Origin of the sequence: Streptomyces angustmyceticus, from assembly GCF_019933235.1 — a bacterium.
GTDB lineage: Bacteria > Actinomycetota > Actinomycetes > Streptomycetales > Streptomycetaceae > Streptomyces > Streptomyces angustmyceticus.
Genome location: NZ_CP082945.1, coordinates 6892581 through 6950251 on the forward strand (window position 1 = coordinate 6892581; position 57671 = coordinate 6950251).

The 57671-nt window shown below is 73.3% G+C and carries 48 protein-coding genes and 1 pseudogene (1 of these 49 only partly in view); 21 read left to right on the top strand and 28 right to left on the bottom strand.

The window, feature by feature from the left end; genetic code table 11:
• Both dhaK and K7396_RS30860 read right to left on the bottom strand, forming a co-directional pair.
• Positions 1 to 770 carry the 5' portion of a dihydroxyacetone kinase subunit DhaK gene (dhaK, locus tag K7396_RS30855; RefSeq protein ID WP_086715595.1) on the bottom strand. It extends 223 nt beyond the left edge of the window, so 770 of the gene's 993 nt are visible here — the first part of the coding sequence; it begins with the start codon at positions 768 to 770; the stop codon falls past the left edge of the window.
• 406 nt (positions 771 to 1176) lie between these two features.
• Positions 1177 to 2667: a glutamate synthase subunit beta gene (locus K7396_RS30860; RefSeq protein ID WP_086715593.1), complete on the bottom strand. Its 1491-nt coding sequence runs from the start codon at positions 2665 to 2667 to the stop codon at positions 1177 to 1179.
• 289 nt (positions 2668 to 2956) lie between these two features.
• On the opposite strand from K7396_RS30860, the gene K7396_RS30865 reads away from it, so the two are divergent.
• Positions 2957 to 4096, top strand: coding sequence for a PP2C family protein-serine/threonine phosphatase (locus K7396_RS30865; RefSeq protein WP_086716415.1), 1140 nt, complete (start codon positions 2957 to 2959; stop codon positions 4094 to 4096).
• 45 nt (positions 4097 to 4141) lie between these two features.
• Here the strand turns inward: K7396_RS30865 and K7396_RS30870 are convergent, their stop codons facing one another.
• Together K7396_RS30870 and K7396_RS30875 are read right to left on the bottom strand one after the other, a co-directional pair.
• The gene (locus tag K7396_RS30870) at positions 4142 to 6415 is read right to left on the bottom strand and encodes a polyprenyl synthetase family protein (protein ID WP_143589046.1); all 2274 of its coding nucleotides are present in this window, start codon (positions 6413 to 6415) and stop codon (positions 4142 to 4144) included.
• A 119-nt stretch (positions 6416 to 6534) separates the two neighbouring features.
• On the bottom strand, positions 6535 to 8661 hold the full coding sequence (locus K7396_RS30875) for a SpoIIE family protein phosphatase (protein ID WP_086716417.1): 2127 nt from the start codon (positions 8659 to 8661) through the stop codon (positions 6535 to 6537).
• Between the two features lie 288 nt (positions 8662 to 8949).
• Between K7396_RS30875 and K7396_RS30880 the strand changes: the two genes are divergently transcribed.
• The 9 genes from K7396_RS30880 (at position 8950) to K7396_RS30920 (ending at position 13138) form a co-directional block, all read left to right on the top strand.
• Positions 8950 to 9348 (top strand): gas vesicle protein GvpO, encoded by a 399-nt coding sequence (locus K7396_RS30880; protein ID WP_086716418.1) that lies wholly within the window; start codon positions 8950 to 8952, stop codon positions 9346 to 9348.
• 87 nt (positions 9349 to 9435) lie between these two features.
• On the top strand, positions 9436 to 9885 hold the full coding sequence (locus K7396_RS30885) for a gas vesicle structural protein GvpA (RefSeq protein ID WP_086716419.1): 450 nt from the start codon (positions 9436 to 9438) through the stop codon (positions 9883 to 9885).
• A gap of 3 nt (positions 9886 to 9888) precedes the next feature.
• Entirely contained in the window at positions 9889 to 10602 is a 714-nt protein-coding gene (locus tag K7396_RS30890; protein WP_086716420.1) for a GvpL/GvpF family gas vesicle protein, read from the top strand.
• 9 nt (positions 10603 to 10611) lie between these two features.
• Positions 10612 to 10863, top strand: a complete 252-nt coding sequence (locus K7396_RS30895; RefSeq protein ID WP_086716421.1) for a gas vesicle protein GvpG — start codon at positions 10612 to 10614, stop codon at positions 10861 to 10863.
• A gap of 108 nt (positions 10864 to 10971) precedes the next feature.
• Positions 10972 to 11493, top strand: coding sequence for a gas vesicle protein (locus K7396_RS30900; protein ID WP_086716422.1), 522 nt, complete (start codon positions 10972 to 10974; stop codon positions 11491 to 11493).
• On the top strand, positions 11490 to 12305 hold the full coding sequence (locus tag K7396_RS30905) for a GvpL/GvpF family gas vesicle protein (RefSeq protein WP_086716423.1): 816 nt from the start codon (positions 11490 to 11492) through the stop codon (positions 12303 to 12305). The genes K7396_RS30900 and K7396_RS30905 overlap by 4 nt, the downstream gene beginning before the upstream one ends.
• Entirely contained in the window at positions 12302 to 12553 is a 252-nt protein-coding gene (locus K7396_RS30910; protein ID WP_086716424.1) for a gas vesicle protein, read from the top strand. The genes K7396_RS30905 and K7396_RS30910 overlap by 4 nt, the downstream gene beginning before the upstream one ends.
• Positions 12540 to 12947: a gas vesicle protein K gene (locus K7396_RS30915; RefSeq protein ID WP_086716425.1), complete on the top strand. Its 408-nt coding sequence runs from the start codon at positions 12540 to 12542 to the stop codon at positions 12945 to 12947. The genes K7396_RS30910 and K7396_RS30915 overlap by 14 nt, the downstream gene beginning before the upstream one ends.
• A gap of 17 nt (positions 12948 to 12964) precedes the next feature.
• On the top strand, positions 12965 to 13138 hold the full coding sequence (locus tag K7396_RS30920; RefSeq protein ID WP_086716438.1) for a CsbD family protein: 174 nt from the start codon (positions 12965 to 12967) through the stop codon (positions 13136 to 13138).
• A gap of 7 nt (positions 13139 to 13145) precedes the next feature.
• Here K7396_RS30920 and K7396_RS30925 read toward each other — a convergent pair whose 3' ends face one another.
• Positions 13146 to 14114: an SDR family NAD(P)-dependent oxidoreductase gene (locus K7396_RS30925; protein ID WP_086716426.1), complete on the bottom strand. Its 969-nt coding sequence runs from the start codon at positions 14112 to 14114 to the stop codon at positions 13146 to 13148.
• Between the two features lie 365 nt (positions 14115 to 14479).
• Between K7396_RS30925 and K7396_RS30930 the strand changes: the two genes are divergently transcribed.
• Positions 14480 to 14806 carry a plasmid stabilization protein gene (locus K7396_RS30930; protein WP_086716427.1) on the top strand — a complete coding sequence of 109 codons (327 nt, stop codon included), beginning with the start codon at positions 14480 to 14482 and terminating at the stop codon, positions 14804 to 14806.
• A 109-nt stretch (positions 14807 to 14915) separates the two neighbouring features.
• Here the strand turns inward: K7396_RS30930 and K7396_RS30935 are convergent, their stop codons facing one another.
• Entirely contained in the window at positions 14916 to 15929 is a 1014-nt protein-coding gene (locus tag K7396_RS30935; protein WP_086716428.1) for an SRPBCC family protein, read from the bottom strand.
• A gap of 6 nt (positions 15930 to 15935) precedes the next feature.
• On the bottom strand, positions 15936 to 16802 hold the full coding sequence (locus K7396_RS30940) for a histone H1-like repetitive region-containing protein (protein ID WP_107421148.1): 867 nt from the start codon (positions 16800 to 16802) through the stop codon (positions 15936 to 15938).
• Positions 16803 to 17149: 347 nt separating this feature from the next.
• Here K7396_RS30940 and K7396_RS30945 point away from each other — a divergent pair, with 347 nt between their 5' ends.
• On the top strand, positions 17150 to 18676 hold the full coding sequence (locus K7396_RS30945) for an alpha/beta hydrolase (RefSeq protein ID WP_086716429.1): 1527 nt from the start codon (positions 17150 to 17152) through the stop codon (positions 18674 to 18676).
• A gap of 42 nt (positions 18677 to 18718) precedes the next feature.
• Here K7396_RS30945 and K7396_RS30950 read toward each other — a convergent pair whose 3' ends face one another.
• From K7396_RS30950 to K7396_RS30975, 6 genes are all read right to left on the bottom strand, one after another.
• The gene (locus K7396_RS30950) at positions 18719 to 18946 is read right to left on the bottom strand and encodes a DUF6458 family protein (RefSeq protein WP_086716430.1); all 228 of its coding nucleotides are present in this window, start codon (positions 18944 to 18946) and stop codon (positions 18719 to 18721) included.
• Positions 18947 to 19065: 119 nt separating this feature from the next.
• Positions 19066 to 20082: a non-homologous end joining protein Ku gene (ku, locus tag K7396_RS30955; RefSeq protein ID WP_086716431.1), complete on the bottom strand. Its 1017-nt coding sequence runs from the start codon at positions 20080 to 20082 to the stop codon at positions 19066 to 19068.
• 151 nt (positions 20083 to 20233) lie between these two features.
• On the bottom strand, positions 20234 to 21625 hold the full coding sequence (locus K7396_RS30960; RefSeq protein ID WP_086716432.1) for a DUF2252 domain-containing protein: 1392 nt from the start codon (positions 21623 to 21625) through the stop codon (positions 20234 to 20236).
• 21 nt (positions 21626 to 21646) lie between these two features.
• Positions 21647 to 22054 carry a DUF7144 family membrane protein gene (locus K7396_RS30965; RefSeq protein WP_086716433.1) on the bottom strand — a complete coding sequence of 136 codons (408 nt, stop codon included), beginning with the start codon at positions 22052 to 22054 and terminating at the stop codon, positions 21647 to 21649.
• 98 nt (positions 22055 to 22152) lie between these two features.
• The gene (locus K7396_RS30970; RefSeq protein WP_086716434.1) at positions 22153 to 22992 is read right to left on the bottom strand and encodes a hypothetical protein; all 840 of its coding nucleotides are present in this window, start codon (positions 22990 to 22992) and stop codon (positions 22153 to 22155) included.
• Between the two features lie 99 nt (positions 22993 to 23091).
• Complete coding sequence (locus K7396_RS30975; RefSeq protein ID WP_086716435.1) at positions 23092 to 23829, bottom strand: SDR family oxidoreductase; 738 nt, start codon at positions 23827 to 23829, stop codon at positions 23092 to 23094.
• Between the two features lie 189 nt (positions 23830 to 24018).
• Between K7396_RS30975 and K7396_RS30980 the strand changes: the two genes are divergently transcribed.
• The gene (locus K7396_RS30980) at positions 24019 to 24897 is read left to right on the top strand and encodes a helix-turn-helix transcriptional regulator (protein WP_086716436.1); all 879 of its coding nucleotides are present in this window, start codon (positions 24019 to 24021) and stop codon (positions 24895 to 24897) included.
• Here K7396_RS30980 and K7396_RS30985 read toward each other — a convergent pair.
• Positions 24870 to 25715, bottom strand: coding sequence for a helix-turn-helix transcriptional regulator (locus K7396_RS30985; protein ID WP_086716437.1), 846 nt, complete (start codon positions 25713 to 25715; stop codon positions 24870 to 24872). The genes K7396_RS30980 and K7396_RS30985 overlap by 28 nt on opposite strands.
• Positions 25716 to 26546: 831 nt before the next feature.
• On the opposite strand from K7396_RS30985, the gene K7396_RS30990 reads away from it, so the two are divergent.
• On the top strand, positions 26547 to 27206 hold the full coding sequence (locus K7396_RS30990) for an HhH-GDP family DNA glycosylase (RefSeq protein WP_086721619.1): 660 nt from the start codon (positions 26547 to 26549) through the stop codon (positions 27204 to 27206).
• A gap of 50 nt (positions 27207 to 27256) precedes the next feature.
• On the opposite strand, the gene K7396_RS30995 is transcribed toward K7396_RS30990, so the two are convergent.
• The 14 genes from K7396_RS30995 to K7396_RS31060 form a co-directional block, all read right to left on the bottom strand.
• Positions 27257 to 29668, bottom strand: coding sequence for a phosphoketolase family protein (locus tag K7396_RS30995; RefSeq protein ID WP_086721618.1), 2412 nt, complete (start codon positions 29666 to 29668; stop codon positions 27257 to 27259).
• Between the two features lie 159 nt (positions 29669 to 29827).
• A complete protein-coding gene (locus K7396_RS31000; protein ID WP_086721617.1) occupies positions 29828 to 30022 on the bottom strand; it encodes a hypothetical protein in 195 nt (64 codons plus the stop codon).
• A gap of 174 nt (positions 30023 to 30196) precedes the next feature.
• Positions 30197 to 34531, bottom strand: a complete 4335-nt coding sequence (locus tag K7396_RS31005) for a bifunctional nitrate reductase/sulfite reductase flavoprotein subunit alpha (RefSeq protein WP_152105057.1) — start codon at positions 34529 to 34531, stop codon at positions 30197 to 30199.
• A gap of 142 nt (positions 34532 to 34673) precedes the next feature.
• Positions 34674 to 35906, bottom strand: a complete 1233-nt coding sequence (locus K7396_RS31010) for an NAD(P)/FAD-dependent oxidoreductase (protein WP_086719052.1) — start codon at positions 35904 to 35906, stop codon at positions 34674 to 34676.
• 87 nt (positions 35907 to 35993) lie between these two features.
• Positions 35994 to 36764 carry an HpcH/HpaI aldolase family protein gene (locus K7396_RS31015; RefSeq protein WP_086719053.1) on the bottom strand — a complete coding sequence of 257 codons (771 nt, stop codon included), beginning with the start codon at positions 36762 to 36764 and terminating at the stop codon, positions 35994 to 35996.
• A 1-nt stretch (position 36765) separates the two neighbouring features.
• Entirely contained in the window at positions 36766 to 38013 is a 1248-nt protein-coding gene (locus tag K7396_RS31020; protein ID WP_174887006.1) for a type III PLP-dependent enzyme, read from the bottom strand.
• Positions 38013 to 39791, bottom strand: coding sequence for an IucA/IucC family protein (locus K7396_RS31025; protein ID WP_152105056.1), 1779 nt, complete (start codon positions 39789 to 39791; stop codon positions 38013 to 38015). The genes K7396_RS31020 and K7396_RS31025 overlap by 1 nt, the downstream gene beginning before the upstream one ends.
• Positions 39791 to 41068 (bottom strand): MFS transporter, encoded by a 1278-nt coding sequence (locus tag K7396_RS31030; RefSeq protein ID WP_086717931.1) that lies wholly within the window; start codon positions 41066 to 41068, stop codon positions 39791 to 39793. The genes K7396_RS31025 and K7396_RS31030 overlap by 1 nt, the downstream gene beginning before the upstream one ends.
• A gap of 5 nt (positions 41069 to 41073) precedes the next feature.
• Positions 41074 to 42885, bottom strand: a complete 1812-nt coding sequence (locus K7396_RS31035; RefSeq protein WP_086717933.1) for an IucA/IucC family protein — start codon at positions 42883 to 42885, stop codon at positions 41074 to 41076.
• Complete coding sequence (locus K7396_RS31040) at positions 42882 to 44075, bottom strand: ATP-grasp domain-containing protein (protein WP_152105055.1); 1194 nt, start codon at positions 44073 to 44075, stop codon at positions 42882 to 42884. Before K7396_RS31040 ends, K7396_RS31035 begins: the two co-directional genes overlap by 4 nt.
• A 93-nt stretch (positions 44076 to 44168) precedes the next feature.
• The gene (locus K7396_RS31045; RefSeq protein WP_086721616.1) at positions 44169 to 45182 is read right to left on the bottom strand and encodes an ABC transporter substrate-binding protein; all 1014 of its coding nucleotides are present in this window, start codon (positions 45180 to 45182) and stop codon (positions 44169 to 44171) included.
• A gap of 52 nt (positions 45183 to 45234) precedes the next feature.
• Entirely contained in the window at positions 45235 to 46047 is an 813-nt protein-coding gene (locus K7396_RS31050) for an ABC transporter ATP-binding protein (RefSeq protein ID WP_086721615.1), read from the bottom strand.
• Entirely contained in the window at positions 46044 to 47120 is a 1077-nt protein-coding gene (locus K7396_RS31055) for a FecCD family ABC transporter permease (protein ID WP_086721614.1), read from the bottom strand. The genes K7396_RS31050 and K7396_RS31055 overlap by 4 nt, the downstream gene beginning before the upstream one ends.
• Positions 47117 to 48127 (bottom strand): FecCD family ABC transporter permease, encoded by a 1011-nt coding sequence (locus tag K7396_RS31060; protein WP_086721613.1) that lies wholly within the window; start codon positions 48125 to 48127, stop codon positions 47117 to 47119. The genes K7396_RS31055 and K7396_RS31060 overlap by 4 nt, the downstream gene beginning before the upstream one ends.
• Positions 48128 to 48461: 334 nt before the next feature.
• Here K7396_RS31060 and K7396_RS31065 point away from each other — a divergent pair, with 334 nt between their 5' ends.
• The 7 genes and pseudogenes from K7396_RS31065 to K7396_RS31095 all read left to right on the top strand — a co-directional run bounded on the left by K7396_RS31065 (position 48462) and on the right by K7396_RS31095 (position 57552).
• On the top strand, positions 48462 to 49721 hold the full coding sequence (locus K7396_RS31065) for an FAD-dependent oxidoreductase (protein WP_086721612.1): 1260 nt from the start codon (positions 48462 to 48464) through the stop codon (positions 49719 to 49721).
• Positions 49722 to 49898: 177 nt separating this feature from the next.
• Positions 49899 to 50663 carry a VOC family protein gene (locus tag K7396_RS31070; protein ID WP_086721611.1) on the top strand — a complete coding sequence of 255 codons (765 nt, stop codon included), beginning with the start codon at positions 49899 to 49901 and terminating at the stop codon, positions 50661 to 50663.
• 179 nt (positions 50664 to 50842) lie between these two features.
• Complete coding sequence (locus tag K7396_RS31075) at positions 50843 to 51304, top strand: SH3 domain-containing protein (protein WP_223660256.1); 462 nt, start codon at positions 50843 to 50845, stop codon at positions 51302 to 51304.
• 119 nt (positions 51305 to 51423) lie between these two features.
• The gene (locus K7396_RS31080; RefSeq protein WP_086721610.1) at positions 51424 to 52218 is read left to right on the top strand and encodes an SDR family NAD(P)-dependent oxidoreductase; all 795 of its coding nucleotides are present in this window, start codon (positions 51424 to 51426) and stop codon (positions 52216 to 52218) included.
• 182 nt (positions 52219 to 52400) lie between these two features.
• Entirely contained in the window at positions 52401 to 53624 is a 1224-nt protein-coding gene (locus K7396_RS31085; RefSeq protein ID WP_086715045.1) for an acyl-CoA dehydrogenase family protein, read from the top strand.
• Positions 53625 to 54511: 887 nt separating this feature from the next.
• A complete protein-coding gene (locus K7396_RS31090) occupies positions 54512 to 56602 on the top strand; it encodes an NACHT domain-containing protein (RefSeq protein ID WP_086715047.1) in 2091 nt (696 codons plus the stop codon).
• 303 nt (positions 56603 to 56905) lie between these two features.
• A pseudogene (locus K7396_RS31095) lies at positions 56906 to 57552 on the top strand (glycosyltransferase family 2 protein).
• Positions 57553 to 57671: the final 119 nt, after the last annotated feature.

Consider the following 57671-nt stretch of genomic DNA (forward strand, 5'->3'; position numbering starts at 1 on the left):
TTGACCAGCACCAGCACCGGCAGCCGCGGATCGAGGTCCTCCAGGAGCGCGTCCACGGTGAAGTCCGCGATCTCGCGCGAGGTCATCATCGCGCGACGCTCGCGCCCCGGCTCACCGTGGATGCCGACGCCCAACTCCAGCTCTCCGGCCGGGAGATCGAAGGTCGGGCTGCCCTTCGCCGGGGTCGTACAGGCGCTCAGCGCCACCCCGAAGCTGCGCGACGACTCCACCACCTGCCGGGCCAGGGCCTCCACCCGCTCCAGGGGCATGCCCTCCTCCGCCGCGGCACCGGCGATCTTCTCCACGAAGAGCGTTGCCCCGGTGCCCCGCCGCCCGGCCGTGAACGTCGAGTCGGTCACCGCGACGTCGTCGTTGACGAGCACGCTGGCCACCTGCACACCCTCGTCCTCCGCCAGCTCCGCCGCCATCTGGAAGTTGAGCACGTCGCCGGTGTAGTTCTTGACGACGAACAGCACCCCGTTGCCGCTGTCCACGGCCGCGGCGGCGCGCACCATCTGATCGGGCACCGGCGAGGTGAAGACCTCGCCCGGACAGGCGGCGTCCAGCATGCCGGGCCCGACGAACCCCCCGTGCAGCGGTTCGTGCCCGCTGCCGCCCCCGGACAGCAGCGCCACCTTCCCCTCCACCGGCGCGTCCCGCCGTACGATCACCCGGTTCTCGGCGTCCACCACCAGTTCGGGGTGCGCCGCGGCCATCCCGCGCAGCGCATCGGCGACCACGGTCTCGGCGACGTTGATCAGCATCTTCATGGGTACCTCCGGGTGAGTGGAGCGGTGCGGCCTCTGAGTTGCGTTCTTCCAGGTCAGGTGGCGTGTCGAGCTGCGCTGATCTTGACATGCTCCGGCGTTTCCCGACAGGTCGGAGGCGCAGCGGAAACGGGCGGGCCGACGGGAGGGCGGCCGGTGGACGTCGCACCCTCCTGACGGCTCGTCAGCCATGTTCGCTTCGGCTTCCGGCATGCCGGGACTCGGTGGATCAAGTATCGGGCGATGGGGGTGCTGGGGGCACTGTTGCGTGCTGGTGTCGTTGTGCTCTGTGTGGCGTAGTGCCTTCGCTGCTTCCCTGGTCGGGGGCCGGGTAAAACCATCGATCCGTACACGGGTACGTCTCGTCAACCCCTAGGGGGGACGGAGAAGGCGACGGCTTTTCGAGGCGTCACGCCACCATCGGCCGGTCCCGGGGGCCGATCGGGGCGGGGAGCGCGGTGGAACCGGTCAGATAGCGGTCCGTCGCGGCCGCGGTGGCCCGGCCCTCGGCGATGGCCCACACCACCAGGGACTGGCCGCGCCCCGCGTCGCCCGCCACGAAGACCCCGTCCCGCCCGGCCGGGCCCGCCGCCTCGGCCGCGAAGCCGCCGTCCCGGGCGAAGTTCCCCCGCTCGTCCAGCGCGAGACCCAGCGGCCGCATCAGACCGGTGCTGTGTTCGGGGCCGGAGAAGCCCAGGGCCAGCAGCACCAGTTCCGCAGGGATCACCCGCTCGGTGTCCGGACGCGGCCTCCTGGCCGTGGGCTCCACCTGCGTCAGGCGCAGCGCGCGCACCCGGCCGGCCGCGGTCCCCTCGAAGTGGAGGGTGGCGGAGGAGAAGACCCGCGGATCGCTGCCCTCCCGGCCCCGGGCCTCCTCGTGGGCGTGCGAGATCCGGTAGACCTTCGGGTAGACGGGCCAGGGCTCGCCGTCCGTCCGGGCGTCGCCGGGCTCCGGGTTGATGTCCAGCTGCACCACCGAGGCCGCGCCCTGGCGCAGGGCGGTGCCCAGGCAGTCCGAGCCGGTGTCCCCGCCGCCGACGACCACCACGTGCTTGCCCTCGGCGGTGACGGCCGGCGCGGCGTAGTCGCCCTCCACGACCCGGTTGGCCAGGGGCAGGTAGTCCATGGCCTGGTGGATGCCGGACAGCTCGCGGCCGGGGACGAACAGCTCCCGCTGCCGGGTGGCTCCGACGGCCACGACCACTGCGTCATGCCGTCTGCGCAGCTCGGTGGCGTCGAGGTCCCTGCCGACCTGCACGCCGGTGCGGAACTTGGTGCCCTCCGCCCGCATCTGCTCGATCCGGCGGTCCAGATGCCGCTTGTCCATCTTGAACGCGGGGATGCCGTAGCGCAGCAGCCCGCCGAGGCGGTCGGCGCGCTCGTAGACGGCGACGGTGTGCCCGATCCGGGTGAGCTGCTGTGCCGCCGCCAGCCCCGCTGGGCCCGAGCCGATGACGGCGACGGACTTCCCGCTGAGCCGCTCCGGCGGATGCGGTGCCGCGTAGCCGCGCGCCCAGATCTGGTCGGCGATGGCCTCCTCGACGTTCTTGATCGTCACCGGGTCGGCGTTGAGGGCCAGTACACAGGCGGCCTCGCACGGCGCCGGGCACAGCCGCCCGGTGAACTCGGGGAAGTTGTTCGTCGCGTGCAGCCGCTCGGCGGCGGCCCGCCAGTCGCCCCGCGCCGCGTACGCGTTCCACTCGGGGATGAGGTTCCCCAGCGGGCAGCCGTTGTGGCAGAAGGGGATGCCGCAGTCCATACAGCGGTCGGCCTGCTCGGACACCAGCGGCAGCAGCGCCTGCCCGGCGTAGACCTCGTCCCAGTCGCTCAGCCGTTCCTCGACCGGGCGCGGCGGGACCGGCCGGCGGGGGAACTTGAGGAAGCCGCGAGGGTCGGTCATACGCCGCCTCCATCGCTCACTCACGGTGCACTACGGCGGTCTTCGTCAGCCTACGCCTGCTTTGTTCCCCTTTCATCGGCCGACGGCGCCTGGCGGGCGTCCGCCGCCCGCCGCTCCACCGGAACCCCGGGGCCCCGGTGGAGCGGCGGGCGCATCCGGCCCACAAGGCGTATATGTGAATCCATCGGACGGTACCGGCAGGGCAGGTGCCGGCGGAGTGCGCACGGCACCCCTGCGGCGGCTCCGCCCTCCCGGGCCGCGCCCGCGACCCGGCAGCAGGGGAGGCACGGTGAAGCGCTCGCAGCCCACGCCGACGAGGGTGTCGTGGCTGCTCGCGGCGCTGGCCCTGGTGGTCGGCGTCCTGCTCGACCTCTTCGCGCCCCAGCCGTACACCGGACTCCCGCTGCTGGCGGCCGCACCGCTGGTCGCGGGCGCCATGCTCTCCTTCCGCGCCGCGCTCGTCGTCGTGTGCACCGCCTGCGTGGTCTCGGTCGGACTGGATCTCGAACGCGGACGCCCGGCGACGGCGCGGTACGTCGATCTGGCGGTGGTCGGCCTGATCGGCGTGCTGGCGCTCGCGGTCAACCGGCTCCTGCGGCGTCAGGGCCGGGACCTCGCCCTGGCCAGGGACGTCGCGGAGGCGGTCCAGCTGGCGGTGCTCCCCGACCCGCCCGGCGAGGTCGGGCCGTTGGCGGTGGCCGCCGGGTACACCACCGCGCAGGCCGAGGCGCGGATCGGCGGCGATCTGTACGCGGTGCAGGAGACCCCGTTCGGGGTGCGGATGATCATCGGGGATGTGCGGGGCAAGGGCCTGGAGGCCGTCGCGGCGGTGTCCGTCGCGATCGGGGCCTTCCGCCAGGAGGCCGAGTACGCCCCCACCCTGGCCGCCCTGGTCGAGCGGCTGGACGAGGCGATGGCCAGGGCGGCGGCCAGGGCCGGCCCGGTGACCGCGGGCGAGGGCTTCACCACCGCCGTGCTGGCCCAGGTCTCCGCCGACGGCGGGGCGCTGAGCCTGGTCAACCGGGGGCATCCGCCGCCGTACCTGGTCCACGGCGGCCGGCTCGTACGGCTCGACCCGACCCTTCCGCAACTGCCCCTGGGCATGGGGCTGGGGGACGCCTCCTCGGCCGGCTCGGCGCCCGTCGACGTGGTGCGGCTGCCGCCGGGCGCCTCGCTGCTGCTGGTCACCGACGGCGTCACCGAGGCCAGGGACGCGCGGGGCACCTTCTACGATCCGGCCGTCTCCCGCCGCATGGGACGGCGGTTCACCGAGCCGGAGGCCCTGGTGGCGGCCCTGACCAAGGACGTCGGCCGCTGGACCGGGGAGCACCACCAGGACGACATGGCCATCCTCGCCGTCACCCGCCGCCGGGCGCTGCCGCTCACCGCCCCCGGCGGGACGGCGCCCCCGCGCCGGCACCGGCCCTGACACGCCGGGCCCGCGGGCCGTACGGGCCGGCCATACGCGAGGGCGTCAGCCGCGCCGGGAGCCCTCCGCGACGTCCCCCGCCGCCGCGTCGGCGGGCACCGCCGCCTCGCGCAGGGCCGCGTAGCGCCCCAGCGAGCGGACAATGATCTTGGCGGGGGAGTCCGGCAGCAGGGGCGCCAGCCGGTGCCAGGCGTCGTCGACCAGGGCGCGGGCCTCCCGCCGGCAGGCCAGGACGGCGCCGGAGCCCACGAGCGCGGTGGCCGCCTCGTGGACCGTGCCGGCCGTCGCCCCGCCGTCGCGCACGGCCTTCCACACCCGGGCCATCCGGTCGGCGGGCAGCCGGCCGACGCCATGGGCGAGCGGCATGGTCACCCTGCCCGCGCGCAGGTCCTCGCCGGAGTGCTTGCGGCGTCCGCCGGACTGCGGCGCGGCGGCGCCCAGGACATCGAGCACATCGTCGGAGATCTGGTACGCGGTGCCCACCGCCTCGAAGTACGCCCCGATGGCGGCGGGCCGGATGCCGACGGCACCCGCGGCGAGGGCGCCGAGCTCCGCGAAGGCACGGGCCGGCACACCGGTCTTGAAGCGGTGGGCCGCCCGCAGCCGCCGCAGCAGCGGCCGCGCGTCACCGGAGGCCACCGCCGCGTCCATCTCCGTCGTGTGGCCGGCCAGGTCCAGGGCCTGGCCGCCGTGCGCCGCCCGGAGCATGCGCAGATACGTCCGGCACACGGCGAGCCGCAGCCGGTCGTCGTCGGGCAGCACCTCGTCCATGACGCGGTCCAGGGCGAAGTAGGCGGCCGTGGCGGCGTTGACGGTGGCCGGCACCCCGAAGACCCGGTGCACGGCCGGTACGCCGCGGCGGTGCAGCGCGCCGTCCTGGAGGTCGTCGATGGCCAGATTGGCGCTGTGGATCACCTCGACCGCCGCCAGCAGCGGCGCGTACGGGCCCGCCCGCACGCCCATCAGCTCGATCGCGGCGCAGCACACATAGGCCCGCCACCCCCGGCCGCCCGGATCGGCCAGATGCCGCACCGGGCGCACGAGGGACTCGTGCACCGCCGTGTCCGCGAAGCCGTCCAGCGAGGCGCCCGTCCCGCCGAGCAGCGAGGTCGTCAGGGCGGGCGAAGGGCGGTCGGGGTACAGCCGGTGGACCTCGCGCCGGGTCACCTCGCGCAGCCGGCCCAGGTACTCCTCCAGGTCCCCGATCCGCTGCGCGGGCACCGCCGTGACGACCGCCCAGCCCCTCACCGGCCGCCCGGCCCGGGTGCCGCTCACCCGGGCCGCCGCGTACAGGAAGCCCTGGCCGGTGAGCAGGGTGCGTACCTCCTGGCCGGGGAAGTGCGCGGTGACCTGGAGCCGCAGGCGCAGGTCGTCCGAGGCGATCTCCCAGGACGTGGGGTAGCGGTTCAGGGTGGACAGCGACGTCCAGGGGCGGTGCGGGCGCAGCCGGACGTCGTCGGCCGGCACCGCCCGGCCGTCGGGGGCGTGTGCCGTCAGCCGGCACCGCCGGCCGGTCACCGCACGGGAGGCCGGCTCCACGTGCTCCTCGTCGCCGGCGGTCACCCGCCAGCCGTCGTCGAGGAACACCACGAGGCGCCGGCGGCCGATGTCCCGGCCCCCGCACGGGACTTCGGCCAGCAGCCCGTCGTCCGCGCCGGAGACGTACCACCCCTCGCCCGCGACGACGACCGCGTCCCGCGCGCCCGGCACCGTGAGCCGGCCGGTGACGTCGCAGTGCGGCCCGCTCCGGTGGCAGTCGTCCGCCCCCTCGGCGCCGGGCGCGGCCCGGGGCGCGAAGACCAGGTCGCACGCGGCCGGTTCGCCGCGCAGCGTGAGCCGGTGCCTTCCCCCGCCCTCCGCGCGCCACGCTCCCGCCTCGCCGAGGACGAGGTCCGCCCCGGGGCCGGCCCGGCCGGGATCGCCCTGGCCGCCGCCCACCAGGAACGGCTCCGCCGGCAGCCGGTCCGGAGCCACCGGCAGCCCGTCGGCCAGCGCCTCCAGCAGCGCCGCCCGCACCCGGGCGTCCGTCCCCGCGGCTCCGGCCGCCGCCCGCAGGACGGCCACGGCCCCGCGGTCCGCCCACGACCGGGCCCGGTGACGGCGCCGCCCCACATCGATGAACGCCCCGACGAGCCCGTGCCCCCACCCCGGCGACCCGTCCACCGCCGTGAGGCTCCGGCGCACCAGGGACGCCGTGACGACGTACTCCTCGCCGGCCTCCGTCATCAGCCGGCAGCCCAGCTGCCAACGGTCCGCCCGGTCACCGGGCTCCGTGGCATCGCCTCCGGCCCGGCCGTCTCCACTCTCCGCAGCTGCCACGGCTGCCTCAACGAGCCGGCCCACCGAAGGAAACGGAAGCCGGGCAGCCGGGGGAGAGCCGGGTGAGACGGCGTCACATCACGGGGAGCGTCCCGCCGTGCCGTGCCGCCGGGCGGGGCTCAGGAGGGGGTCATCGGCCCGGCCGGCAAGGCGGCGAGCAGCATCAGCGCCACATCGTCCTGCCGGTCCGCGTCGTCCCGCCGGTGCTCCAGGAGGAGGTCGGCGAGGCGCTCGGGCCCCACCGGCGGGGCGTCGTTGAGACGCCCGGCGAGGTCGGCCACCGAGCGCTCCGGGTCGGCCCCCGGCGTCTCGACCAGGCCGTCGGTGTAGAGGGCCAGTACGGACCGCGGCGGCAGGGTGATCTCCGTGGCGGTGTACCGGGCATCGGGCTCGACGCCCAGCAGCAGCCCCGGCGGGATGTGCAGCACCGACGTGTGCCGGTCGGGGTGCCGGAGCAGGGGAGGCGGATGGCCGGCGCCGGCCAGGCAGGCCCGGCGGGTGCGCAGGTCGATGTGGACGTAGAGACAGCTGGTGAACAGCTCCGGGTCCAGGGCGTTCAGCAGCTTGTTCGTCCGCGCCAGTACCTCGGCGGGGGAGGCGCCCGCGCTGGCGTAGGCGCGGACGGCGGTGCGGGCCTGCCCCATGAAGGCGGCGGCGGCCGCGTTGTGGCCCTGCACATCGCCGATGACGGCGGCGATGCTGTCGTCGCCGAGACGGATCAGGTCGTAGAAGTCGCCGCCGATGTCCATGCCGCGGGTCGCCGGGAGGTAGCGGGCGGCGACGGCGAACCCCGGCACCGAGGGCAGGCCGTGCGGCAGCAGGGCGGCCTGCAGGTCGTGGGCCAGTTGCTGTTTGGTGTCGTAGAGGCGGGCCCGGTCGAGGGCCTGGGCGATCAGGCCCGCCAGGGAGGTCAGGACCTGGCGTTCCTCCTGGGTGAAGGTGCGCGGCTGGGTGTAGGCGAGGATGCAGCAGCCGACCGGGCGGCCGGACACGATCAGCGGCAGCACGGCGCGGGCCGCCTTGCCGGTCAGCCGCGGCAGCCCCGGGTAGTCGCGCTCCATCTCCCCGGGGGTGGTGAAGAAGCTGGGCTCCCCGGTGGCGAGGGCCCGGACGGCGGGGCTGTGGGCCGCGCCGAGGGCGACGCCCTCGAAGGCGGCGACGGCCTCGGCGGGGTAGCCGCGGTGGCCGATGGTCCGCAGCCGGCCCGCCTCGGCGGCGTACATGAGCATGCCCTGGGCCCCGAACGCCGGCACGATCTGGTCGGCGACGAGAGACACCACGTCCTGGACGCCCACGGCCTCGGTGAGGGCGGCCGCGAGGTGCAGCACGTGGTAGATCTGCCCGGCCCGCGCGGGCACCTCCTCCGCCGGCGTGGGAGCGGGCTCCACCGGCCCGTAGTCCTTGTCCGAGGGGCTGATCCACACGCTCAGGCCCGTGGCGTCCGGGAACATCCGGAAGGTCAGCCACTGACGCGGTGGCCGCAGGGCGGTGAACGGCACCGCCCTGCGGCTGATCACCGCGGCGCGGTAGCGGTCCTCGAAGGCCGGGTCGCGCAGCCACGGCAGGATCTCCCAGGGGCGCGCGCCGATCAGCCGGTCGGCCCGCTCGCCGAGCAGCTCCACCGCGCCGGTCGTGACCAGGGTGAACCGGCCGTCCAGGTCCAGCGCGCAGCAGCCGCCGGGCAGCCGCTCCAGGTAGCCGGCCGCCGCCTGCGCCTCGTCCGGGCCCACGGTCCGCACCGGCGGGACGGGCAGCACCCGCGGGGCGGCGCAGCGGGGCCAGGCGCCGCCGGGGCCCCGGCCCGCGTCCAGCAGCGCCGCCAGGCGCCGGCACGCGGCCGCCAGCGCCCGGCGCTCGGCCTCCGACAGCCGTGGTGCGTGGCCGGCCGGCCACAGCAGGAGCAGCGCGCCCCGGGTGCCGCTCCCGTCACCCACCGGAGCCGCCGCCAGCGAGAAGTCATAGGGGACGGCCACCGCGGTACGGGGGAAGTCACGGGCCAGCTGCTGCTGGCCGCCGACCCACACCAGCCGGTCCTCGCGGGCGGCGACGGCGACCGGGATCGGCGCTGCCAGCGCCACCCGGCTCCACGGCTCCAGGAACGGGGCCGGCAGGCCGCTCATGACCGCCAGCCGCAGGACCGGCTCCTCGTCGGCCGGCACGTAGAGCCCGCCGGCCGACGCCCCGGTCTCCCGCATCGCGCGCAGCACCGCCCGGCCCACCGGATCGGATCCGGCGCCGCCGGTCACCGCACACCTACGGACAGCTGTCGTGCCATCGGGACTCACTCCGGCGTGCCGGTTCTCACCGTGCCGGGACCGTCATGACCCGGCTCCCGGGACGGTCGGGCGTCTCCCGGGACAGTGCCGACGTTACGCCGCCGACCGGGCCGCGGCACTCGCGCGCGACACCGTCCGATACCTCCCGGTAGTGCCCTGACCAGCCCGAGATGCGTAGAGCTGAGCCCGTATATCATGTAATGGCGTCTCTTCAGTAGTGACGCTGGCAGCATGTCGCCTCCGATCCCGGAGAGGAACATGGCCGCAGACGACGAGGACGAGACCGGCGAAGCCCGGCGTCCGTCCAGTAAGAAGACCGCCAGGAAGACCGCCAGGAAATCCACCAGCGTTCGGGCTGGCAGCCGCGAGAGCGAAAACGAAACGGAGCGCACGGCCCGCCGCGTTTCCGCACCGCGTGCGATGCGGTACGCGGCCGAGCAACTCGAAGAGCTGCTGGGCCGGGCCCCGGAGTCCGTCTCCTCGGTGAAGCCGACGGAGGACGGCTGGCAGGCGGACGTGGAAGTCATGGAGCTGGAGCGGGTCCCCGGGACCACCAGCGTGATGGCGACCTACCGGGTGGTGCTGGACAAGGAGGGCGAACTGATGGCGTACGAGCGCACCCGCCGCTACACCCGAGGCCAGATCGACCGGCGTTGAGGCCGGGACGGCCGCGGCGGACCGTGCGCCGGGCGAACGACACGGCCGCTTCGCACATGTCGGGGCGGGCCGGTGAAGGGAGGCACCGTGACTGTGGTGCCGCAAGGCGGAGGACCCGTCGCCACCGGCGGCGGAGGGGGCTCGGGCAATCTCTACGACATCCTCGATCTGATCCTGGACCGCGGGCTGGTCATCGACGTCTTCGTGCGCGTGTCGTTGGTGGGTATCGAAATCCTCAAGATCGATGCCCGCATCGTCGTGGCGAGCGTCGACACCTACCTGCGCTTCGCCGAGGCATGCAACCGCCTCGACCTGGAGGAGGGGCGCAAGGCACCCTCCCAGCTGACCGATCTGGTCGGCGAGGTCACCGAGGGCGGTTCGCACGGCAAGGCCAAGGGCGCCCTGTCCGGGGCCGCGGAAGCGGTGTCCGACGCCCTCAGGGGCGGCGACGACGAGGAGCGCGAGGAGAGGCACAAGGAGCCCGCCGGGCGGCGTGAGCGCCCGGCTCGCCGGCCGGCCCGGCGCCGGAAGGAGTGAGCGATGTCCGTGTACGTCTACTCCATTGTCGCGTCCGACCATCCCCGGAACCTGGACGACCTGCACGGCGTGGGAAAACCGCCGTCCACGCTCCGCACCGTGAAGAGCAAGGAGCTGTCCGCCGTCGTGAGCGACGCGCCCGAGGACCTGCGTCCCAAACGCCGCGACCTCGCCGCCCACCAGGCCGTCCAGGAACGGCTGATGGCCGACGGCACCGTACTGCCCCTGCAGTTCGGCTTCACGACCGACGACGACGAGGCCGTACGGGCCGTGCTGAAGGAACGGGTGGAGGAGTTCTCCGAGCGGCTGACGGCGCTGGAGGGATGCGCCGAATACCACCTCAAGGCCGCCCAGGACGAGGACGCGATGCTGCGGCAGATCCTCCGGGAGTCGGACGAGGCCCGCGCGCTCAACGAACAGATCAGAAGCGGCAGCGGCGGCCCCGACCTCCCGCTCGCCCTCGGCGAGATGGTCTCCCGGGAAGTGGAGGCGCGCCAGGACCGGCTCGCCGCCCAAGTCCTCGACGGGCTGCGGGGGTTCGCCCGGGAGGACCGCACGTCCCAGCCGACCGGGAACGACTTCCTGAGCGTGTCCTTCCTGGTGGAACGGGACAACGAGAAGAGCTTCGTCGGCGCGGAGCACGACCTCGCCAAGGAGCTGGGGGACGACTTCGACCTCCGGCTGCTCGGCCCGCTGCCCGCGTACAGCTTCGTCTAGGGAGTTCCCATGGGCCTGCTGACTCAACTCGCCACTCTTCCCCTGGCGCCGGTGCGCGGCGTGGCCTGGGTCATGGAACGCGCCCTGGAGGCGGCGGAGAACGAGTACTACGACCCCGAACCCGTCGAGCGGGAGCTCGCCGAGCTGGAACGCGCGCTGCTGGCGGGCGACATCGACGAGGAGACGTTCGACCGCCGCGAGGACGAACTGCTGGACAAGCTGGACGAGATCAGGGCACATGTCCAGGGCACCGACACCTGACCGCGGCGGCCGGCGCGGTGGCGGAGCACCGCCCCGCGCTCGCGCCGTGCTGCCGGGACACCGGGGAAGCGAGGTGCAGGGGCCGTGAACGAACCCGTCGCCAGGAGGATGGGCGACTACCCGTCCCGGGCCGGCCCGTACGGGCAGGGGTCCTCGGCCAACCTCGCCGACATCCTGGAACGCGTCCTGGACAAGGGCATCGTCATCGCCGGTGACATCCAGATCAACCTGCTCGACATCGAGCTGCTCACCATCAAGCTGCGGCTGCTGGTCGCCTCCGTCGACAAGGCCAAGGAGATGGGCATCGACTGGTGGGAGCACGACCCCTCCCTGTCGTCCCGCGCCTCCGACGGCTACCGCTCGCTCGCCGACGAGAACCGGCGGCTGCGCGCCGAGATCGAGGCCCTGCGCGAGGGCGACGAACTGCCCGTGGTCGAGGGCGAAGCGGAGTACGAGGACGCCGAGTACGAGGAGGAAGCCGACGCCGACGACGAGGAAGCCGAGGAGGCCGAGGAGGAGAGCCGGCCCGCCGCCTCCCGCCGCCCCGCACGTCCCTCGCGCACCTCCCGCACCCCGCGCGGCAAACGGGCCGCGCCCGGCACCCGCGGCAAGCGGCGGGACGAGTCATGAACGAGGTCGTCACCTACGCCTACGCCGTCGCGCGGGACGCCGACGGCGCGCTGGAGGAGGCACTGGCCGGCCTGCCGGGCATCGCGGACGGACCGGTGCACCTGGTCCGCGCGCCGCGGCACCGTGAGGTGGTGGTCGCGGTGGGCCCGGTCCCCGAGCCGGACTTCGAGGAGGCCGCCCTGCGCGCGCACCTGGAGGACCTGGAGTGGCTGGAGTCGGTGGCGCGCGCCCACCACCGGGTGATCGAGGCGCTCGCCGCCCGGACGACCGTCCTGCCGCTCCGGCTGGCGACCGTCTACCTCGACGACGAACGGGTGCGGCAGATGCTCGACGCCCGCCAGGAGGCGTTCGCCGAGCGGCTGTCCGTCCTCGCCGCGCACACGGAGTGGGGCGTCAAGATCTACGTCGAGGCGCCCGCGGCCACCGACCGGCCGGCGGCGCCCCCCGCGGACACCGGCCTCAGCCCCGGACGGGCCTACCTCAGCCACCGCAAGGCCCAGCGGCACGCCCGCGACGACGCCTACCGGGACGCCGAAGAGGTCGCCCGCCGTGTCGAGGACGCGGCCCGCGGCCATGCGGTCGACCGGGTCCAGCACCGGGTGCAGCAGGGCGAACTCGCCCGCGGCCCCGGGGAGAACGTCATCAACGACGCCTACCTGGTGCCACTGGAGGACGGCGAGGACTTCCGCGCCGACGTCCTGCGGGCCGGCGAAGGGCGCTCCGGGGTGCGCGTCGAGGTCACCGGCCCCTGGGCCCCGTACTCCTTCGCCACGCCCCCCGAAGCCGCACCGCTGAAACGGGCCGCCCCGTGAGGCCCGCGGGCGGGCCGCCGGCACGGGCGGACGAACCACTGCCGGACCGGCAGATCGCACTGATCGACCTGCTGGACCGGCTGCTCAGCGGAGGCGTCGTCCTCACCGGCGACATCGTCCTGTCCATCGCCGACATCGACCTCGTACGCGTCTCGCTGCGCGCGCTGATCGTCTCCATCAGCGAACAGAACCCCTCCCCGTGGCGCGCCACCGCACCCCTGGCGGGGGACGACGATGACGGCCGGTGACCGCCGCCCCGGGAGCCGCTTCGACGATGTCGCCGACGCGGCCGCCCGCGCCTTCCGGCTGCTGCCCACGACCCCGCAGGACATCCGGCCCCCGTCCGGCCCGGGACCCCCCAGGCCGGCCCACCGGGTCAGCGCCGACCCCGACACGGTGGAGCGGGACCTGATCAAGCTCGTCCTCACCCTGGTCGAGCTGCTGCGCCAGCTCATGGAACGCCAGGCCCTGCAACGGGTCGACGCCGGAGACCTCACCGAGGAACAGGAGGAACGCCTGGGAGCGACGCTGATGATTCTCCACGACCGGATGGTGGAACTCTGCGCCCGCTACGACCTGACGATGCAGGACCTGAACCTGGATCTCGGGCCGCTGGGGACACTGCTGCCACCCGCCGAATGACCAGGGAGGAGCACGACATGGGCATCGGGAAGAAGACCAGGAACATGGGCCATATCGTCGAGGGAATGGCCAAGGAGACGACCGGGAAGGCCCTCGGCAACAAGAGCCTGCAACGACGCGGCAGCGCGGAAGTGGCCATGGGGCGCATGCGGCAGGCTGTCGAGAAGGGCAGGCACGCCCTGCGGCACTGACGCGCCCTCAGCGCTGGTTGAAGCGGTCGGCGGCCCGTTCGTTGAGGACGCCGAGCACACTGCGCAGCCGCCGGGCGGGCGGCTGCTCCCTGGCCGCGACCGTGGACCCGTCCGCGGTCCCGCGGGCGCCGTCGCGGGGCAGTACCCGGGCGAGCGCCGACGTCAGCCGGGTGGTGGCCACCGGCGCCAGCCCGTGCACCCTGGCGCCGAGCCGCGCGGCCGGCGTCAGCACGAGGCGCGGACGGCGGCGCTGCACCGCGGACACGATGCGCTCCGCGGCCCGCTCGGCGTTCATGGACAGCACCGGGGCCCCGGCCAGCGCCGAGAACCAGGCGTACTCCCGGCGCCGGTCCCCGCCGAAGAGGGCATGGAGATGCGACCCGGTGCGCATCAGGCCCGGGTGGACCGCCGTCACGGACACGCCGCGTGCGCCCTCCTCCGCGTGCAGCCCCTCGGCCAGCGCCGCCACCGCCGACTTGGCGCAGGAGTACGGCAGCAGATGCGGCACCGCGAGCAGCCCCCCGACCGAGCCGACGAGGGCCAGCCTGCCGCCGGCCGGGCTGCGCCGGAGGTGGGGGAGCGCGGCGAGCGCGGTGTTGAGGGCGCCGTTGAAGACGGAGTCCATGGCGTCGCGGAACCCGTCGGGGCCCAGCGCGTCCGCCGGGCCGACCTGGATGATGCCGGCGTTGGCGATGACGATGTCCAGCCCGCCGTGGTCCCGGGCGATCTCCGCGAGCCGGTCGTGCACCGCGGCCCGGTCCCGCACATCGCACACCACGCCGCGCACCGTTCCGCCGCGCCACTGGGCCAGTCGGGCGACGGCCCTGCCGAGTTCGGCGTCGTCGCGGGCCAGCAGCACGACGTCGCAGCCGCGCCGCAGCAGTTGGCGGGCCAGCAGCAGCCCGAGTCCCCGCGAGCCGCCGGTGACGACGGCGGTGAGCCCCGCGATCGGGGGAGCGGCCAGGAGCGTGCGCATGACGATCCTTCCCTTGGGCGCCGGTCGGCGCAGACGGGCCCGGTCCCGGGAGACACCGTGGCGCCGGTCGTCTGCTGCCTTCGACGCTAACGGGCACCGGGGCGCGGCGTACCGCGCTCACGCGCCGCTGAGCCGGGCGTTCGCCCGCTGCCCCGGCCGGGAATCCCGGGCAGTCAAGGGCGGCGGACGCCTCTGGCACCCGCGGGGGAGCGTTGGGCCGGTCGGGCGGCCCGGCACCACCCGGCGGCCCGGGTAGCGCGGCGCGGTCATCCGGGCTGAAGTGGAAGGTGCCGTACGCGGTACGGCGACCGCACCGTGCCCGCCGCCCGGTGCGGCAGCCACCTGCCCAGGTCGAGGAGGACAGCATGCCCGCCGGTTTCAGCAAGAAGCGCGAGCGCCAGTACGAGCACATCAAGGAGGGCGCCGAGGAACGCGGCGCGTCGACGAAGCGGGCCGAGGAGATCGCGGCACGCACCGTGAACAAGGAACGGGCGCGCGCGGGCGAGTCCCGCACCGCGAGCCGGGTCTCCACCCGGGACCCCAAGTCCGCCCCGCAGCGGGGCGGCGAACGCTCCCACAGCGGGGCCCAGGGACCGACCAGGGACCAGCTGTACGAGGAGGCCAGGAAGCGCGGGATCGAGGGCCGGTCCTCGATGAACAAGCAGCAGTTGCGCCGCGCCCTCGGCCGCTGAGCGGCCCCGCGAAGGGGTCAGCCGACGCCCGGCGGCCGCCCGCGCCACGCGGGCGGCCGCCCGGCAACGATGCCGCCGCCCGGCCCGCCCACGGCATCCGCCGGCCCGCTCACTCCTCTTCCTCCTCGTCTTCCTCCGCACCCTCATCAGCGAATTCGTCCTCGTCCTCGTACTCCTCCTCGGGCTCTTCCTCGTCCGCTTCTTCGTCCTCGTCGTATTCCTCGTCCTCCGCCTCGTCCCCCTCCTCGCCGTCGTACTCCGCGTCCGCTTCGTCCTCTCCCTCTTCGCCCTCTTCGCTCTCGGCCGCTTCGGCCTCCTCGTCCTCCATGGCCTCGTCGTGGGTGCGGACGACCTCACCGTCACGGATTTCCCCGCGCCAGCCCTCGGGCTCCTCGTCGGTGAGGGTGACGTAGCGCTGGAAGTGCTTGAAGTCCAGCCGGAGCCGGCGTCCCTGGACCCGCCAGACATTGCCGGTCTTCTCGAAGAATCCCGAGGCGTAGTACTCGACGACCAGCACGATGCGGGTCAGGTTGGGCGCCAGTTCGTGAAAACTGACGGCACCGCGGGTCGAGCCCTTGGCGCCTTCGGACGTCCAGACGATGCGCTCGTCGGGCACCTGCTCCTGGACGGTCGCCTTCCATCCCCGGGTGGACGGGCCGACCTTGGCCTTCCAGTCGCTGGTCGTCTCGTCGTGCAGCGACACATTGCGGACGCCCTTGGTGAAGCCGCTGAACTTCTCGTACTGCGTCCAGTGGTCATAGGCGGTGCGCAGCGGCACCCCGACATCCAGGACCTCGATGATGTTGGTGACCTTCTTGTCCCCGGATTTGCGCTTCTTGCCGCCGAAGAGGCCCTTGGCCTTGTCCACGACGGTGTCCTTGACGTTCTCCGCGGTCCCCTTGACGGCGGCCTTGACCGGAGAGTCACCGCCGAGGAGATTTCCCGCGATCTTGGACAGCGATCCGCCGTTCTCGGCGACATCCGTGAGCTGGCCCGTCACATCCATCAGTTTGTCGCCGGCCTTCTCGGCCAGATTCCCCACCCATTTCGTGGCGTAGTCGCCGAGTTCGCCGCGCAGCCGATCGAGTCCCGAGTCCGCGTTGTCCTGTTGCGTCTTGGTCATGACCGGTTACCTCCGGCGCTCGGAGCGCGATGATGTCTTCTTGGCGGTCTTCTTCGCGGCCGGTGCTGCCTTCTTGGCCGCGGCGGTCTTCTTCGCGGGAGCCTTCTTGGCCGCGGTCTTCGCTGCCGTCTTCCCGGCTGTTTTCTTGGCCGCGGTCTTTTTGCCCGTGGTCTTCTTCGCGGCGGTCTTCTTGGCGGCCGTCTTCTTCGCCGCGGCCTTCTTCGCCGGTGCCGCCTTCTTGGCCGGGGCCTCGGCCGCGGTCTTCTTGGCCGCCGTGGTCTTCTTCGCCGTGGTCTTCTTGGCGGCGGTCTTCTTGGCCGGTGCCGCCTTCTTCGCCGTGGTCTCCTTCGCGTCGGCCCGTCCCGCCGCGGCCTTCTTCCCGGCGGCCCTCGTGGTGCGCCGGGCCGGGGGCTCCTCGGGCTCCTCCTCCGGTTCCTCTTCCTCTCCCTCCTCTTCTTCCTCGTCCTCGTACTCGTCCTCCTCGTACTCCTCCGGTTCCTCTTCCTCGTCGTACGCGTACTCCCCCTCGTCCTCCTCTTCCTCCTCCGGCTCCAGTCCGAGGCCGTCGAGCTTGAGGGAGCGTTCGTGGAGGGTGTCGGCGAGGCCCGTCAGGCGGCGGTTTGCGGCCGTGGTCAGGGCCTTGCGGCCCGCGTCCAGCACCTCTCCGCGCAGTTGGTCCCCCAGCTCCGCGACCTGCGGGATCTCGCCGAGCTTGCGCACCCCCTGTGTCACGAGCTGGCGCGGTTCGAGCCCGAATTGCCGTCCGGCGATATACGACGCCACCGTGAGCGCGAACCGGCCCTTCTTCGTACGGCCCAGCACATAGCCGCCGGCAAGCGCGGCGGCCAGCAGGACCTTGGTTCCGTCATTCATCGGTGCGTCACCCTTTCCCGGACGTTCTGCTGATCGGCGATCGTGCGGGCGCCGCCACCCAGCGGCGGAGTGCCGCCCTATCTCCAGGGTGATCGGAGTTCTGACCGGCGCATCTCGAGCGGACCGAAGAGCCCTGCGCGGTCACCCTGGGGAGGCGTCCGGTCCTGCTGCGTGGCGGGGTGCCCGGCGGGGCGTGCGGCGCCTGCGGCGGCGGGCTCACGGCAGGTGTGCGGGAGCCGGGCAACGGACCTAGGCTCGGAGGTATGCCGGGAACACGCCGTGCACCGTCTCGTGTGGGAGTAGGGGGAGCGCGGTGTGTTCGCCGGCGCCGGCTGTCCGCGCGCCCGATGGCCGTCGCGGCGGCCGTGGCGCTACTGGCCGCGTTCGGCGGAACTCCGGCCGCCGCGACAGCCGATGACCCCGATCTGACCTCGTTCTACCAGCAGAAACTGTCGTGGGAACACTGCGGGAAGGACCTGCAGAACGGCGCGACGACCGACACTGCGAGCCGGCCACCCGGTTTTCGGGGACGCCTGGAGTGCGCCCGCCTGGAGGTGCCCCGGGACTACCGCGACCCCGAACGAAGCACGATGCAGGTCCAGCTGATCCGGCTGAAGGCGACCGGGCCCGGAAAGCGGCTCGGTTCGCTGGTGATCAACCCCGGAGGGCCGGGTGCTTCCGGCGTCAACTATCTGATCGACAGCGGCAGCGCCTTCGAGCATCTGGGACAGCGCTACGACATCGTCAGCTTCGACCCCCGCGGCACCGGCCACACCGACCCGGTCTCCTGCGGCAGCAAGCTCACCCCGCCCGCGAGCGGCGCCGACGACAGCCTCGCCGCGAAGGAGAAGCGCATCAACGACGCCTGCGGCCGCTACTCCGGCGGGCTGCTGCGGTGGGTGGGCACCCCCGATGTCGCCCGGGACATGGACGTCCTGCGCGCCGCGGTCCGGGACGACAAGCTCAACTACCTGGGGTTCTCGTACGGCACCAAACTCGGGGCGGTCTACGCCCACGAGTTCCCCCGCAAGGTCGGCCGGATGGTCCTGGACAGCGTCGAGGACCCGACCAAGAACACCTGGCAGACCGCCCTGTCCCAGGCCCGTGGCTTCCAGCGGGCGCTGGACGACTTCGCCGCCGACTGCACCCGCCGCACGGACTGCCCGCTGGGCACCGACCGGCACAAGGCGCAGGACCAACTCCGCGACTGGTACCGGAAGTTGGGCGAACGGCCGATGAAGGCGAACGGGGAGACGGTGGACGAGACCAGCTATGTGTACGCCCTGCGCGAGGCGATGTACAGCAGGAGCGACTGGCCCCAGCTGCGCCAGGCGCTGGCACAGCTGCGGCGCGGCGACGCCTCGGGAATCCTCCGCCTGAGCGACACCGGCGGCAGCAGCGCCGTCCGTGACGCCGCCGTCCCGGCCCGGCGGATCGGCCAGGACGAACTGCCGTCGCAGGACCAGCTCTCCCTCCGGGCGATCGCCTGCCGGGACACCTCGGAACGCTACGGCGAACGCGACTACCCCCGGGCGCAGCGCGAACTCACCAAGGCCTCACCGCTGTTCGGCCCGGACATCGCGCCGACCCTGCTGGACTGCTACTCCTGGCCGGTGGCGGGCGACGACGCGTCCCGTGACGTCGCGGCGCCCGACGCGCCCCGGATGCTGCTCGTCGCGACCACCAACGATCCGGCGACCCCGTACCAGGGCGCCTTCAACATGGCCCGTGAGCTGGACAATTCCAGCGTCGTGCTGACCTTCCACGGGGAGGGGCACGCCGCCTACACCACCGGCGACCCCTGTGTGCAGCGCCATGTCGACGACTTCCTGCTGGACGGGACCCTGCCGAAGGGCCCGGTCTCCTGCGGCTGAGCGGACCGTGGTGGGGGAGCGGGCCTTCGGCCGGCGCGGCGACTACCGGTAGTAGCGGTTGTCCTCGACGTCGACGACCGGGGCGCCGGGGGAGGGCGGCTGGGTGCGCCGCCGCTTGAGGATGCTCACGTACGTGGCGAGGCCGATGACGCCGACGATCATCATGATGATCCCCACCAGGTCGACATTGATCCCCGCTATGTGCCAGTCGACGGCGAACGTGAGGATGGCCCCCACCGCGAGCAGACCGATGCACCCGCCGATACCCATGGTGTCAGCCTCCGTAACTGTTCCGTCGTCAAGGCGTGTTGAGGGGCGCGTACCCCGGCGCGGGCGCCTTATGTGCGGATTTCCGGGTGGCCGACGGCCACGGCCGCCTCCGACGGGGCTCAGCCGGCCCGCCGTCCGCCCCTGCCCGCGGTCTTCTTCGCCGGAGCGGCCTTCTTGGCGGCGGCCTTCGTCGCGGCGGTCTTCTTGGCGCTGCTGTTCGCCGCGGCGGACTTCTTCGCGCCCGGCTTCGCCTCCGACGCCGCCGCCGTCTTCGCGGTCTTCTTGGCGGTGCTCTTCTTCGCGGTACGGCCCGTTCCGGCACCGCGCGGCGTGCCCTCGTCCGCCTCCTCGCCGCGCGACTTCCTGGCCGCGCGGACACTGTCCTGAAGGGCCGCCATCAGGTCCATCACCTGCCCGGCCGGCTGCTCGGCGCCTTCCGGGAAGGCCGGCTCGCGATGCGCCAGCTTCGCCGCCACGATCTCTTCGAGCGCCTCACGGTAGTGATCGTGCAGATCGTCCTCCGACAGCTCCCCGAAGGAGTCCATCAGGGCCTCGGCGGCCGACACCTCGTTGCGGGCGACCTCCGCCGGCCGCTCGGGCAGCACCCCGTCCATCGGGCGGATCTGGTGCGGCCACAGCAGCACCTGCATGACCAGCACGCCCTCCACCGGGCGGATCATCGCGAGCTGCTCGCGCCCGTGCAGCGCGATCTTGCCGAGCCCGACGCGCTGGTGCCGCTCCATCGCCTCGCGCAGCAGGACATAGGGCTTGGCCGCGGCGGGGCTGTCGACGCCCAGGTAGTAGCCCTTGCCCATCTGCAGCGGGTCGATGTCGCCGCCCGCGACGAAGGCCAGGATCGTCAGGGTCTTCGCGGTCGGCAGCGGCAGCGCGTCCAGGTCGTCGTCGCTCAGCGGTACGACGGTGTCGCCGCCCTCGGGCTTGTAGCCCCGGCCGATCTCGTCCGGCGGGATCTCGATGCCCTCCAGCGAGCACACCGGCTGATTGCGCACGCGCCCGCCGTCCGCCGTGTGGATCCGCGCGAAGCTGACCGAGGCGGAGCTGTCCGTGGCGTTGTACGCGGCGACCGGGATCGTGACCAGGCCGAAGCTGATGGAGAACTTCGCCGTGGGGCGCATGGGGGCCGCCTTCTTGGGAGCCGTTCGGCACCATGCTAGGCGGGGTGGCCGGGGCGTACATCCCGGACGGACCCCGGTGTGCCGATCGGGTGGCGGTGGCCCGGTCCGCGGCCGCGGCCGCGTCCGGGCGTGCCCCGCGGTCCGCCGCCGCTCAGGAGGACGCGGCCGTGACCCGGCCCTCCCGCACCGCCTCCCCGAGCGCCTGGTGATCGAGCTCGTTGCGGTCCGCGTAGCGCTCCGCGAACCGTGCCAGCGCCTCGTCGAAGACGGTGCTCCGGCCGAGGTAGGCGCCGATCGCGATCCGGTCGCCGGACCTGGCGTGCGCGCGGGCCAGGGTGGCCCCGCAGCGCACGGCGAACCGCCGCATGCCGGTCGGCACCATCGCGTCCGCCGGCATGATGCCCTTCCAGTCCCGCAACTGGCGCAGGTAGAAGTCGCGTTGCCGCCCGTCGATACCGGTGGTCCGCTCCCAGCCGAGGAAGATGTCGCCCGCCGCCTGCATCAGCCGCTGGCCGGCCACGACGCGCTCGCCCTGGTGGGTGTGGGGCCCCGGACCGGCGTACGGGGCCAGGACCGACTCGTCGGCCTCCTTCGCCTGCAGCAGCAGCGGGTCGTCCAGGTCCTTGCCCACCAGCAGCACGACCCAGCACCGGGTGCCCACGCTGCCCACCCCGACGACCTTGCGCGCCACATCGACGACCCGGTACTGCTCCAGCAGCCGGCGGTGGTCCGACCGCAGAGTGCGGCCGTAGTTCTCGACCAGACGGCGGATCTGGTCCATCAGCTGGTCGCGCTCGATGTCCGGCATCAGATCGTCCAGCGGCACGATCAACGGCGGATCGGCGGCGAACCGCACCTGGCCGCCGCTCCTGCGGGTCAGCTTGCGATACGCCTGCACGGTGTCGCGGGTACGGGCCTCCGCGATGGTGCGGGACAGCGCCGCCCGGCCCCGGCCGTCCAGTTGCTCCGCCTCCTCGGCCTCCACGTCGGCCATGTCGGCATGGGCGTACCAGACCTCCAGGGTGCGCAGGTCCGCGTAGCGGCGCATCTGCTCGCGGTAGGACGCGCAGGCGGCCCGGACGATGCCGGTCCGCACCTTCTCGGGGAAGCCGTTCCCCCGCCCCGCGATGGCGAAGCTGGCCGCCAGCCGTTTGACGTCCCACTCCCACGGGCCGGGCAGGGTCTCGTCGAAGTCGTTGATGTCGAACATCAGATGGCGCTCGGGGGAGGCCAGCAGCCGGAAGTTCAGCAGATGGGCGTCCCCGCACAACTGGGTGCGCAGCCCCGTGGACGGCGTGGCCGCCAGGTCCGCCGCCATGATGGCGGCGGCGCCGCGGTAGAAGCGGAAGGGCGACTCCAGCATCCGGCCGTAGCGCAGCGGCACCAACTCCGGTACCCGCAGGGCCGACTGCCGCTCGATGATGTCGACCGGGTCCTCACGGGCGGCCGTCACGCCGAACTCCGCGTGAACGGAGCGGGGCACTTCGGAGCGAAGTGCCCTGCCCTGTTCCGCGCGTTCCTGCGGGGTGGGTGCGGAGTCCATGGCCGGGGCCGGTGGTTCAGATCACCGGGTGGCCGTCGCGTGATGGTGGTGGTTGTCGTCCGTACACAGCGCCCACATGATGAAGATGTTGATGGCGACCAGCACGATCGCCCAGAACGGGTAGTGGGGGATCCACAGGAAGTTCGCCAGCGCACCGAAGCCCGCCAGGATGACGCCGAGCACCCGCGCCCACATCGCGCCGGTGGCGAGCAGCGCGACACCCGCGAGGAGGATGACGATGCCCACGATGAGGTGGATCCATCCCCAGCCCGTGAGGCTGAAGGAGAAGACGTAGTTCCGCGTGGTGACGAAGAGGTGGTCCTTGGCGATGGCGGAAATGCCCTCCAGGAAGGTCATCGCGCCACCGAAGATCATCAGAACTGCGGCGAAGGCGGTCCAACCGCCCACACTGTGCTTCTGAGTGGCCATGGGTCACTCCTCACTTGAGAAACCTGGCCGTCCGAACCGGACCTGCCGACCGTCATGCAGTGTCATCCACCGTGGCACACGTCCTGGTCGGCCGCATGTCAGGGACGTTCGAAGCCCTGCAGCACCCCGGCCCCCGCGAAGCACAGCGCTCCCGTGAGCGTCCCCCCATTGGCGATGCCGACGCTGACCGGGCTCCGGGTCTCCGGCCGGGTGAAGGCGGCCAGCGCGGCCACCATGAAGAGCACCGACCCGAGCTGGTTGACCACGACGATCCACCAGCCGATGCTGCGCCGGTGCAGGCACAGCGGCCGGTGGCACACCTCGACGACCGCCAGTTGCCCCGAGATCAGGAACAGCAGGCACCCGATCATGTCGGGCGCCCAGACCAGCCGGTTCATCTGCTGGACCGTGAGTCCCTGCAGAAACGAATCCAGCAGGTTGACGCCGAACACCAGCGTCCCGGCGAACAGCACGAACGTGCTCAGCCAGTCGATCCGGCCCGGCTCGTAGCTCCACCACCGGAAGCGGTGCACGGTCAGCGCACCCGCCCGGCTCTCCCGGCGCGGCGCGTTGACGGCCTGGACGAGTGAGGCGTAGCCGCCCAGGGTGAAGAACACGCCGCCGACGAAGTAGATCGTGGCGGTCGCGGTGGGGCCGGCCGAGTCGACCTGGGCGAGCGCCGCCCCCAGGGCGAACAGCGCCCCGCCGACGACGAAGGAGACCGCGGCGACGCCGTTGAGCCGGCGCAGCCGGACCAGCGTCGCCTCGTCGGCGCGCCGCGGGCTGCTTTGGGTGGCCCCGGCGGGGCGCACCGCGAGCGTCCCGCGCTTGCGGGCCGCCCGCGACTCCCAGACGGCGGTGTCACCGGCATCGAGACGCCAGGTCAGCCGGGTGGTGAAGGGCCCCGCGCCCTCGGCCCACTCCTCGGAATTCGCCACCGGCCGAGCCTAACGATCCCGTACGGGAAAGCCGGTAACGCCTCGTCGGCCCGTGGCGTCGCCGGGCGGGGACGGAGTGGCCCGGCCCGCGCGGGGGGCTCAGCCCTGGGCGGTGGGCCGGACGACGAGCTCGTTCACGTCCACGGAAGCCGGCTGCTCGACGGCGAACGCGACGGCGCGGGCGATCGCCTCCGGCGGTATCGCGAGCCGGTCCCGCATCTCCCCGATCTGCGCTCTGACCTGCGGATTCGTTGAGGCATCGGCGAAGTCGGTGCGGACCACGCCGGGCGAGACGGTGGTCACCCGCACGGAGTCGCCGGCCTCCTGGCGCAGGCCCTCGCACAGGGCACGGACCGCGACCTTCGTGGCCGCGTAGACCGCCATGGCCGGGACGACGCGGAAGGCGGCCGTGGAGGCGGTGGTGATGAAGTGGCCCGTGCCCTGCGCCCGGAAGACCGGCAGCGCGGCGCCGATGCCGTGCAGCACGCCCTTGAGGTTGACGTCGACCATCCGGTCCCACTCGTCGACGCGCAGATCGTCGAGCGGCGAGATCGTACCGGCCCCGGCGTTGCCGACCAGGACGTCGAGCCGGCCGAACCGTTCGACGGCCAGGGCGACCAGGGCGTGCAGGTCCGCCCGCCGGGTCACGTCCGTGCGGGTCTGGACGGCCGTGCCGCCCGCTGCCTCGATCCGCGCCACCAGCTCCGCGAGGCGCTCGGACCGGCGGGCGCCGAGGACGAGCCGGGCACCCCGCTCGGCGAGCAGCAGCGCGGTCGCCTCGCCGATGCCGCTGCTCGCTCCCGTGATCGCCACGACCTTGCCGTCGATTCCGGACATGGTGTCTTCCTCTTCCTTCTCGTTCGCCGCCGGTGCCGGCGAACGAGAAGGAACGCCGTGGCGCACCCGGGCCCGCCGGCACCGGAAAGACCGCGGTGAGAGCCCATGAGGCCCCCACGCGGAGTCCAGTCTGCGAAGAGCTGAGCCTGGTATCCAGAATCCCGTTATTCTGGAACTAGAATTGCCACCATGCAGAGGCAACCGGAGCAACGCCGTGAACTGGGCGCCTTCCTGCGCAGCCGCAGGGAGCGGCTGACCCCGGACGAGGTCGGCCTGCCGTCCACCGCCCGGCGCCGTACCCCGGGCCTGCGCCGGGAGGAACTCGCGCTGCTCGCCGGGATCAGCGCCACCTGGTACACGTACCTGGAACAGGGCCGCGACATCCGCGCCTCGGACCAGGTGCTCGACGCCCTCGCCCGGGTGCTGCGCCTCGACGCGTACGAGCGCGGACATCTCCACCGCCTCGCCGGACACGCGCCCGCGGCGGAAGCGGAGGAACCCGAGCCGCTCGCCGCCGAGGTGGCGGCCGTGCCCCTCCTGCTCCAGCCGCACCCGGCGTACATCATCGGCGGCACCTACGACGTGCTCAGCTGCAACCCGGCGGCCGACGAACTGTTCCCGAACCTCACCGCGGCGGCGGACCGGCCGGCGAACTTCGCCCGCTGGGTGTTCCTCGACCCCGCCGCCCGGGACGTCCTGGTCGACTGGGAGCCCGACGCCCGCGGCCTGCTCGCCCGTCTGCGGACGCTGGCCGGACGCCACCCGGGAAACCCCCGCTACACCCGGCTGATCGACGAGCTGAAGGAGGGCAGCCCGGAGGTGCGCGCCTGGTGGCCGCGGTACGACGTCCAGGACCGGCACGGCGGCCGCAAACGGCTCCGGCACCCGCGACGCGGCACGGTCGACTTCGCCTACACCGCATTCCACCTGGCCGGACAGCCGGAACAGACGCTGGTGATCTATTCCGACGACGGGGCCGCACCTTCGCGGGAGGGCGACGAGGCGGACGCCGCGCGGACGAGGCGGAGGAGCGCCAGGCCCTACGGCCGGCGGCGCGGGGCGGGCTGACGGCCGGTGGCGTGGAGGGAACCGAGGAGGCTGAGCGCGTGCGCGCTGGGGCTCTCCGGTTCGGCCTGGTAGACGACGAGTTGCTGTCCGGGGGCGTCGCGGACGTCGAGGGCCTGGTAGGTGAGGGTGAGCGGGCCGACGTCCGGGTGGAGGAAGTGCTTGGCCTCGCGGGTCTTGCCGCGCACCGTGTGGGTGTTCCACAGGCGGGTGAACTCCGCGCTGTGCCCGGTGAGGGTGGTGAGGAGTTCCCGCAGCCGCGGATCGCCGGGCGCGAGGCCCGCCGCCTGGCGCAGGTTGGCGACGGTCACCTCGGCGGTCCGGTCCCAGTGTGCGTAGAAGTGCCGGGCCGCGGGGTCGAGGAAGGCCATCCGCGCCAGGTTGTCGGCGGGCTGGAAGGGCGCGTACAGGGCGTCGGCCAGGGCGTTGGCGGCGAGGATGTCCAGGGTCCGGTTGATCACGAACGCCGGGGTGTGCGGGCAGCCGTCCATCAGTTGGCTCAGCGTGCTGCTGACCGTCTCCGCGGTGGGGGCGAACCGGTCGTCGGGGACGGTCCCGGCCAGCCGGAACAGATGTGTCCTGGCGTCCGCGTCGAGACACAGGGCACGGCCGAGGGCGTCGAGCACCTGCGATGAGGGGTGGCGCTCGCGGCCCTGCTCCAGGCGGGTGTAGTAGTCCGCGTTCATCCCGGCCAGGACGGCGACCTCCTCACGGCGCAGTCCGCTGACCCTGCGCAGCCCGTAGCTCGCCATGCCGACGTCCTGCGGCCGCACGCCCGCCCGGCGGGCCCGCAGGAACTCTCCGAGGTCGTTGTCAGCCATGCCGGTCAGGTTAGGCCGCGGGCCCCGCGCGGTGCCTGGGTGTGACGCACCCGGGCACCGTCCGTCCTGGCCGGGGCCGGGCGCCCCGCGCGGTCTCGGTCGGCGGGGCGCCTCCCGGACGCGCCTGCCGCCGGCCCCCGGGAGGCGGCATCCACCGCCGTACGCCCCGGGGGCGGTCCGGCGACCGAACAGGACGACAGAGACGAGGACTTCACCCATGACCGGACGTCTGCACGGCAAGGTCGCGCTGATCAGGTGCCCGGGGCGGGGACCGGGCCGGGCGCGGGACCTGGCTCCGGGCCCGGTGTCGGCGGTGGCGGGGTCGGGGGGACGGGATCCGGCTCGGGAGCCGGAGGCGAAGGGGGTACGGGATCGGGTCCCGGGGCGGGGACGGGGCCTGGTGCCGGGCCCGGCGTGGGTCCGGGCGGGCCGGGGCCCGGACCGGGAGTGGGCGGAACCGGGTCCGGATGGCCGGGGCCCGGCGGTCCTGGGGGCTGTCGCACCGTCATCTCCTCCTTCTGCGTCGCTCCTCGGCGGCCGCGCGCCGCACGCGCGCACCGCACGGCACGCTGGTCTCCTTGCCGGTCCCGCGCCGACCATGCGGAAGCCATCCGTACGGCACCCGGATGCCCCGCACCCGGATGCCGCCGCGCGCGTGGCCGCCGGGGCGTGGCCCCGCACCCGGTGCGCCGTTGCGCCCCATGGAGCAGCGGCGGTTTCCCGCCGCGCGGACCGGGGACCGTGACAGCACACCACCCACCGGACCGGCAAAGGACAGCGTGTGGCCCGCACTTCCCCCGGCGACCCGCGGCCTCTTCGCGAGGCCGCGCCATGAGCCCCCGCGGCGGGCGGCGGGCCCTCGCGCACACCCTGCTGGAGCGGCACGGCGAGACCTTCGCGGCACAGAGCGGCATCCGGCTCCGCAACACACCGCAGCCGCTGTACCAGGTGCTGGTGCTGGCCGGGCTGCTCAGCGCACGCATCCGCGCGTCGGTGGCGGTCGCGTCCGCGCGCGCCCTGTTCGACGCGGGGATGCGCACGCCGCGGCGGATGGCGGCGGCGACCTGGCAGCAGCGGGTCGACGCCCTGGGGGAGGGCGGCTACCGGCGCTACGACGAGCGCACCGCCACCCAGCTCGGTGACGGCGCCGCACTGCTGCTGGACGCGTACGGCGGCGATCTGCGCCGGATGCGGGACGAGGCCGGCGGCGACACCGCCGCGCTGCGCGGCGCCCTGCGGAAGGTGCCGGGTCTGGGGCCCGCGGGCTGCGACATCTTTCTGCGCGAGGTGCAGGGCGTCTGGCCCGAACTCGCCCCGTATCTCGACGCCAAGGCCGTCCAGGGCGCGGAGCGGCTGGGCCTGCCGGGCGACGGCCGGCAGCTGGCCCGGCTGGTCGGGCCGGACGATGCCGCCGCCTTCGCCTCCGGCCTGGTGCGCGCGGCCCTCGACCGGTCCGTCGTCGAGGACGTACGGGAGGCGGCGGGGGCCTGACCGGCGGGGGGCCTGGCCGGCGGAGGCGGATGCCGGGCGGCCCGGTGCCGTCAGTCCGCCCAGGTCCAGTCGGCGACCTCCGGCAGGTCCGTGCCGTGCTCGCGGATCCAGGCGTGGTGGCGGGTACGGACGTCCGCCATCGCCTGCCGCACCGCGACCGCGCGCACCCCGAGGCCCGGGACACGGTCGATCACATCCATCACCAGCCGGTACCGGTCGAGGTCGTTGCGCACGACCATGTCGAAGGGAGTGGTCGTGGTGCCCTCCTCCCGGTAGCCGCGGACGTGCAGGTCCCGGTGGCCGGTGCGGCGGTAGCAGAGCCGGTGGATCAGCCAGGGATAGCCGTGGTAGGCGAAGACGACCGGCTTGTCACGGGTGAACAGCGCGTCGTACTCGGGGTCCGGCATGCCGTGCGGATGCTCTCCCGGCGGCAGCAGCCGGGCCATGTCGACGACGTTGACCACCCGCACCGCCAGCTCCGGCAGATGCCGGCGCAGCAGACTCGCCGCCGCCAGCGTCTCCTGGGTGGGCACGTCCCCGGCGCAGGCCAGCACCACATCGGGTTCGGTGCCGTTCCCGGTGCCCGCCCATTCCCAGGCGCCGGCGCCGCGGGCGCAGTGGGCGCGGGCCTCGTCGAGGGTGAGCCAGTCGAAGCCGGGCTGTTTGCCGGCCACGATCACATTGACGTAGTCGCGGCTGCGCAGCGCATGATCGGCCACCGAGAGCAGGGTGTTGGCGTCCGGCGGCAGATAGACCCGGACGACCTCCGGGCTCTTGTTGAGGATGTGGTCGACGAAGCCGGGGTCCTGGTGCGAGAAGCCGTTGTGGTCCTGCCGCCAGACATGGGAGGTGAGCAGGTAGTTCAGCGAGGCGATGGGGCGCCGCCAGGGGATCCGGCGGGCGGTCCGCAGCCATTTGATGTGCTGGTTGACCATGGAGTCGACGATGTGCGCGAACGCCTCGTAGCTGGAGAAGAGGCCGTGCCGGCCGGTGAGCAGATAGCCCTCCAGCCAGCCCTGGCACAGGTGCTCGGAGAGCACCTCCATGACCCGGCCGTCGTGCGCGAGGTGCTCGTCGGTGTCGAGCGAGGCGGCCTGCCATGCCTTGCCGGTGGCGTCGTAGAGCGCCTCCAGGCGGTTCGAGGCGGTCTCGTCGGGGCCCACCACACGGAAGTCGCGGCGTTCGGCGGTGGCCTCCATGACCGCCGCCAGCAGCCCGCCGAGCACCCGGGTCGGCTCGTGCAGCCCGCTGCCGCGCCTGCCGACCTCCACCGCGTACCGCTCCAGCGGCGGGACGGGCAGATCGCGCAGCAGCAGGCCGCCGTTGGCGTGCGGTGAGGCGCCCAGCCGCCGCGACCCCTCGGGCACGCAGGCGAGCACGTCGGGGCGCGGCCGGCCCGCCTCGTCGAACAGTTCGTCGGGCCGGTACGAGCGCAGCCAGTCCTCCAGCTGCCGCAGATGCCCCGCGCTCTCGCGCACGCCGGGCAGCGGAACCTGGTGGGCGCGCCAGGTGCCCTCGACGGGCTGCCCGTCGACCTCGTGCGGACCGGTCCAGCCCTTGGGGGTGCGCAGCACGATCACGGGCCAGCGGGGACGGTCCGTCACGCCCTCGGTGCGGGCCCGGCGCTGGATGTCCGCGATCCGGTCCAGGGCGGTGTCCATGGCGGCGGCCAGCGCCTGATGGACCGTCGCCGGGTCGTCGCCGGCGACATGGAGCGGGTCGTGGCCGTAGCCGCGCAGCAGCGCGTCCAGCTCGTCCCGCGGGATCCGGGCGAGCACCGTCGGGTTGGCGATCTTGTAGCCGTTGAGGTGCAGCACCGGCAGCACCGCGCCGTCGTGCACCGGGTCCAGGAACTTCGTGGCGTGCCAGGACGCGGCGAGCGGTCCGGTCTCCGCCTCGCCGTCGCCGATCACACAGGCGACGAGCAGCTCCGGGTTGTCGAACGCGGCACCGTAGGCGTGGGTGAGGGAGTAGCCCAGCTCACCGCCCTCGTGGATCGACCCCGGCGTCTCCGGGGCGACATGGCTGGGCACCCCGCCGGGGAACGAGAACTGCCGGAAGAGCCGGGCCATGCCCTCGCCGTCCCGGCCGATGTCGGGGTACGTCTCGGAGTACGTGCCGTCCAGCCAGGAGTTGGCCACCACGGCCGGGCCGCCGTGCCCGGGGCCCCACACGCACAGGGCGTCCAGCTCGCGGGCCCTGATGACGCGGTTGAGGTGGGTGTGCACCAGGTTCAGGCCCGGGGAGGTGCCCCAGTGGCCCAGCAGCCGCGGCTTGATGTGCTCGGGGCGCAGCGGCGCCGTCAGCAGCGGGTTGGCCATCAGGTAGATCTGTCCGACGGCCAGGTAGTTGGCCGCCCGCCAGTGGGCGTCGAGCCGGTGCAGCTCGGCGGCGTCGAGGGGGCCCGGCGCCGTCGGTGCCCCGCTCGCCCCCGTCCCTGCCGCGTTCTGCGCGTCGGGCATGCTCATCTCCCTGTCAGGGTCGCGTGCAACGGGTGTGGAGCGCGTGCGCGGCCCCGGCCGGATCCGGCCGCCGGGGAGCACCTGCATGGTCGCGGCCTTCCGGGCGACGACGGCAGAGGCAGCGGCTCCGCGGGCAGGCGGGTGACCGGGGCGGGCCGGTCAGTCGGGCGGCTCGGGGACCGGGTGCTCGTCCGGTTCCGCGCCCGGCGGTTCCTCGGGGACCGGGCCCGGCTCGTCCGGTTCCGGCTCGGCGGGGACCGGGTCGTGCGGCACCGGGTCCGGATCGCTCGGCACCGGCTCGGGCCCCCTCGGCCGCGGTGCGGTGGTCATGGCATGGACGGTCGTCAGGGTCATGGCGCTCTCCTTCCTCCCCATCCTCCGTCCGATGCCCGGTACCGGCCCGTTCAAGAAATAAATCCGCGGGCGGACGGCGGAGCGCTCCGTTCGCGCGGTGATGGAGTGGTTCATGCAGTTGATGACGGCCAAAGCGGCGAAGGCGGGCGCCCCGGGCCCGGCCGGGCGGGTTCCTCAGTACACGTCGCGGACGTAGCGCTTCTCCGCCGCGAGCTGTTTGACGTAGCCGGCGGCCGCCTCCTCCGCCAGGCCGCCGTGGGCGACGGCGATGTCCCGCAGCGCGCGGTCCACGTCCTTGGCCATCCGGGAGGCGTCGCCGCACACATAGAAGTGGGCGCCGTCCCGGAGCCAGGACCACAGCTGGGCGCCGTGTTCGCGCATCCGGTCCTGGACGTAGACCTTGGCGCGCTGGTCGCGGGAGAAGGCGGTGTCCAGCCGGGTGAGCAGGCCCTCGCGGCGCAGCCGGCCGAGGGCCTCCTCGTGGTAGAAGTCCGTGGCCCAGCGCTGTTCGCCGAAGAAGAGCCAGTTGGGGGCACGGTGGCCGCGGGCCCGCCGCTCGTCGAGGAAGCCGAGGAAGGGCGCGACGCCGGTGCCGGGGCCCACCATCACCATCGGGGTGGCCGGATCGGCCGGCGGACGGAAGTGGGCGGCGCGCTGCACGAACACCGGCACCGGGCACCCGGGCTCGGCATCGGCCAGAAAGGTGGAGGCGACGCCCTTGCGCCGGTCGCCGCGGCGGTTCTCGTAGCGCACCACGGAGACCGTCAGACGGATCAGGGCGGGGTCGGTCAGCGGGCTCGACGAGATGGAGTACAGCCGCGGCTGCAGGCGTTTGAGGACGCCGGCCCACTCCGCCGCACCGGCCCGGACCGGGTGTTCGGCGAGGACGTCGACGGCCTGCCGGCTCCAGGTCCACTGGGCCAGCTCGCCCTTGTTGTCCGGCCGCAGCAGCTTCTTCAGGACGCGGTCACCGGTGCGTTCGGCGACCAGCCGGAGCAGGCCGGGGGTGATCCGGGCGATGTCCAGGTGGCGGTGCAGGGCCTCGCCCAGCGGCACCGTGCCCACGCCCGCGAGGTCGACGCCGGCGGCCGGGTCGAGTCCGGTGACGGCGAGCCACTCCGCGACCAGGTCCGGGCAGTTCCGCGGCAGCACCCCGAGCGCGTCCCCGGCCTCGTACTCCAGCGGTGCGCCGTCGCCCTCCCGGGTGTCGAAGGTGAACTGCCGCACCTCCTTGGCGGCCCCGGCCCGGCTGAGCAGCTGATTGCCGACGAGGCGGGCGGTGGCGGGCGCGGCCTTGGAGGGACGGGCGGACGTGCGCGCCGCGGGTGCGGCCTGCGGGGCGGGGGCCGCGGGGGCCCGGCCAGCGGCGGCGCGGGTGTCCGCACCACTCGCCGGCCCCGCACCGCCCTCGGTCCCCGCACCGCTCTCCGGCCCGGCCCCGCCGCCCGGTTCCGCCCCCGTCCCCTCGCCCGGCTCCGCGCCGGAGGCCAGGGCCGTGAGGACCTGGTCGAGCCACTGCCCCGCGGGCTGTTCGTAGTCCGGTTCGCAGTCCGTACGGGGCGCCAGCCGCTGCGCGCCCAGTTCGGCGAGCCGGTCGTCGAGCCGGCGGCCGTGACCGCAGAAGTCGTCGTACGACGAATCGCCCAGCGCGAGGACCGAGTAGCGCATACCGTCCAGCCGCGGGCTGTCCGGCGCGTTGAGGGTCTCCCAGAACCCCGCCCCGTTGTCGGGGGCGTCGCCGTCGCCGAAGGTGCTGGTGACCACGAGCAGATCGGCGCCGCGGGGCAGCGTGGCCGTTGCGCTGTCGGCCATGCTCAGCAGCGTCGCCTCCCGCCCGCTGCCCCGCAGCCGGCGGGCCGCGTCGGCGGCGGCCTCCTCCGCGTTGCCGGTCTGCGAGGCCCACAGGACGAGGACCGTACGGGCGGGCGGGGCGCCGGGCGTTTCGCCGGGGGCGTGGGCCGGGTCCGTCGCGGGTGTCTGCCGGGCGTCCGGCGTCCGCGAGAACATCCCGGCCAGCACGCCGTTGACCCACTGCGCGCTCTCCGGGGCGAAGGGCGCCAGGTCGGGCAGCACGGGCGTGCCGCCGGCGGGCCCGGCGCCCAGCCCGGCGAGGAATCCGGACAGATAGCGGCGTTCGTGCCCGGCCAGCTCCGGCGGGGCGGAACCGGCGAGCTGGAACACCTCGGTCAGTGCGGCCACCGCACCCGCCGTACCGGGGTGCTGGGCCGTACCGGGGCTCCGGCCCGCGTCGGCCCCGTCCGCGCCGCCCGTCCGCGCCGCCGCGTCCGTCCCGCCCTGCCCGTGCCCCGCCTCGCCCGCCACCCGGACCAGGGACACCGCGCACGCCTTGAACTCGGGCTGGAAGGAGACCGGGTCGACCGCGTCATGGGTCACCGCGTTGACGCTGAGATACTCACCGAACAGGTCGTTCCAGTGGAACGGCGCGAAGCAGTTCCCGGGCCGCACCCGGTCGGTCGGCACGGCGGGCAGCACCGCCCGGCCGCGCCGCGAGGCGACCTCGACGGCGTCGCCCTCCGCGATGCCCAGCGCCCGTGCGTCGTCCGGATGGAGCTCCACGAACGGGCCGGGGTTGAGCTTGTTCAGCTTGGCGACCTTGCCGGTCTTGGTGAGGGTGTGCCACTGGTGGGGCAGCCGCCCGGTGTTCAGCACGTACGGGAAGTCGTCGTCGGGCAGCTCGGCCGGCGGGAGGTGCGGGCGGGCGAAGAAGGCGGCCCGGCCGCTGGCCGTGGGGAAGGACAGCCGGGGGCGGGTGCCGTCCGGCCGCTCCCGCAGGGTCTGGCTGGTGCCGTCGTTGAGGTAGCGCACGGGGTTGCGGTCGGGGCCGTCGGCGGACGCGCTGGGCCACTGCACGGGGGTGTGCCGCAGCCGCTCGTAGCTCACGCCGCGCAGGTCGTAGCCGGTGTGCGGGTTCCAGGCGCGTTTGATCTCCTCGAATATCTCCTCCGCGCTCTGATACCCGAAGGCGTCCTCGTAGCCCATCTCGCAGGCGATCCGGGCGATGATCCGCCAGTCCGGCCAGGCCTCGCCCGGGGCGTCGGCGGCCTGCCGTACCAGCGTCAGGTTGCGCTCCGAGTTGACCATCACGCCCTCGGACTCGCTCCACATGGCCGCCGGCAGCACCACATCGGCGTAGGCGTGGGTCTCGGTCTCGGCGAAGACGTCCTGGGAGACGACGAAGTCCGCCGCCTCCAGCCCCTCGATGACCGTGCGGCGGTTGGCGACCGAGGCGACGGGGTTGGTGCAGATGATCCAGCACGCCTTGATGTCCCCGTCCGCCATCCGCCGGAACATCTCGACGGTCCCCTGGCCCCCTTCGTCCGCCCGCAGCGTCCCCGCCTCCAGACCCCACAGCTCCTCGACGAAGGCCCGGTCCGAGGCCACCAACGCCGAGCGCTGGCCGGGCAGGCCCGGACCCATGTAGCCCATCTCGCGGCCGCCCATCGCGTTGGGCTGGCCAGTGAGCGAGAACGGGCCGCTGCCGGGACGGCAGATCGCGCCGGTCGCCAGATGCAGGTTGACCAGCGCGTTGGTGTTCCAGGTGCCATGGGTGCTCTGGTTCAGGCCCATGGTCCAGCAGCTCATCCAGTCGCCCGCGGCGCCGATCCACTCCGCGGCCCGGCGCAGGTCCGCCTCCGGTATCCCGGTGAGCCCGGCGACCGTCGCGGGCGGATAGTCGCGCAGGAAGCCGGGCATCTCCTCCCAGCCCTCGGTGTGCTCGGCGATGAACTCCGGGTCGGTGGCGCCGTTTTCGACCAGCAGGTGCAGCAGGCCGTTGAGCAGCGCCAGGTCCGTGCCGGGCGCGATCTGCAGGAAGAGGTCGGCCTTGGCCGCGGTGGCGGTGCGCCGGGGGTCGACCACGATCAGCTTGGCGCCGGCCTTCACCCGCTCCATCATCCGCAGGAAGAGGATCGGATGGCAGTCGGCCATGTTGGAGCCGATGACGAAGAAGACGTCGGCGTGCTCGAAGTCCTGGTACGAGCCGGGCGGGCCGTCCGCGCCCAGCGACAGCTTGTAGCCGCTGCCCGCGCTCGCCATGCACAGCCGCGAGTTGGACTCGATGTGCCGGGTGCGGACGAAGCCCTTGGCGAGCTTGTTCGCCAGGTACTGTGCCTCCAGGGTCAGTTGGCCGGAGACGTAGAGGGCGAGGGCGTCCGGGCCGTGCTCGTCGACGAGGGCGCGCAGCCGCGCCGCGGTCTCCTTGACCGCGGTCTCCATCGCCGCGGGCGCCGGCGCGTCGCCGCGTCCCGCGCGGACCAGGGCACCCGACAGCCGCCCCGGCGCGGCGAGCAGCTCGGCGCTGGTCGCGCCCTTCGTGCACAGCCGCCCGCGGTTCGCCGGGTGGGCCTTGTCGCCGGCCGCCCCGCGGACCGTCCGCCGCCCGTCCGGGCCCGTCGCGACGTCCAGCACGATCCCGCATCCCACGCCGCAGTAGGAGCAGGCCGTCCGCACCTGCGTGACGCTCTCGGCCTGCGGTTCCGGTGCGGTCACGGGCGGTCCCCTTCGTGGTCGGCTGCTGCGCACCACGGTAGGAATCGCCCGTTAACCGGGTGTCACGCCGAGCGATCATCCGTCGTTACGGCGGCCACACAGCCGCCGGCCGCGCCCCGTGAGGACGGCCGGCGGCCACCGCTCAGGGCAGCAGTTCCTCCAGCGGCACGCCGGGGTCGGCGAGCCGCTCGGGGTCCACGGCCCGCCCGCTCGCCACCAGCGCCCGGATCGGCTCGGTCACGTCCCAGACGTTCACGTTCATCCCGGCCAGCACCCGGCCGCCGGAGAGCCAGAAGGCGATGAACTCCCGGGCCGCGGTGTCGCCGCGGAACACCACGCGGTCGTACCCGCCCGGCTCCACATGGCCGGTGTACTCCATGCCCAGGTCGTACTGGTCGGTGAAGAAGTACGGCAGCCGGTCGTGGACCGCCTCCCGGCCCAGCATGGCGCGGGCCGCGGTCGCGGGCTGGTGGAGGGCGTTGGCCCAGTGCTCGACGCGCAGGTGCTTGCCCAGGAGGGGGTGGTAGGCGTTCGCGACATCGCCGGCGGCGTGGATGTCCGGGTGGGAGGAGCACAGCCGCTCGTCCACGACGACGCCGTCGTCGACCTTGAGCCCGGCCGCGGCGGCCAGCTCGCTGTTGGGGGTGATCCCGACGCCCACGATGACCGCGTCGGCCGCGATACGGGTGCCGTCGGCCAGCCGCACCCCGTCCACCGCGCCGTCGGTGCCGGTGATCTCGGTGACCTGGGTGTCGCAGCGCAGCGCGACACCGTGCTCGGTGTGCAGACCGGCGAAGATCTGGGCGACCTCCGGGCCCAGCACCCCCAGCAGGGGCAGCGGCGCCGACTCCAGCACGGTCACCTCGACCCCGGCCGCCCGCGCGGCGGCCGCGGTCTCCAGCCCGATCCAGCCGCCGCCGATCACCACGATCCGCGCCGCGGAGCGGAAGACGTCCTTGAGGCGGTCGCTGTCCGCCAGGCGCCGCAGGGTGTGGACCCCGTCGAGGTCGGCGCCGGGCACCGGCAGCGTGCGCGGGGTGGAGCCGGTGGCCAGCAGCAGCTTGGCGTAGCCCAGGCGGCTGCCGTCGGCGAGGGTCACCTCGTGGGCGGCCGGGTCCAGGGCGGTGACGGCGTTGCCGGTGCGCAGGTCGACGTCGTTCGCGGCGTACCACTGCGGCGGGTGGACGTAGACCTTCTCCTTCTCGGAGGTGCCCAGGAGGTAGCCCTTGGAGAGCGGCGGCCGCTCGTAGGGACGCTCGCGCTCCTCGCCCAGCAGCAGGACGGGCCCGTCGAAGCCCTCCGTCCGCAACGCCTCCGCGGCCTTCGCGCCGGCCAGCCCCGCTCCCGCGATGATGAATGCTGTGTTCTGGGCCATGTCCCGCTCAGCTCCTTCGGACGATCGGTTACCCGGTCATCAGTTACCCGCCCGGAGCGCGCGGAGGTACCGCCGAAGGAGTTGCCGTCACCCCTGCCCCGCGGTCCGCTGCCGGTGTTCCCGCAGCGCCCGCGCCGTCAGGTCGCGGTCCTCGCCCAGGACGAAGGCCCGGACACCGTCGGCGTGCCACTGCGCGCGGCGCTCCGGGGTGGTGGACATGGCGCAGAACGGCACGTCGTGGCGGGCGCAGGCGTCGCGCAGGGCCCGGACCGCTTCCTGGATGCGGGGGTGGCGGACCTGCCAGGGGACCCCGTAGGACTGGGAGAGGTCGCCGGGGCCCGGCAGGACCAGGTCGACGCCGCCGGGGGCGAGGATCTCGTCGATCGCCTCGACGCCCTCCCGGTCCTCCAGGAGCGCCACGATCATGATCTCCGCGTTGGCCCGGCGGAGGTACTCGGCCGGGTCGATGCGGCCGAAGCCGGGGCCCCGGCCGCCGTTGAGGGAGCGCATGCCCTCGGGTGCGTAGCGGGCGGCGCGGATCGTGGCGTCGATGTCCGCGCGGCCGCGGACGTGCGGGACGACGATGCCCATCGCCCCGGCGTCCAGGGCGCGCAGCACGGCGCCGGGATCGGCCTCGGGGACCCGGACGAAGGGGGTGAGCCCGGTCGTCTCGGCGGCCCGGATGAGGTTCTCCAGCCGCTGCGGGTCGACGAGGGTGTGCTCGGTGTCCAGGATCACGAAGTCGTAGTCCGCGCAGCCGATCATCTCGACCATGGCGGGCTCGGGCAGCGTGCTGAACAGCCCGTACGCCTCCTCGCCCGCGGCGAGCCGGTGCCGGACCTCGTTGGGGCGGAGCATCTCAGACCTCCCCGGTCGTGCCGGGCTCCGCGGCGCCCAGGAAGTGGAAGCCGGGCCGCGGGTGCATCAGGAAGTCGTGGTGCGAGATGTTCCAGGCGTACGCTCCGGCGACCCCGAACACCACCCGGTCACCGGCCCGCAGCCCCGGTGCCGGGACATCGCGGGCGAGGACGTCCTTGGGGGTGCACAGCTGCCCGGTGACGGTGACCAGGCCGCCGCGCGCGGCCGACCGCGGCCAGGGGTGCGGCCAGGGCGTGTCGGAGGTCAGGACCGTGCAGGGCTGGTCGTGGCCCTTGGTGGCGGGGGTGCGCAGATGGTGGGTGCCGCCGCGGACCACGGCGAACTCCTCGCCGTGGCTGTGCTTCACGTCCAGCACCTCGGTGGCGTACCAGCCGCAGTACGCGGTGAGCGCGCGCCCCGGCTCCAGGCGCAGGGTGAGGCCGGGGTGGGCGTCGGCGAGCCGCGCCAGGCCCGCGCCGAAGGCCGTCCAGTCGAACCGGCGCTCCGGGTCGGCGTAGTCGACGGCCATGCCGCCGCCGAGGGTCACCTCGGTCAGCGGGACGCGGTGCTGCGCGGCCAGGGCGGCGGCCCACGCCACGATGGCCTCGGACACCGCGAGCTGCTCGGGCGCCTCCAGGCCGCTGGCCAAATGGGCGTGGATGCCGCGGAGTTCGAGCTGCGGGCAGGTGCCGTCGGTGAGCAGGGCGACGACCTCACCGGCCTGGTCCGGGTCCAGCCCGAAGGGGGTGGGACGGCCGCCCATGGCCAGCGAACTGCCGTCCAGGGAGCCGTCGTCGACCGGCAGGTTGAAGCGGGCCAGCACCGCTACCCGGCGCTCGGGGGCGAGGCGGGCGGCCAGGCTCGCGAGCAGGTGGATCTCGTACACGCTCTCCACGTGGAAGCGCTCCACGCCCAGCTCCAGCGCTCGGGCGACCTCGGCGGGCGTCTTGCCCGGTCCGCCGAAGGCGAGCGGGGCGCCCGGCACGGCCTTGCCGACGTGTGCCAGCTCGCCGCCGGAGGAGACCTCGTAGCCGTCCACGTACGGGCGCAGCGCCGCCAGGATCTCCGGCTCGGGGTTGGCCTTGGCCGCGTAGTACAGCTCCACTCGGTCCGGCAGCGCGGCCCGTACCTCCGCCAGGTGCGTGCGCAGCGCCGTCAGGTCGTAGAGGTAGGCGGGCAGTTCCCCGGGCGCGAGGGACCGGGCGCGGTCGCGGACGTCCGGGGTGAGGGCGGGGGCGGGGGTGGTCATCATGCGCTCCAGGGGGTGGTGTCGTCGGTGCGCGCGGCGCCCGACAGAACGGCCTCGGCCAGCGGCGACGCCAGCCGGACGTAGCCGGCCTCGCGGTCGGCCTTGCGCTCCCAGCGGGTGAGCAGGTTGGCCTTGGCGGGCAGCGGGACGCCGGCCAGCAGCGCGGCCAGCCGCGGCGGGCAGCCGTAGCGGTCGGCGTGGGCCTGCAGGGTGCGGCGGACCTGCGCCCACAGCTCGGTCTCGGTGTCCGGGTGCAGGTCGGCGAGCGCGGCGAGCATCTCGGCGACGTGGTTGACCAGCAGGCAGTACACCACCCGGTCCCAGCCGCGCTGGGCGTCGTACGTCATCGGCGCCGCGACCTGCTCGGGCAGCGAGGCCAGCAGGCCGGCGTGGTGCTCGGGGACGAGCTTGGTGCCCTCCAGGTCGCGGAAGAGGACCTGCGCGGGCATCCCGTCGCCGTCGACGCAGACCAGCACGTTCTGCAGGTGCGGCTCCAGCACCAGGCCGTGGTCGAAGTAGGCGGCGAGCACCGGCGGCACGAGCAGGTTGAGGTAGGCGGCCCACCACTCCAGCGCGGCCTGCGGGCCGGCGCCTTCCAGGAGGCGCGAGAGGTGCGCGGCGCTGGTGGGGTACTCGTCGGCGACCGCGCCCGCCAGCAGCGGGGTGGTGCCCGGCAGCAGCCGCTGGGACAGGCCCTCGCGGACGATGACGCCGAAGCCCTCCAGCAGCTCGGTGTCCGGGCGGCCGTCGGCGCCGGGCAGCGCGAGGCTGCGGTAGGCGGGCTCGCGGAGCACCGCGGCGCCGGGGAAGCGGGCGGCGAGGTCGGCGAGCGCCGGCGCCAGCAGCCGGGTGAGGGCCACCGCCCCGGACAGCTCGTAACTGGCGTTCTTCCGGAGGCAGTTGGTGATCCGGATGTTGAGGCTGAACTTCAGGAAGGCGTCGCCGTCGTAGAGCGTGCGCACCGAAGCGGTGGCGGCGAACGGCGTCTCGCTGCTGCCCAGGACGCGGATGTCGTCGCGCTCCAGTGCCTCCGCGAGGCCCGCGTGGTCGCGCAGCAGCTCGTACTGCCAGGGGTGGACGGGCAGCAGCCGGTAGCCGTCGGGAACGTCGGCGTGCAGCGCGTCCAGCGGGTCGGCGGCCCCGTCGGCGGACCGCTCCTCGGCGATCAGCTCCTCGCGCACGGCGAGCAGCAGCAGCGGGAAGACCGCCCCGGTCTCGGGGGCGTAGGACTGCCAGGCGGTGGGGTCGCCGGTGCGGGCCTTGGGGGTCGGGTGGAAGCGGTGGCCCAGGAGCAGCGACTGCTCGGAGGTGACGTAGGCGGCCTGCCAGCCGTCCGCGCCGTCCGCCGGGGCGGCCGGGTCCTGCTCCGTACGGGCCGCCAGCGCCGCCGAGACGGCCTGGTGGCTGGAGGCGATCTGGGCCAGAAACTCCTCGTTGTCGACGCCGGTGCGCAGCGACAGCTCGGCGTGCACGTACTCGGCCAGCCGGCGCCAGCCGACCTCGGCCCAGCCGTCCGCGGTCTGTTCGGACACCGGGCCGGTGAACCGGTGCGCGCCGAACAGCGAGGTCCGCCGCAGCGCGACCCGCAGCAGCACGCCGCGGCGCGGCAGGCGCAGCAGCAGCCGCCCGTGGTCGACGGCGGTCTGGTGCTCGGGCCCGGACACCTCCCGCAGCAGGCAGTTGAGCAGGGTGTGCGCCACGGCCTGGTCCGCGGTGGGCAGACCGGCGGGGGCGGCGCCGGCCGCGGCGGGGGCGGGTGAATTGGTCAGCGAGGGCATCAAAGGCTCCTGCGGGTGCGGAGAGTACGGGGAAGGCGGGGGAGGGCGGTCGCCACCACGGTGACCAGCGCAATCGCGGTCCCGGTCAGGACGGGCGCGGTGGGGCCGAACCAGTCGTTCCCGACGGCCGCGGCCATGCCGGCGGCGACCGCGCCGGCCTTGGAGAAGAATTCGATCGAGCCGAACAGCCCGCCGGGGGCACGGCCCTTGGCGCAGTCGGCGGCCAGCACCGACATGCACACCAGGCCCAGGGTGAGGCCGGCGCCGAGCACCAGGCGGACCGCGACGAAGGCGGTGAGCGAGTGGGCGATGCCGTGCCCGGCCAGGCCCAGCGCGATACAGCCGAAGCCGAGCGCTATGCCGGCCCGGGGGCGGTGGCGGAAGAGCGAGTGCACCGGGATCGCGGCGATCAGGTAGCACATGTGCGGCAGGGCGAAGAGGACACCGGACACCATCGGTCCGGTGCCGGGTATCCGCTCCTTGATGAGGGAGATCAGGTACGGGAAGGAGATGACGGTGGAGAAGACGAAGGCGAACTCGATGGCGTACAGGGCCCGCAGGGAAGCGGCCGGGGCGCGCCCGGAGGGCTCCGCCGTCGCCTCGACCGGCGGCGTCCCGTCCGCCTCGACCTCCGCCGCGGCGGTCTGCGGCGCGGCGGTCCGGGACCGCGGCGGCTCCGGCAGCGCCGCCAGCATCGCGGCGGCGGCCAGCGGCAGCACGGCCAGCAGCGCGTACTGGCGGTGCGGCGACAGCCACGGCGTCAGCGCGCCGACCACGATCGGCGCGCACACCAGCGCCGCACGGGCGCTGCCCTGCATCAGCGTCAGCGCCCGGGACAGCGCATGGCCCTCCAGCGCCGCCCCCAGGTAGCCGTTGGACGCGGCGAAGGTGCCGCCCAGCACGCCCTGGAGCACCAGCGCGGCGGCGAAGGTGCCGATCGAGTCGGCCCAGCCCGCCAGCAGGAACGCCGCGGCGAGCCCCAACTGCGCGCGCAGCAGCAGCCGTTTGCGGCCGAAGCGGTCCGCGAGCCGCCCCCACAGCGGCGCGCCGATGGCGCCGAAGATGGTGGGCACGATGTAGAGCAGGCCGGCCCAGCGGGCGGCGCCGTCGCCCAGCTCGGGCAGGATCTCGGTGAGGTAGGGCGGCAGGCCCAGCGCGGCGAACGAGGCCACGAAGTAGCAGCCGGCGACGGCGAAGACCTGGCGGCGGGCGAGTCCGGGGCCGGCCTCGTTCTCGACGGCCGGGGGTGCGACCCGTGCGGCGGTGGCGGTTTTCATCGGGCTCATCGGGAAATCCCCGTCGGCAGCAGATAGTTGGGGCCGGTGGTGTAGTGCTTGTTGATGTCGGCCGCGCCGGACCGCTCCTTGGACAGCAGGGTCCCGGCGCTGACCATCGCCTTGACCGGCAGTTCCGCGGCGTCCAGGACGTGCGCGCGCAGCGCGGCGCCCGGTCCGCCCGGCGCGGTGCCCAGCCGCGCGACGGCCTCGGCGAGCCGGTCGCGGACCAGGCTCAGCAGCCGGTCGAGCGGTGCCCGTCCGTGCCGGGCCAGCCCGAAGGCGTAGGAGCCCGCGCACAGATGGAGGGTGATGGTGGTGAACAGGTCCAGCACCGGCCGGTCGTGGTCCGCGAAGATCCGCGGATCGGCGAAGTCCGCCGGGTCCGGGGCGTCGTCGCCCAGGGTCTCGCGTAGCCGTACGGCGTTGAGGCGCGGCGCGTCGTTGTCCTTGAACAGCAGCCGCAGCCGGGTGCCGTGCGCCCCTTCGTCCAGGACCAGCGAGATGTTCTGCTGGTGCGACTCCAGGCCGATGCCGTAGCCGAACAGGGTGGTCTGCCAGTCGAAGAGCAGGGTCAGCGCGGCGTCCAGCAGGGCCAGTGGGTCACCGCCGTAGAAGCGGTCGGCGAGTTCGTCGATCACCAGCCGTCCGCCGGGCGCCCGGCCCAGCAGCGCGGCCATCGGCACCACGGCGCTGCCGTCCAGCCCGGCCGGGTAGCGCCGGCACAGCACGGCGAGCAGCTCGTGGTCCGCGTGGGCGTACACCGTCTCGTCGGCCTGCAGGACCGACTCAGCGAACCGCGGTTCGCGGGCGATCACCGTCTCCAGCAGTCGCTGGCCCTCCGCGCCGTCGATGAGGGTGCGGGGCTTGATGGTGCGCCGGTTGCGCAGCCCCAGCGTCGCGGTGGCCAGCGGCAGTTTCAGGTGCAGACGGGGATCGGCGTCGATCGCCACGGTCCGCATCGACAGGGTCGGCACCGCGTCCAGCAGCGGGCGCGCGGACAGCACCGCCTCGCCCTCCAGGCCGGTCTCGCGCAGGGCCTCGCGCAGCGGGTCGCCGAGCGTCAACGGGTGGACGGGCAGGGCGAGATGACTCTCGTCGAGGCGCGGCAGGCCCAGCTCGGCCGGCGCCGGCCAGCACGCGGGCAGGGCCGCGGTCCCGCCGCCCGCGACGGTCGTCGCGGCGCGCGGCACGGCCAGCCAGCGCAGTGCGAACCGGGGATGGAACTCGGGCGCGTAGGCGTGCAGTTGGCCGTCGTCCAGGCCGGAGCGGCCCCGCGAGGTCGGGTAGACGGGGTGGTCGGTGCGGGCGGCCAGGGTGTCGTACGCCAGGCCGCCGGTCAGCCCCTGCCAGGCGGCGGGCGAGGTGCCGTGACGCTCCGTCAGCAGTCGGTCGACGGCGTCCCGGGTGCGGGTGTGCAGCCGCATCGTGGCCAGGGTCTGCCGGCACTCCTCGGCGAACGCGTCGAAGCCGGGCCGGTCGGCCGGGTCGGCGAGCGCGCGCAGCGCCGTGAGGACCGCGTCGACGGTCGTCAGCCGGGCGCCGTCGGACTCGCGGACCAGCAGCGGCAGCCGGGCCGCCCAGGTGCTCTGGTAGCCGTCCGCGCCCAGCGGCAGCAGCAGGGCACCGGCCGCCGGACCCGCGGGCAGCCGCAGCCAGGGGCCGTCCGGCCGCTCCAGCCGCGTGCCGGCGCTGCGCAGGCCGACCACGTCCTCGCGCAGCAGCGCGCTCAGCACCCGCAGCAGCAGCTCGGACTCCTCGGCCGCGCCGGCCGTCTCCTGCCCGGCCGGAGCGTCGGTGGTGTCGGGGGAGACGGTCATGACGAGATCTCCCAGCGCTCGGCGGTGAAGAAGTCCTGCGCGGCCCGGTCCAGGGCGTCGCGGTCGGTGCCGGTGGCCCGCAGGACGCCGAGGTAGTCGCGGTTGGTGCGGTAGTGCGGGTGCTCGGTGCCGACCGCGCGCAGCGGCCGGTAGGCCAGCCGTACGCCGTCCGTCTCGCGGTCCGTGGCGGCGGGCGCGGCGGTGAGCGTCCCGGCCCGGTCGGCGAGGGCGTACTCCACCCGGCCCGCGCCGCCCGGCCGGACACCGAGGTCGGCGGGCAGCGGCTCGCCGAGGTGAGTGCGCAGGACGTGCTCGAACAGCTCGATGCCCAGGACCCGGGCGAGCAGCAGATCGCACTGGTCGCCGATGACGCGGTAGTTCACCTCGATGAGCCGCGCCCGGCCCTCGTGCACCACGAACTCGGTGTGGCAGGCGCCGAACCCGACGCCCAGCGCGTCGAGTTGCGCCAGCACCTGGGCGACGACGGGCTCCGGGTGGGCGGCGACGAAGTCGTGCCGCTCCTCGATGAAGGACGGCGGCGCGGAGAGCGTGGTGTGGAAACCGCCCAGGAGGTGGCGCCGCCGGCCGTCGCCCAGGGTCTCCAGGGTGTAGAGCTCGCCGGCCAGGAACTCCTCGGCGACCAGCGCCGCCTGCGGGCGCCGGGCCTGGATCTCCCGGGCGCGCGCCTCCAGCTCCGCGGGTCCCTCGGCCAGCAGCACGTCCTCGCTGGCCACGCCCTCACGCGGTTTGACGACACAGGGGTAGGGCAGCCCCGCGGCGGTCAGGGCGGACGGGTCCCGGCCGGGCGCGAGCTCGGCGGACCGCACGGTGTCGGCGCCGGACGCGGCGAGGTGGCGGCGCATCTCGGCCTTGTTCTTGGCGCGCAGCGTGGCCCGCCAGTCCTTGCCGGGCAGCCCGAAGTAATCGGCGGCCAGGGCCGCCTGGGTCTGCAGGTGGTCGCTGTTGGTGAAGACCGCGGCGGCCGGGTGGTGCGTGGCGATGCGGGTGATGACCGCACGGAAGTCACGGACGTCGCACTCCAGGACCTCGTCGGCCCGGCAGCCGGCGCGCCGGTGGGCCTCGGGCTGGTCCGTCAGCAGCGTGACATCGAGACCGAGGCGGGCGGCGGCGGGGAGGAATCCCTCGGTGACCGAGTCGGTGGGGTTGAGCGCGAGCAGGTACATCCGCATGGGACGGGGCCCTTCAGGTTCAAGGGTGGTGCGGGGGACGTCGGGGACGGGGGCGGGCCGTGGGGACGGCGGCCCACCCCCGGTTCGGGCGGGTCAGGCCTTCGGCAGCGGCACGCCGGTGGCCTTGGCCACGTCGGCGAGCATGTGCTCGGCGGCCTGGATGCCGATGCCGGACATCCAGGTCTCGTCGGGCACGTCGAAGACCTTGTGCTTCTTGACGGCCGGCAGGTCCTTCCAGACCGGGTTGGACGTGACGTCCTTCTGCTGGGTCTTGCTCGGGGTGTCCGCGGTCGTCACGAACACCAGGTCCGCGTCGGCCTTGTCGATCTGCTCGGGGCTGACGTCGAGCATCGTCTTGGCCGGGTCGGTCGAGCTCTGCGACTTCGGCCGGGCCAGGCCGATGTCGTCGAGGACCACACCGCTGTAGGAGGACTTCTGGTAGAGGCGGGTCGGGCCCGCGACGAAGCGCACCACGGACGCCGACGGCATCTTGCCGTGGTACTTCTTCTTGATGGCCTCGCCCAGCGCCTTGGCCCGGCTCTGGTACTCCGTCAGCTTCCGGTCGGCTTCCTTCTCCAGCCCCAGCGCCTTGGCGTGGACCTTGAGGTTGGCCTTCCAGGGGCCGCCGGTGGTCTCGGTGAAGACCGTCGGCGCGATCTGCTGGAGCTTGTCGTAGATCTTCTCGTGCCGGACCTTGGAGGACAGGATCAGGTCGGGCTTCAGGGCGATGATCTTCTCCAGGTTCGGCTCCAGCAGCGGACCGACGTCCTTGACACCCCCGATCTCGTCCTTGAGGTAGGTCGGGAAGCCGCCCTCGGTCTTCATGTGCGGGGAGACCGCGCCGACCGGCTTGACGCCGAGCGTGGTGACGTCGTCGAGCTCACCGGTGTCCAGGACGACCACGCGCTTGGGCTTGGCGGGGATCTTCACGTCGCCGCCCATGGCGCTCTTGACGCTGCGCGGGAACCCGGCGCCTGCCTTCGCCGCGTCGTCGCCCCCGGAGGAGGTGCTGCCGCCGCACGCGGTGAGGGCGCCGGCGCCCAGGACGACGGTGAGCAGCGCGGCCGGCAGCCGTCCGGAGCCGCGCAGAGAGGATCTGGTGAACATGAAAGCAACTTCCTTAGGGGGAGCGGAAAGGGGAGAGGGCGTGGGGGAGGGGTCAGGCGGAGACGGCGGTGTGCCGTTTCGCGCTGCCCTTGGGGACGACCAGCGGGGTGCCGGTCTCGGGGTCGGGGATGACCCGGCAGTCCACGTCGAAAACGGACTTGACCAGCTCCGCGTCGAGCACGTCCGCCGGTGCGCCGGCCGCCGCCAGCTGCCCGTCCTTGAGGACCACGAGGTGGTCCGCGTAACGGGCCGCCTGCCCGAGGTCGTGCAGCACCATCACCACGGTGCGGCCCGCCTCGGCGTGCAGTTCGGCGACCAGGTCGAGGACGTCGAGCTGGTGGCGCAGGTCGAGGAAGGTGGTCGGCTCGTCGAGCAGCAGCAGGTCGGTGTCCTGCGCCAGCGCGAGCGCGATCCAGGCGCGCTGCCGCTGGCCGCCGGAGAGCCGGTCGACGGGCTGGTCGCGCAGCTCCACGGTGCCGGTGCGCCGCAGCGCCTCCTCCACCGCCTGCTGGTCGGCCGCCGACCAGGGGCTCAGCAGCCGCTGGTGGGGGTAGCGGCCCAGCCGTACCAGCGCCTCGACCGTGATCGCGTCGGGCGTGACCGGCTGCTGGGGGAGCAGCCCCATGCGCAGCGCCAGCGCCTTGGCCGGCATCCGGTGGATGTCGGAGCCGTCCAGCGCGACGGTGCCGGCGGACGGCGTCAGCAGCCGGGTCAGGCCGCGCAGCAGCGTCGACTTGCCGCAGGCGTTGGGGCCGACGACGGCGGTGACGGCGCCGCCGGGCAGCACCAGGTCGAGGCCGCCGACGATCAGCCGGTCGCCGTAGCGCAGATCGAGGCCCTGGGTGGAGAGCTGGTTGGCGGTCATCGGACACTCCTGTTGACGGAACTGCTCTGACGGATCATCAACACCAGCAGCCACGGCGCACCCAGCGTGGCGGTGACCACACCGACCGGCAGCCCGCTGACCGGCAGCAGGTACTGCGCCACGAGGTCGGAGGCCAGCAGCAGGACGGCACCGGCGAGGCCGGACAGCGCCAGCGTCCCGGCGGTCGGCGGCCCGGCGAGGAACCGCACGATGTGCGGCACCGCGAGCGCGACGAACGCGACCGGGCCGGTCAGCGCGGCGGCCAGCGAGGCCAGCACGATGGCGCAGACCAGCACCTGCAGCCGGGCGGTGTGGGTGTGCAGGCCGAGCGCCCCGGCCGAGTCGTCGCCCAGGTCGAGGACGGCCAGCCGGCGGTGCAGGGCGAAGGCGGCGAGCAGCGCCACGGCCATCGCCCCGCCCGCGGACCACACCTCGGTCCAGGTCCGCCCGTACACCGAGCCCGTCGTCCACTGCAGTGCAGATCCGGCGAGTTCGGTGGGGAACCGGACGACCATGAAGGTCACGGCCGCGGACAGGCCCGCCTGTACGGCCAGACCGACCAGCACCAGGCGGGTCACACTGACCCCCGAGCGCCAGCCGAACACCCCCAGCAGCGCCGCGGCGAGCAGCCCGCCGCCCAGCGCGGCCAGCGGCATCAGGGCCTGCGAGGCACCGGCCGCCAGCATCGCCACCGCGCCGAACGAGGCACCGCCGGTCACACCCATCACATCGGGGGAGGCGAGCGGATTGCGGAACAGCCGCTGGAGCAGGGCACCGGCCACCGCCAGGCCCGCCCCCGCGACGAGCGCCGCGACCATCCGCGGGGCCCGGAACTCCTGGACCACCAGCACCGTGGCGGAATCGCCGATCCCGAACAGCCCCTTGACCGCGTCGGCGGGCGGCAGCGGCATGTCGCCGTTGGCCACGGACACCGTCACCAGGGCCCCGAGCAGCACCACGCCGACCAGGGCGAGCAGCGGGGTCCGGCGGAGCGTGCGCCGTCGTCCCGGTGCCGCGGGAGCGGCGGCGGACGCCGTACCGGGCGTCTTCTTGTTCTCCACGAGGTCGGTCATCGGGCCACCTTCCGGGCCAGCAGCGCCAGCAGCGGCGCGCCGAGGAACGCGCTGATGATGCCGACCTGCAGCTCGGAGGGCCGGATGACGACCCGTCCGAGGATGTCGGCGGCGAGCAGCAGCAGCGGACCGGCGATCAGGCAGCCGGGTACCACGATCCGGTGGTCGGAGGTGCGCAGCAGCTGGCGGACCAGGTGCGGCGCGGCCAGCCCGATGAAGGCGAGCGGACCGGCCACGGCCACCGCCGACGCGGCGAGCAGGACGACGGCCAGCCCGCCGGCCACCCGGATCCGAGACACCCGCACGCCCAGCGCCTGCGCCGCGTCGTCGCCCAGCGCCAGCGCGTTGAGCGCGGGGGCGAGGGCGAGCGCGAGGACGAGTCCGAGCGCCAAGGTCGGCAGCACCGGGTAGAGCACCGACAGCGGGCGCTCGGCCAGCGATCCCGCCATCCAGAAGCGGGCCTCGTCCAGCGACCGCTTGCTGGCCAGCATGACCGTCGACGTCCAGGAGAGCAGGACGAGTTGGAGGACGGTGCCGCCCAGCGCGAGCCGCGCGGGGTCGAGGTCGCCCGCCCGCCGGGCCAGGGCCTGGGCGAACACCGCGGCGACCGCGGCCCCCGCGAACGCGAACCAGACGTACTGGCCGGGGCGGGTCAGGTGCAGTGCGTAGATCGCGACCACCACCGCGAAGCCCGCACCCGCGTTGATGCCGAGGGTCGTCGGGGACGCGAGCGGGTTGCGGGTGACGCCCTGGACGACCGCTCCGCCGACGCCGAGCGCCGCGCCGACCGCGAGGGCGATCAGCGTGCGCGGCAGCCGAAGGCCCGTCACCACCAGGGCGTCCCGCCCGTGGACGGTCCCGGACAGCGCGTCCCACACGGTGGACAGCGGTACGGAACGGGCGCCGAGGGCGAGGCTCAGAGCGGCACAGACCGCCAGGGCACAGAGCCCGGTCACGAACAACGGGACGCGCCGCAGGACCTTCGCGGCGGGCAGCGCATCGGGCACAGGGGGTGCGGTGGCAGGTGGTTTGATGGTCGGCACGCGTCGTTACATTAGGTTAGGCATACCTAAATCCACAAACCCGTCCGGCGTTAAACAGTCAACTGTCCTTTTTGTCGGACGGATCTTGCCGCCGGCTTCCACGGGGCCCCGACCTGGGGAGATCTACCCGTCCGCAGGCCCGCCCACTCCGGCGAATTTGCCGCCGGTGTGGTGGCGGCGGATTCCCGACGCGGAGGGCGAGCGGCACGAGTTGCCCGGAAAGCACATCAAGAGGGCTTTTCCCCCGATGTGCTTTTCTGAGGGGAGGCATCGCCGTCCTGCCCGGCCAAGGAGCGCCATGACCCCCACGACTGTGCGTATCGCGATCATCGGCGCCGGCCCCGGCGGGCTGGCCTGCGCCCGCGTCCTGCAGCGCCACGGCGTACCGGTCACCGTCTTCGACCACGACGCCGGCGTCCGCCCCCGGGGCGGCATGCTCGGACTGCCGGTGACGACCGCTCAGGAGGCCCTGCGCGCGGCCGGCCTGCACGAGCGGTTCGCCGCCCTCGCCCGCCCCGAGGGACGCGAGCTGCGGCTGCTCGACCACACCGCGACGGTGCTCTTCCGCCACACCCCCGGCCCCGGCGCGAGCGACCGCCCGGCGGGCACCGGCCCCGAGAGCGACCACCCCGGCGCGACCGACCGCTCCTGGGCCGATGAGCCCGGGGTCCATGAGCCCGGGGCCGACGGGCCCGGAGCCGCCCGCTCCGAGATCGACCGGAGCGACCTGCGCCGGCTCCTCCTGGACTCCCTCGCCCCCGGAACCGTCCGCTGGAACAGCTACCTGCGCACCCTGCACCCGCTCGGCGACGGCCGCCACCGGGCCGAGTTCGACGACGGCCACTCCGAGACCTTCGACCTGGTCGTCGGCGCCGACGGGACCTGGTCCAGGGTCCGCCCGATGCTCTCCGACGCGGACCCCCACTACACCGGAGTCACCTTCGTCGAGTCCGGCTGCGAGGACGCCGGCACCCGCCACCCGGACATCGCCCGGCTGGTCGGCGGCGGCGGCATGTGGGCCGAGTCCGCAGGCCGGGCGCTGTTCGCCCGGCGCGAGGGCGGCGGCCGGATCCGTGTCTACGCCGCCTTCCGCGGCTCCCAGGACTGGGCGCTGGACGCCGGGGTGCGGATGGCGGACACCGACGCCGTCCGCGCCGCGCTGCTCGACCGGTTCGCGGGCTGGGACGAACGGCTGCTGGCGCTGCTGCGCGCGAACGACGGCGGATTCGCCAACCGGCCGCTGTTCGCCCTCCCGGTGCCGCACACCTGGACCCACACCCCGGGCCTGACCCTGCTCGGTGACGCCGCGCACCTGATGCCGCCCTTCACCGGACGCGGCGCCGACCTCGCCCTGCTCGACGGCGCCGACCTCGCCCGCGCCCTCGCCGCACACGACGACCCCGACGAGGCGGTACGCGCCTACGAAGCGGCCATGCTGTCCCGCGCCGCCGCGGCCGCCGAGGCCGCCGCCCGCGCGTCGGCCGACGCCCTCGCCCCCGACGCCCCACGCGCCTCACTGCACCAACTGCGCGCCGCCTTCGGCGCCCCGCAGCCGTAACCGGCCCGCCGCCGACACCGCGGAACCGGCCGCCCCCACACCACGGCCGCCCGCCTCCGGTTGCGGCCCCGCCGCCCCCGTCGGACGATCGGCACCGTACGCCTGCCGGCCGGCGGCGTGCGGACGCGAGCGCGGCACCGCCCGGCCGCGGCCCGGCGCGGAGGAACGGAACACACCGTGAAGATCACTGAGCCCACGCCCGGCGCGCCCTGCTGGGTCGAACTGGGGACGTCGGACGTGGCGGCCGCCAAGGTGTACTACCACCAGGTCTTCGGCTGGCGCGCCGAGACCGACCCGCGGGAGGAGGCGGGCGGCTACACCATGCTCCACCTCGGGGACGCCCCGGTCGCCGCGCTGACCCCGCTCTACGCCCCCGGCCAGCCGACCGCCTGGACCGTGTCGTTCGCGACGCGGGACGCCGACGCGCAGGCGGCCGCGGTCACCGAGGCCGGCGGGCGCCTGCTGATGGGTCCCATGGACGTCTTCGACCTGGGCCGTTTCGCCGTGATGGCCGATCCGGAGGGCGCGGTCTTCTCGCTGTGGCAGGGCCGGTCCTTCGCCGGCGCCGCGGTGTTCAACGCACCGGGCTCGCTCGGCTGGGTCGAACTCGCGACCCGGGACGAGGAGGCCGCCAAGACCTTCTACACGCGGGTCTTCGGCTGGACCGTGGGCACGCACCGGGACTACCCGCAATGGGGGCTCGACGGCGCCGACTTCGGCGGGATGAGCGCGCTGGACGAGTTCTACCCGGACGACGTCCGGGCCCACTGGCTCCCCTACTTCGCGGTCGCCGACGTCGACTCGGCCGCCGCCAGGGCCGCCGAGTCGGGAGGCATGCTGCTGGTGCCCCCGACGGATGTGCCCGCGGGGCCGCGGGTCGCGGTGATCCGCGACCCGCAGGGCGGGCACTTCGGCATCCACGGCGCCGGAACCGAGGGCTGACCCGCGCCGGTGCCGCCGCCCCCGCGAGGCGGCGAATTCCCGTGCCGCGGACGTGCCGGTGCGTGCCGTCACACGATCGGCGGCCTGTTCGTCGTTTCCCCGCATTCGCAGGGTGAATTGCGCGTAATGTCCACCTCGCGGCAATGGGTGGCATTGCGCGTCGAGAACAGGAGACCCCTATGCCCACGACCGACCTCCTCGTGGCCCGAGGCAAGCAGCTCGCAGCCGGCGCGGGCGCACTCGCCACGGCTGTCGCCCTCGGCGCGACGCTGCTGGCCGCGGCCCCGGCGCACGCGACGACCCCCGGGCCCACGAAGCCCTTCGGTGTGGTCACGGCCAAGTCGGGGCTGAGCCAGCGTCAGTACCCCAGCACCGACTCCTCCGTGCGGGGCCACCTCCGTCACCGCACGCAGGTCGGCCTGGTGTGCAAGGTCCGCACCCAGAGCGTCGGCGGCAACACCGTCTGGTACCTGACGCGCGAGGAGCGGGCGTCCTGGGTCTCGGCGAGGTACGTGACCAGCAGCGGCGCCGTCCGGTACTGCAAGGACGTCCAGCGCCTCCGGATCCAGCCGAACCACATCGTCAGGCCGAACCACGTCGTCAAGCCGAATCACGTCGTCAAGCCGCACCCCGTGGGCTGAGGACGCCGGCTCAGGGCCCGGCCCGGTGCCGCGAAGGCGCCGGGCCGGGCCCTCGTGCGTGTGGTGTGCGGGACCCGCCCGCGAAGCGCGGGGCGGAAGAAGGGGAACGGAGCGGAGCCGTGCAGATCGATCTCACCGGCCGGACCGCGGTGGTGACCGGCTCGACGCAGGGCATCGGGGCGGCCATCGCCCTGGGGCTGGCCCGCGCCGGAGCCCGGGTCGCCGTGAACGGCCGCAGCGCCGGGTCCGTGGACGCGGCGCTGGAGCGGATGCGCACCCGGGAGCCCGGGGGCGACTTCCTCGCGGCGCCCGGTGACATCGCGTCCGACGAGGGCCTCGACTGGGTGACCGAGGCCGTGCCGCGGGCGGACATCCTCATCAACAACCTCGGCGTCTTCGGCTCCCGGCCCGCCCTGGAGATCGACGACGCCGAGTGGCGGCGGTACTTCGACACCAATGTGCTCACGGCGGTCAGGATGATCCGCCGCTATCTGCCCGGCATGACCGAGCGGGGCTGGGGCCGCGTCCAGAACATCGCCAGCGACTCCGCCGTGGTCATTCCGGCCGAGATGATCCATTACGGGATGTCCAAGACGGCGCTGCTCGCGGTCTCCCGCGGCTTCGCCAAGGAGGCGGCCGGCAGCGGCGTGTGCGTGAACTCCGTCATCGCCGGACCGACCCACACCGGCGGCGTCGAGGACTTCGTCCGCGACCTCGTCGGCCGCGACCTGCCGTGGGACGAGGCACAGCGGGCGTTCATGCGCGAGTACCGGCCGCAGTCGCTGATCCAGCGCCTGATCGAACCGGAGGAGATCGCCGCCATGGTCGTCTACCTCAGCTCCCCCCTCGCCTCCGCGACGACCGGCGCGGCCATCCGCGTCGACGGCGGATACGTCGACTCGATCGTCCCCTGAGGGGCGGCGGGGGCTGGTGGTGGGGCGGCGGTGGGCCGACCGCCCCTCACCCGGCCCGGTCCCCACCCTCTTCCGTATTACTGGAACAAGTTCTACTGTGCCCCTCGATCCGGCAGCCGACGGGCCGTCAGCTCTCCGTGCCCCTCGGACCGGACGACCGGACCGGACGAACTGGAGGGGCCGTGCACCTCGAATACACCCCCGAGCAGCAGCAGTTGCGCGCCGAACTGCGCACGTACTTCGCCGCGCTGGTGCCGGACCGTGCCCCCGAGGGCCCCGACGGCTCCACCGTCCCCGGCCGCGCCCCCCACGCCGACCCCGCCGCCCAGAAGCGGTTCTACCGCGAGACCGTGCGCCGGCTGGGCGCCGACGGCTGGCTCGGCGTCGGCTGGCCCAAGGAGTTCGGCGGACGCGGCCTGTCCCCGACGGAGCAGTTCATCTTCTTCGACGAGGCGGCCCAGGCGGGCGTGCCGCTGCCGCTGATGGCGCTGAACACCGTCGGCCCGACGATCATGCAGTTCGGCACCGACGAGCAGAAGTCCTCCTTCCTGCCCCGCATCCTCTCCGGCGAGATCGACTTCGCCATCGGCTACAGCGAACCGGACGCCGGCACCGACCTGGCCGCCCTCAAGACCCGCGCCGTCCGGGTGGGCGACGAGGAGAGCGGCCACTACGTCGTCAACGGGCAGAAGATCTGGACGACCAACGGCGACACCGCGGACTGGGTGTGGCTCGCCGTGCGCACCGACCCGGAGGCCCCGCCCCACAAGGGCATCACCATGCTCCTCGTCCCCACCAGCGACCCCGGCTACTCCTGCACCCTGATCAACACCCTCGCCTCGCACGACACCACCGCCAGCTACTACGAGAACATCACCGTCCCCGCCTCCCACCGCGTCGGTGACGAGAACAAGGGCTGGCGGATCATCACCAACCAGCTCAACCACGAGCGGGTCACCCTCGCCGCCCACGGCACCATGGCCATCCGCGCCCTGCACGACGTCCAGCACTGGGCCGCCACCACCACACTCGCCGACGGCCGCCGCGTCATCGACCTGGGCTGGGTACGCGGCCGGCTCGCCCGCACCCACGCCCGGCTCGACGCCATGAAGCTGCTCAACTGGCAGATGGTCGACGCCCTCCAGCACGACACCCTCACCCCGCAGGACGCCTCCGCCGTCAAGGTGTACGGCTCCGAGGCCCGCCGGGACGCCTATGCCTGGCTCATGGAGATCGTCGGCGCCGCCGGCCCCCTCAAGGAGGGCTCCGCCGGCGCCGTCCTCCACGGCGAACTGGAACGCGGCTACCGCTCCGCCGTCATCTTCACCTTCGGCGGCGGCAACAACGAGATCCAACGCGAAATCATCTCCTGGATCGGCCTGGGAATGCCCCGCGTACGACGCTGAAACGGCGCGGCTACGGCCGATAGTTGTCACCGTGCTCCGACACGGCTGCGCGGGTGTGCTGGGAAGCTCAGCCTTGCCGCAACCACCATGCGGTCATTGCGACGATCATCGATCCGCCTGCTGCCGCAGCACCGCGTACAGCGGCAAACATGGCAGTGCGCAGCAGGCGCTTGCGGGTTCGTGAACGTGTGCTGACACACATCTTGACCTCCTCGGTTCGCCGAATGTGAGAGACGATGACGCTCAGGTTGTCGAGGCGGGGAAAGGGCGGGCAGAGCGGGCATATGGCCGTTACCCTGCTGGTCACAAGCTGCCCGTCCGTGCCCGTCACGGGCACGGACGCGGGGCGGGCGGTGGTCAAGGGGTGAGCGATGGCGGGGCGGGCGAGCAGTCTGTGGGAAGAGTTACGCAGCCTTGAACGCCGGGCCTATGCGCGGAGACGGGCGCAGGGCCTGCCTTGTTCGCGTCGCGAGACAGCGCAAGCCCTTCGCGCTCAGCCCTTCAACGTGCTTCTGGATGCCCAGCGTCTCAGCTCCTGGATTCCCGACGATCCGGCCAAGGCCGTAGTGCCCAGTCCTGCGAGCGGCGACAAGGTCTGGGCTCTGGTTCAGCTTTGGCATGTGTGGGCTGGGGAACCAGTGCTCGAGATTCGGAGCCGACGGTACTTCCAAAGCTTGATTGAGGAGGCGCAGCCCGATCGTCGGCGGCGAGCCAGCTCTGCCATCGGGCTGCCCGTTGTACTTGAAAATCTCTTGGAACGGCAGCGGGACCAGGGAGAGCTGTGGCCCTATGTCATTCACGATGGATCTGGTGCACGGCTGCCGTTGTCGGAAGTGCACGTCCCTCAGCCCCTTGTTGCGTCCTCGGTCACAGGAGCGCCATCCCATGTGGCCCCAGGCATCCTCGTCGAAGAGATTCTTTCGTTGCCGGGGCAGGGGAACCTACTCGTGGAGGCTGGCCCTGGAGGGGGTAAGTCGACCCTGATGGCCCGGCTGGCAGGAAGGCTTTCTCAGTTGCTGCTGCAGCGGGGAGGCGGCGAGGCAAGCCTGATCCCGGTTTGGACCACAGCGTCGTATCTCGCTACCTCTCACGACGGTGTTGACCTCGCTCTGTCTCGGCTGGTCTATGGCCGGGCTTATGACGGGGACCGACAGTTCACCAAGGTTGTGAAGGAGCTGATGCCTGAGGGCTCAACGTGGCTGATCATGGTGGACGGCCTGGATGAAGTCTCCGCCGTCGGGGAACGCGCCCATCTGGCACGACGCCTGACTACGCTGGCGGGACAGACTCGTGCGGACGAAGCACGTGCGCGCTTCGTTGTGGCAAGCCGCCCACTGCACCGACTGGAAAGGGCCGTGTTCGATCGGGCGGGCTTCACCCGATGGGCGGTGGCGCCCTTCGACGACGGGCAGGTGCAGCAGTTCGCTGCCCGCTGGTTTGGTGCGGAGGAGCCCGGGCCCAGACAGGCGCAGGAGTTTGTCCGTCAGGCGAACCTCGCAGGCATGCAGGAGCTGATGGCGAATCCGCTCTTGGCGGCCGTTGCCGCGGCAGTGTTTGAGGCGTGGCCGGACCGGATGCTCCCCGCTAATCAGTACGCGCTTTACGAGCAGTACCGTGCCTACCTCATAAGCGCCAAGAGCCTGCAGCGCGACACGTACCTCAGCTGCCTGGTTCCCAGTACGATGCGTGACCCTGCCGCCCTGGACTGTCTCCGATTCCTCCGGGAACGGTTTGACGACCTGCTGCGTCACCTTGCACTGACGACGGTCACGGAGACGTCTCCCGATTTGCTCCACACCGCATTGTTATGGCTCACCGAACAGTTGGGGCCGCGTACCCGCACAAGTATTCCGGGGTGGAGCGAGAAGATCGCCGCTCTGCTCACCACGAGCGGCCTCATTCTCCCCAGCGAAGACGGTCTTCGCTTTCTGCACGTCAGCTTCGCCGAACACCTGGCCGCCGAAGCGGAATCCTTGTGCCTGCCTGCCCACTTCGACCCAATGTCCCGGGAATGGGCAGCAGTCCTGGAGCAAGCTGTCCTCGGCAAGGAGGGGCGAGCGCGGACCGCACGAACCGCTCTTCTTCACTTCTCTCACCGGCACCCCCTCGAGTCTGCGCGCATGCTTACCTGGCTCCAGCAGGGCACGGAACGGCACCAGCAGATAGCGGGATTCCTGCTTGCCGAGGGAAGCCCTGCGGCGCCGGCGCACGTTGCCTCCTTTCTGGAGAAGCTCCCTTCCCTGCCACCTGACTGCTGGCGTATGGCGGGGCACCTCACAGATCCCTCAGCGCACGAGATGCTGTGCTCGTACGCCAGCAGTGCCAGCCACCCGAGAGCGCTGCGCCAGCAGGCATTGGCCGCCCTGGCCATCCGACATCCCGGCGAGGCAGAGAAGGTCAGGGCTTGCTTCACAGCACCATTGGACGAGCACGGCCTGATTGGCGTGCAGAAGCCTTCCGAGGAAGGGTGGTTGCTGCCTCCGGACGCCGATGGGTGCTGGGAGCCCTCTGCCTTGATCGACGTGCTCGAACAACTCAGCTCAGAGGACGTTCGTGACGGGGCAATGCTGTTCAGCGAACTTGTCTGCGAAGGGAGTCTGGAGAGTGCTGAACGCAGCGCAGTGATCTATCGGCTGTGCGAGGCAGCCCCCGAGGAGGCGAAGTGGACAGCGGAGCGCCTGCAAGACATCGCTGCCAGCACTCAAGTGGCCCCCTGGCTACGCATCGACGCAGCTGAAGCGCTGACCGAGTTCGGCGAAACCTACCTCACGAACGCTATGGTCGCGCTCACCTCCATCGCTGAGGACCAGCACCACGCCATTCAGAGTCGCCTGGCTGCTGCCGAATGTCTCGCTGACCTGGGACGTCCGCATGTTGAATACGCCTGTCGAATCCTCACTCGCCTTGCACAGCAAGAAACTACGCAACCCTGCCATCGCATGGAGCTGTGGGAGGCACTCGCTCAGCTCCAAGACTGACGGAGACCGTTCCTGCACCGGCCATGGGACAAGCGCGGTCTCATACACCGCACACGGCGAGAACAAGAAGCGCCGCCCTCAACCTCTGCCGAGATCAATCTGCGGTCTGTGGCGCGGAAGCCGGCCTCGGGCGAGATAGCAGTGGTAGGTAGACACCGCCGTGGTGAATTGCCAGCGTGCGAGCGGCACGCCCTCTCCCGCACGTCCCACACAACCTTTGCCGGTCACCGGGGTTCCCACTCACGTGCGTTGATATTTCAGGTCTTCGTCTGGAGGCCGACACCTTCGAGGAGCACCACCGCCATGCCCGAGACGGGCCCCGGATCCGCCCCGTGTTTCAGTGTCATCGTTCCCGTGTTCAACGTGCAGGGATATCTGCGCGCGTGCCTGGACTCGTTGCTGGCGCAGGACTTCACCGACTTCGAGGTCATCGCGGTCGACGACCGCTCGCCGGATCTGAGCGGGGAGATCCTGGCGGAGTACGCCGCCAGGGACCGTGGGTGATCACCGTGCGGCATGAGGAGAACCGTGGCATCGGCGCGGCCCGTAACACCGGGGTGGACCGGGCGAGTGGGGACTGCCTGCTGTTCCTCGACAGCGATGACACCCTCACCGCGGGCGCGCTGCGGGACAGGGCCGGCCGTCTGGCCGTGTCCGACGACCCCGACCTGCTGCTCTTCGACCATGTGCGGACCTACTGGTGGCACGTGGTCCGGCCCAGTGCCGCACGCGAACCGCCGACCGGGGCCGGGGCGGAGGTGTGCAGGCCCGCTGAGCGCACCGAGTTCCTGCAGATGTTCGCGGTGGTGTGGAACCGGGCGTTCCGGAGCGACTTCTTCGTGGACCACGGGTTCCGGCCGGAAGAGGCCGCCCGGAGGGTGGCAGGTGCGGTCCTCGCGCGTACGGGGGACGGTGCGGCGAGCCGGTCCGGCGTCGAGCGGACCGGCTGACGGGACGGGGCTCCCTTCCCGGCGCGCACGGCCGGGAAGGGGCACCCCCGCGCACCCGGTGGCCGGACCGCGTCTGTCGTACGGCGGCCCGCCGGGCGATGATGCGGGTGAGCCGTCGC

Coding starts and splice junctions, on each gene's coding strand:
- K7396_RS30860 (WP_086715593.1), bottom strand. CDS start 2,667: ATGACCGACCCTCGCGGCTTCCTCAAGTTCCCCCGCCGGCCGGTCCCG.
- K7396_RS30880 (WP_086716418.1), top strand. CDS start 8,950: ATGGCCGCAGACGACGAGGACGAGACCGGCGAAGCCCGGCGTCCGTCC.
- K7396_RS30890 (WP_086716420.1), top strand. CDS start 9,889: ATGTCCGTGTACGTCTACTCCATTGTCGCGTCCGACCATCCCCGGAAC.
- K7396_RS30895 (WP_086716421.1), top strand. CDS start 10,612: ATGGGCCTGCTGACTCAACTCGCCACTCTTCCCCTGGCGCCGGTGCGC.
- K7396_RS30900 (WP_086716422.1), top strand. CDS start 10,972: ATGGGCGACTACCCGTCCCGGGCCGGCCCGTACGGGCAGGGGTCCTCG.
- K7396_RS30905 (WP_086716423.1), top strand. CDS start 11,490: ATGAACGAGGTCGTCACCTACGCCTACGCCGTCGCGCGGGACGCCGAC.
- K7396_RS30915 (WP_086716425.1), top strand. CDS start 12,540: ATGACGGCCGGTGACCGCCGCCCCGGGAGCCGCTTCGACGATGTCGCC.
- K7396_RS30920 (WP_086716438.1), top strand. CDS start 12,965: ATGGGCATCGGGAAGAAGACCAGGAACATGGGCCATATCGTCGAGGGA.
- K7396_RS30925 (WP_086716426.1), bottom strand. CDS start 14,114: ATGCGCACGCTCCTGGCCGCTCCCCCGATCGCGGGGCTCACCGCCGTC.
- K7396_RS30930 (WP_086716427.1), top strand. CDS start 14,480: ATGCCCGCCGGTTTCAGCAAGAAGCGCGAGCGCCAGTACGAGCACATC.
- K7396_RS30935 (WP_086716428.1), bottom strand. CDS start 15,929: ATGACCAAGACGCAACAGGACAACGCGGACTCGGGACTCGATCGGCTG.
- K7396_RS30940 (WP_107421148.1), bottom strand. CDS start 16,802: ATGAATGACGGAACCAAGGTCCTGCTGGCCGCCGCGCTTGCCGGCGGC.
- K7396_RS30945 (WP_086716429.1), top strand. CDS start 17,150: ATGGCCGTCGCGGCGGCCGTGGCGCTACTGGCCGCGTTCGGCGGAACT.
- K7396_RS30950 (WP_086716430.1), bottom strand. CDS start 18,946: ATGGGTATCGGCGGGTGCATCGGTCTGCTCGCGGTGGGGGCCATCCTC.
- ku (WP_086716431.1), bottom strand. CDS start 20,082: ATGCGCCCCACGGCGAAGTTCTCCATCAGCTTCGGCCTGGTCACGATC.
- K7396_RS30960 (WP_086716432.1), bottom strand. CDS start 21,625: ATGGACTCCGCACCCACCCCGCAGGAACGCGCGGAACAGGGCAGGGCA.
- K7396_RS30965 (WP_086716433.1), bottom strand. CDS start 22,054: ATGGCCACTCAGAAGCACAGTGTGGGCGGTTGGACCGCCTTCGCCGCA.
- K7396_RS30975 (WP_086716435.1), bottom strand. CDS start 23,829: ATGTCCGGAATCGACGGCAAGGTCGTGGCGATCACGGGAGCGAGCAGC.
- K7396_RS30980 (WP_086716436.1), top strand. CDS start 24,019: ATGCAGAGGCAACCGGAGCAACGCCGTGAACTGGGCGCCTTCCTGCGC.
- K7396_RS30985 (WP_086716437.1), bottom strand. CDS start 25,715: ATGGCTGACAACGACCTCGGAGAGTTCCTGCGGGCCCGCCGGGCGGGC.
- K7396_RS30990 (WP_086721619.1), top strand. CDS start 26,547: ATGAGCCCCCGCGGCGGGCGGCGGGCCCTCGCGCACACCCTGCTGGAG.
- K7396_RS30995 (WP_086721618.1), bottom strand. CDS start 29,668: ATGCCCGACGCGCAGAACGCGGCAGGGACGGGGGCGAGCGGGGCACCG.
- K7396_RS31000 (WP_086721617.1), bottom strand. CDS start 30,022: ATGACCCTGACGACCGTCCATGCCATGACCACCGCACCGCGGCCGAGG.
- K7396_RS31010 (WP_086719052.1), bottom strand. CDS start 35,906: ATGGCCCAGAACACAGCATTCATCATCGCGGGAGCGGGGCTGGCCGGC.
- K7396_RS31015 (WP_086719053.1), bottom strand. CDS start 36,764: ATGCTCCGCCCCAACGAGGTCCGGCACCGGCTCGCCGCGGGCGAGGAG.
- K7396_RS31020 (WP_174887006.1), bottom strand. CDS start 38,013: ATGACCACCCCCGCCCCCGCCCTCACCCCGGACGTCCGCGACCGCGCC.
- K7396_RS31025 (WP_152105056.1), bottom strand. CDS start 39,791: ATGCCCTCGCTGACCAATTCACCCGCCCCCGCCGCGGCCGGCGCCGCC.
- K7396_RS31030 (WP_086717931.1), bottom strand. CDS start 41,068: ATGAAAACCGCCACCGCCGCACGGGTCGCACCCCCGGCCGTCGAGAAC.
- K7396_RS31035 (WP_086717933.1), bottom strand. CDS start 42,885: ATGACCGTCTCCCCCGACACCACCGACGCTCCGGCCGGGCAGGAGACG.
- K7396_RS31040 (WP_152105055.1), bottom strand. CDS start 44,075: ATGCGGATGTACCTGCTCGCGCTCAACCCCACCGACTCGGTCACCGAG.
- K7396_RS31045 (WP_086721616.1), bottom strand. CDS start 45,182: ATGTTCACCAGATCCTCTCTGCGCGGCTCCGGACGGCTGCCGGCCGCG.
- K7396_RS31050 (WP_086721615.1), bottom strand. CDS start 46,047: ATGACCGCCAACCAGCTCTCCACCCAGGGCCTCGATCTGCGCTACGGC.
- K7396_RS31055 (WP_086721614.1), bottom strand. CDS start 47,120: ATGACCGACCTCGTGGAGAACAAGAAGACGCCCGGTACGGCGTCCGCC.
- K7396_RS31065 (WP_086721612.1), top strand. CDS start 48,462: ATGACCCCCACGACTGTGCGTATCGCGATCATCGGCGCCGGCCCCGGC.
- K7396_RS31075 (WP_223660256.1), top strand. CDS start 50,843: ATGCCCACGACCGACCTCCTCGTGGCCCGAGGCAAGCAGCTCGCAGCC.